General features: G+C 59.5%; 57 protein-coding genes. 47 read left to right on the top strand and 10 right to left on the bottom strand.

Features of this window, described 5'->3' with window-relative positions:
- The first annotated feature begins 265 nt into the window (after nt 1-265).
- The 37 genes from EOE18_RS15260 to EOE18_RS15080 all read left to right on the top strand — a co-directional run bounded on the left by EOE18_RS15260 (nt 266) and on the right by EOE18_RS15080 (nt 27,512).
- Nucleotides 266-1,483: an acyltransferase family protein gene (locus EOE18_RS15260; protein ID WP_127711091.1), complete on the top strand. Its 1,218-nt coding sequence runs from the start codon at nt 266-268 to the stop codon at nt 1,481-1,483.
- Nucleotides 1,484-2,206: 723 nt separating this feature from the next.
- Nucleotides 2,207-2,578, top strand: coding sequence for a 30S ribosomal protein S12 (gene rpsL, locus EOE18_RS15255; RefSeq protein WP_127711089.1), 372 nt, complete (start codon nt 2,207-2,209; stop codon nt 2,576-2,578).
- A gap of 51 nt (nt 2,579-2,629) precedes the next feature.
- On the top strand, nt 2,630-3,100 hold the full coding sequence (gene rpsG, locus EOE18_RS15250; RefSeq protein WP_127711087.1) for a 30S ribosomal protein S7: 471 nt from the start codon (nt 2,630-2,632) through the stop codon (nt 3,098-3,100).
- 106 nt (nt 3,101-3,206) lie between these two features.
- Nucleotides 3,207-5,279 carry an elongation factor G gene (fusA, locus tag EOE18_RS15245; RefSeq protein ID WP_127711085.1) on the top strand — a complete coding sequence of 691 codons (2,073 nt, stop codon included), beginning with the start codon at nt 3,207-3,209 and terminating at the stop codon, nt 5,277-5,279.
- A gap of 138 nt (nt 5,280-5,417) precedes the next feature.
- The gene (gene tuf, locus EOE18_RS15240; protein ID WP_127711083.1) at nt 5,418-6,608 is read left to right on the top strand and encodes an elongation factor Tu; all 1,191 of its coding nucleotides are present in this window, start codon (nt 5,418-5,420) and stop codon (nt 6,606-6,608) included.
- A gap of 223 nt (nt 6,609-6,831) precedes the next feature.
- Nucleotides 6,832-7,143, top strand: coding sequence for a 30S ribosomal protein S10 (gene rpsJ, locus EOE18_RS15235; RefSeq protein WP_127711081.1), 312 nt, complete (start codon nt 6,832-6,834; stop codon nt 7,141-7,143).
- Between the two features lie 266 nt (nt 7,144-7,409).
- Nucleotides 7,410-8,132: a 50S ribosomal protein L3 gene (rplC, locus tag EOE18_RS15230; protein WP_127711079.1), complete on the top strand. Its 723-nt coding sequence runs from the start codon at nt 7,410-7,412 to the stop codon at nt 8,130-8,132.
- Nucleotides 8,133-8,135: 3 nt separating this feature from the next.
- Nucleotides 8,136-8,759 carry a 50S ribosomal protein L4 gene (rplD, locus tag EOE18_RS15225; RefSeq protein ID WP_127711077.1) on the top strand — a complete coding sequence of 208 codons (624 nt, stop codon included), beginning with the start codon at nt 8,136-8,138 and terminating at the stop codon, nt 8,757-8,759.
- Nucleotides 8,752-9,057, top strand: coding sequence for a 50S ribosomal protein L23 (locus EOE18_RS15220; protein ID WP_127711075.1), 306 nt, complete (start codon nt 8,752-8,754; stop codon nt 9,055-9,057). The genes rplD and EOE18_RS15220 overlap by 8 nt, the downstream gene beginning before the upstream one ends.
- Nucleotides 9,058-9,069: 12 nt before the next feature.
- Nucleotides 9,070-9,906 (top strand): 50S ribosomal protein L2, encoded by an 837-nt coding sequence (rplB, locus tag EOE18_RS15215; protein WP_127711073.1) that lies wholly within the window; start codon nt 9,070-9,072, stop codon nt 9,904-9,906.
- A gap of 6 nt (nt 9,907-9,912) precedes the next feature.
- Nucleotides 9,913-10,191, top strand: a complete 279-nt coding sequence (gene rpsS, locus EOE18_RS15210; protein ID WP_127711071.1) for a 30S ribosomal protein S19 — start codon at nt 9,913-9,915, stop codon at nt 10,189-10,191.
- Nucleotides 10,191-10,568: a 50S ribosomal protein L22 gene (rplV, locus tag EOE18_RS15205; RefSeq protein ID WP_127711069.1), complete on the top strand. Its 378-nt coding sequence runs from the start codon at nt 10,191-10,193 to the stop codon at nt 10,566-10,568. Before rpsS ends, rplV begins: the two co-directional genes overlap by 1 nt.
- A gap of 3 nt (nt 10,569-10,571) precedes the next feature.
- Complete coding sequence (gene rpsC / locus EOE18_RS15200) at nt 10,572-11,267, top strand: 30S ribosomal protein S3 (RefSeq protein WP_127711067.1); 696 nt, start codon at nt 10,572-10,574, stop codon at nt 11,265-11,267.
- Between the two features lie 18 nt (nt 11,268-11,285).
- The gene (gene rplP, locus EOE18_RS15195; protein ID WP_127711065.1) at nt 11,286-11,720 is read left to right on the top strand and encodes a 50S ribosomal protein L16; all 435 of its coding nucleotides are present in this window, start codon (nt 11,286-11,288) and stop codon (nt 11,718-11,720) included.
- Nucleotides 11,720-11,923: a 50S ribosomal protein L29 gene (gene rpmC / locus EOE18_RS15190; RefSeq protein WP_164852776.1), complete on the top strand. Its 204-nt coding sequence runs from the start codon at nt 11,720-11,722 to the stop codon at nt 11,921-11,923. Before rplP ends, rpmC begins: the two co-directional genes overlap by 1 nt.
- Before the next feature lie 10 nt (nt 11,924-11,933).
- Nucleotides 11,934-12,203: a 30S ribosomal protein S17 gene (gene rpsQ, locus EOE18_RS15185; RefSeq protein ID WP_127711061.1), complete on the top strand. Its 270-nt coding sequence runs from the start codon at nt 11,934-11,936 to the stop codon at nt 12,201-12,203.
- A 141-nt stretch (nt 12,204-12,344) separates the two neighbouring features.
- The gene (gene rplN / locus EOE18_RS15180; protein ID WP_127711059.1) at nt 12,345-12,713 is read left to right on the top strand and encodes a 50S ribosomal protein L14; all 369 of its coding nucleotides are present in this window, start codon (nt 12,345-12,347) and stop codon (nt 12,711-12,713) included.
- Nucleotides 12,713-13,033 (top strand): 50S ribosomal protein L24, encoded by a 321-nt coding sequence (rplX, locus tag EOE18_RS15175; protein ID WP_127711057.1) that lies wholly within the window; start codon nt 12,713-12,715, stop codon nt 13,031-13,033. The genes rplN and rplX overlap by 1 nt, the downstream gene beginning before the upstream one ends.
- The gene (rplE, locus tag EOE18_RS15170) at nt 13,026-13,604 is read left to right on the top strand and encodes a 50S ribosomal protein L5 (protein ID WP_127711055.1); all 579 of its coding nucleotides are present in this window, start codon (nt 13,026-13,028) and stop codon (nt 13,602-13,604) included. The genes rplX and rplE overlap by 8 nt, the downstream gene beginning before the upstream one ends.
- 32 nt (nt 13,605-13,636) lie before the next feature.
- A complete protein-coding gene (rpsN, locus tag EOE18_RS15165; RefSeq protein WP_127711053.1) occupies nt 13,637-13,942 on the top strand; it encodes a 30S ribosomal protein S14 in 306 nt (101 codons plus the stop codon).
- A gap of 12 nt (nt 13,943-13,954) precedes the next feature.
- Nucleotides 13,955-14,350, top strand: coding sequence for a 30S ribosomal protein S8 (gene rpsH, locus EOE18_RS15160; protein WP_127711051.1), 396 nt, complete (start codon nt 13,955-13,957; stop codon nt 14,348-14,350).
- Nucleotides 14,350-14,883 (top strand): 50S ribosomal protein L6, encoded by a 534-nt coding sequence (gene rplF, locus EOE18_RS15155; RefSeq protein ID WP_127711049.1) that lies wholly within the window; start codon nt 14,350-14,352, stop codon nt 14,881-14,883. Before rpsH ends, rplF begins: the two co-directional genes overlap by 1 nt.
- Entirely contained in the window at nt 14,883-15,233 is a 351-nt protein-coding gene (rplR, locus tag EOE18_RS15150; RefSeq protein ID WP_127711047.1) for a 50S ribosomal protein L18, read from the top strand. Before rplF ends, rplR begins: the two co-directional genes overlap by 1 nt.
- Nucleotides 15,234-15,235: 2 nt before the next feature.
- Nucleotides 15,236-15,937 carry a 30S ribosomal protein S5 gene (rpsE, locus tag EOE18_RS15145; RefSeq protein ID WP_127711045.1) on the top strand — a complete coding sequence of 234 codons (702 nt, stop codon included), beginning with the start codon at nt 15,236-15,238 and terminating at the stop codon, nt 15,935-15,937.
- Nucleotides 15,938-15,942: 5 nt separating this feature from the next.
- Nucleotides 15,943-16,119: a 50S ribosomal protein L30 gene (gene rpmD / locus EOE18_RS15140; protein WP_127711043.1), complete on the top strand. Its 177-nt coding sequence runs from the start codon at nt 15,943-15,945 to the stop codon at nt 16,117-16,119.
- A 167-nt stretch (nt 16,120-16,286) separates the two neighbouring features.
- Nucleotides 16,287-16,766 carry a 50S ribosomal protein L15 gene (rplO, locus tag EOE18_RS15135; RefSeq protein WP_127711041.1) on the top strand — a complete coding sequence of 160 codons (480 nt, stop codon included), beginning with the start codon at nt 16,287-16,289 and terminating at the stop codon, nt 16,764-16,766.
- 117 nt (nt 16,767-16,883) lie between these two features.
- Nucleotides 16,884-18,254: a preprotein translocase subunit SecY gene (gene secY, locus EOE18_RS15130; RefSeq protein ID WP_127711039.1), complete on the top strand. Its 1,371-nt coding sequence runs from the start codon at nt 16,884-16,886 to the stop codon at nt 18,252-18,254.
- 46 nt (nt 18,255-18,300) lie between these two features.
- Nucleotides 18,301-18,948, top strand: a complete 648-nt coding sequence (locus tag EOE18_RS15125) for an adenylate kinase (RefSeq protein WP_127711037.1) — start codon at nt 18,301-18,303, stop codon at nt 18,946-18,948.
- Nucleotides 18,949-19,220: 272 nt separating this feature from the next.
- Nucleotides 19,221-19,589, top strand: coding sequence for a 30S ribosomal protein S13 (gene rpsM / locus EOE18_RS15120; RefSeq protein WP_127711035.1), 369 nt, complete (start codon nt 19,221-19,223; stop codon nt 19,587-19,589).
- A gap of 53 nt (nt 19,590-19,642) precedes the next feature.
- The gene (gene rpsK / locus EOE18_RS15115) at nt 19,643-20,032 is read left to right on the top strand and encodes a 30S ribosomal protein S11 (RefSeq protein WP_068091513.1); all 390 of its coding nucleotides are present in this window, start codon (nt 19,643-19,645) and stop codon (nt 20,030-20,032) included.
- A 116-nt stretch (nt 20,033-20,148) separates the two neighbouring features.
- Nucleotides 20,149-21,210, top strand: a complete 1,062-nt coding sequence (locus tag EOE18_RS15110) for a DNA-directed RNA polymerase subunit alpha (protein ID WP_127711033.1) — start codon at nt 20,149-20,151, stop codon at nt 21,208-21,210.
- Nucleotides 21,211-21,345: 135 nt separating this feature from the next.
- The gene (gene rplQ / locus EOE18_RS15105) at nt 21,346-21,762 is read left to right on the top strand and encodes a 50S ribosomal protein L17 (RefSeq protein WP_127711031.1); all 417 of its coding nucleotides are present in this window, start codon (nt 21,346-21,348) and stop codon (nt 21,760-21,762) included.
- A 185-nt stretch (nt 21,763-21,947) separates the two neighbouring features.
- A complete protein-coding gene (locus EOE18_RS15100; protein ID WP_127711101.1) occupies nt 21,948-22,820 on the top strand; it encodes a DMT family transporter in 873 nt (290 codons plus the stop codon).
- A gap of 94 nt (nt 22,821-22,914) precedes the next feature.
- A complete protein-coding gene (locus EOE18_RS15095) occupies nt 22,915-25,284 on the top strand; it encodes a TonB-dependent receptor (protein ID WP_127711029.1) in 2,370 nt (789 codons plus the stop codon).
- 4 nt (nt 25,285-25,288) lie between these two features.
- Complete coding sequence (locus tag EOE18_RS15090) at nt 25,289-26,014, top strand: tetratricopeptide repeat protein (protein ID WP_127711027.1); 726 nt, start codon at nt 25,289-25,291, stop codon at nt 26,012-26,014.
- Between the two features lie 71 nt (nt 26,015-26,085).
- Nucleotides 26,086-26,874 (top strand): energy transducer TonB, encoded by a 789-nt coding sequence (locus tag EOE18_RS15085; protein WP_127711025.1) that lies wholly within the window; start codon nt 26,086-26,088, stop codon nt 26,872-26,874.
- 116 nt (nt 26,875-26,990) lie between these two features.
- The gene (locus tag EOE18_RS15080) at nt 26,991-27,512 is read left to right on the top strand and encodes a hypothetical protein (protein WP_127711023.1); all 522 of its coding nucleotides are present in this window, start codon (nt 26,991-26,993) and stop codon (nt 27,510-27,512) included.
- 70 nt (nt 27,513-27,582) lie between these two features.
- Here EOE18_RS15080 and EOE18_RS15075 read toward each other — a convergent pair whose 3' ends face one another.
- Genes EOE18_RS15075 through EOE18_RS15065 form a run of 3 tightly spaced genes read right to left on the bottom strand, consistent with a single transcriptional unit; the run spans nt 27,583 to nt 29,619 of the window.
- Entirely contained in the window at nt 27,583-28,203 is a 621-nt protein-coding gene (locus tag EOE18_RS15075) for a YceI family protein (protein WP_127711021.1), read from the bottom strand.
- A gap of 19 nt (nt 28,204-28,222) precedes the next feature.
- Nucleotides 28,223-28,810, bottom strand: a complete 588-nt coding sequence (locus EOE18_RS15070) for an FMN-dependent NADH-azoreductase (RefSeq protein WP_127711019.1) — start codon at nt 28,808-28,810, stop codon at nt 28,223-28,225.
- Nucleotides 28,811-28,845: 35 nt separating this feature from the next.
- A complete protein-coding gene (locus EOE18_RS15065; protein ID WP_127711017.1) occupies nt 28,846-29,619 on the bottom strand; it encodes a DODA-type extradiol aromatic ring-opening family dioxygenase in 774 nt (257 codons plus the stop codon).
- A gap of 114 nt (nt 29,620-29,733) precedes the next feature.
- On the opposite strand from EOE18_RS15065, the gene EOE18_RS15060 reads away from it, so the two are divergent.
- The 6 genes from EOE18_RS15060 (at nt 29,734) to EOE18_RS15035 (ending at nt 36,618) form a co-directional block, all read left to right on the top strand.
- Nucleotides 29,734-30,612, top strand: a complete 879-nt coding sequence (locus EOE18_RS15060) for a LysR family transcriptional regulator (protein ID WP_127711015.1) — start codon at nt 29,734-29,736, stop codon at nt 30,610-30,612.
- 157 nt (nt 30,613-30,769) lie between these two features.
- Entirely contained in the window at nt 30,770-31,522 is a 753-nt protein-coding gene (locus EOE18_RS15055) for a FadR/GntR family transcriptional regulator (protein ID WP_127711013.1), read from the top strand.
- Nucleotides 31,523-31,606: 84 nt separating this feature from the next.
- Nucleotides 31,607-33,007, top strand: coding sequence for an aldehyde dehydrogenase (locus EOE18_RS15050; protein ID WP_127711011.1), 1,401 nt, complete (start codon nt 31,607-31,609; stop codon nt 33,005-33,007).
- A gap of 14 nt (nt 33,008-33,021) precedes the next feature.
- The gene (locus EOE18_RS15045) at nt 33,022-33,549 is read left to right on the top strand and encodes a DUF3237 domain-containing protein (RefSeq protein WP_127711009.1); all 528 of its coding nucleotides are present in this window, start codon (nt 33,022-33,024) and stop codon (nt 33,547-33,549) included.
- Nucleotides 33,550-33,633: 84 nt separating this feature from the next.
- Nucleotides 33,634-34,482, top strand: a complete 849-nt coding sequence (locus EOE18_RS15040) for a p-hydroxycinnamoyl CoA hydratase/lyase (protein ID WP_127711007.1) — start codon at nt 33,634-33,636, stop codon at nt 34,480-34,482.
- Between the two features lie 24 nt (nt 34,483-34,506).
- Nucleotides 34,507-36,618, top strand: a complete 2,112-nt coding sequence (locus EOE18_RS15035) for an acetate--CoA ligase family protein (RefSeq protein ID WP_127711005.1) — start codon at nt 34,507-34,509, stop codon at nt 36,616-36,618.
- On the opposite strand, the gene EOE18_RS15030 is transcribed toward EOE18_RS15035, so the two are convergent.
- The gene (locus tag EOE18_RS15030; protein ID WP_127711003.1) at nt 36,615-37,463 is read right to left on the bottom strand and encodes a helix-turn-helix domain-containing protein; all 849 of its coding nucleotides are present in this window, start codon (nt 37,461-37,463) and stop codon (nt 36,615-36,617) included. The genes EOE18_RS15035 and EOE18_RS15030 overlap by 4 nt on opposite strands.
- A gap of 134 nt (nt 37,464-37,597) precedes the next feature.
- Here EOE18_RS15030 and pobA point away from each other — a divergent pair, with 134 nt between their 5' ends.
- Nucleotides 37,598-38,767: a 4-hydroxybenzoate 3-monooxygenase gene (pobA, locus tag EOE18_RS15025; RefSeq protein ID WP_127711001.1), complete on the top strand. Its 1,170-nt coding sequence runs from the start codon at nt 37,598-37,600 to the stop codon at nt 38,765-38,767.
- Nucleotides 38,768-38,774: 7 nt separating this feature from the next.
- Here pobA and EOE18_RS15020 read toward each other — a convergent pair whose 3' ends face one another.
- The gene (locus EOE18_RS15020) at nt 38,775-39,656 is read right to left on the bottom strand and encodes an alpha/beta fold hydrolase (protein ID WP_127710999.1); all 882 of its coding nucleotides are present in this window, start codon (nt 39,654-39,656) and stop codon (nt 38,775-38,777) included.
- Between the two features lie 23 nt (nt 39,657-39,679).
- Complete coding sequence (locus tag EOE18_RS15015) at nt 39,680-40,492, bottom strand: hypothetical protein (protein WP_127710997.1); 813 nt, start codon at nt 40,490-40,492, stop codon at nt 39,680-39,682.
- Nucleotides 40,493-40,651: 159 nt separating this feature from the next.
- Between EOE18_RS15015 and trxB the strand changes: the two genes are divergently transcribed.
- Nucleotides 40,652-41,614, top strand: coding sequence for a thioredoxin-disulfide reductase (trxB, locus tag EOE18_RS15010; RefSeq protein ID WP_127710995.1), 963 nt, complete (start codon nt 40,652-40,654; stop codon nt 41,612-41,614).
- 22 nt (nt 41,615-41,636) lie between these two features.
- Here the strand turns inward: trxB and EOE18_RS15005 are convergent, their stop codons facing one another.
- The 4 genes from EOE18_RS15005 to EOE18_RS14990 form a co-directional block, all read right to left on the bottom strand.
- On the bottom strand, nt 41,637-42,422 hold the full coding sequence (locus tag EOE18_RS15005; RefSeq protein WP_127710993.1) for a hydrolase 1, exosortase A system-associated: 786 nt from the start codon (nt 42,420-42,422) through the stop codon (nt 41,637-41,639).
- Nucleotides 42,422-43,093 (bottom strand): hypothetical protein, encoded by a 672-nt coding sequence (locus EOE18_RS15000; protein ID WP_246027471.1) that lies wholly within the window; start codon nt 43,091-43,093, stop codon nt 42,422-42,424. Before EOE18_RS15000 ends, EOE18_RS15005 begins: the two co-directional genes overlap by 1 nt.
- 6 nt (nt 43,094-43,099) lie before the next feature.
- Complete coding sequence (locus EOE18_RS14995) at nt 43,100-43,363, bottom strand: acyl carrier protein (protein ID WP_127710991.1); 264 nt, start codon at nt 43,361-43,363, stop codon at nt 43,100-43,102.
- A 92-nt stretch (nt 43,364-43,455) separates the two neighbouring features.
- Nucleotides 43,456-44,463: a GNAT family N-acetyltransferase gene (locus tag EOE18_RS14990; RefSeq protein WP_127710989.1), complete on the bottom strand. Its 1,008-nt coding sequence runs from the start codon at nt 44,461-44,463 to the stop codon at nt 43,456-43,458.
- A 24-nt stretch (nt 44,464-44,487) separates the two neighbouring features.
- Here EOE18_RS14990 and EOE18_RS14985 point away from each other — a divergent pair, with 24 nt between their 5' ends.
- Both EOE18_RS14985 and EOE18_RS14980 read left to right on the top strand, forming a co-directional pair.
- Nucleotides 44,488-46,053 (top strand): acyl-CoA ligase (AMP-forming), exosortase A system-associated, encoded by a 1,566-nt coding sequence (locus EOE18_RS14985; RefSeq protein WP_127710987.1) that lies wholly within the window; start codon nt 44,488-44,490, stop codon nt 46,051-46,053.
- Nucleotides 46,050-47,279 (top strand): pyridoxal-dependent decarboxylase, exosortase A system-associated, encoded by a 1,230-nt coding sequence (locus EOE18_RS14980; RefSeq protein WP_127710985.1) that lies wholly within the window; start codon nt 46,050-46,052, stop codon nt 47,277-47,279. Before EOE18_RS14985 ends, EOE18_RS14980 begins: the two co-directional genes overlap by 4 nt.
- Nucleotides 47,280-47,444 lie beyond the last annotated feature (165 nt).

Here is a 47,444-nt window from a genome sequence, read left to right as displayed (position 1 = left end):
CATGTTCGGGCATCTCAAAATCAACCGCGCTATCGCCACCCGCTATGACCAACTGGCCAGCAGCTTCCTCGGGATGGTCTATCTCGCCACCGCCCGATACTGGCTCAAATTTGTCCACGCTGCCTAGCGATTTTCTATGGGGGCAATTGGAGCACTGCATTCCGATATCAGACAAAGCCTAAGTGATTGTCTTATTTGTCTAGATTCGCGTTGCTTTAGGCTGTATGATGTCCGCCTTGTTTAGTATGAAAGCATCGGCTGGGTGATGTCGCTTCGTTATGTAAAAATATCTGAAAGTATGTCGTCGTGGCTAGATTTTTTTAGGTGCTTTTGTGCCTTTTTAGTGCTTCTTTCCCATGTAAGTCATAGAGTTGTGGTTCATTTCCGGGATCTTGATCCAGCGGCAGTGAATGCCTTGATGTATATTATGTATATGCCGTCGTCATTTGGCGTTGGTGCCGTCATGATATTTTTTGTTCTGAGCGGTTTTTTGGTGGGCGGTAGTGCTTTTAAAAAAATCCAAGCGGGCAATTTTTCTTGGAGGGATTTTGTCGTTGCTAGATTGGCGAGGCTTTGGATTGTCCTGATACCGAGTTTGTTGCTGACCCGTTTGCTTCCGCGGATAACGGAAAGTTTGGGGATTATTGATAGGGCTGAAATTGATAGTGCTTTAGATTTATTTAGTTTTTCGTGCAATGTTGCTTTTCTTCAGTTGGTTGCTTGCGATCCTTATGGCAACAACGGTGCTCTTTGGTCTCTATTTAATGAATTTTGGTATTATATTGCATGGCCGATATTGATGATGGCGTTTGCGTTGTGTGGTTTTAAAAAAATCATTATGCCATTTTTCATATTAGTCTTGGCTTTAATTGTTTCCTTTTATCAGAAGGATGGGGCTAACTTCCTGCTGTACTTTTTTGTATGGGTGTTCGGGGTGGCGGCAGGAGTCTGCAAGTTTCCCAAAATTTTGGGAGGTGAGAAGATAGCCTTGGTGATTTTTGTTGTGGCAGTTGTTTTGTGGCGCCTAAAAGTAAATGGGGATTCAAGAAATGAATTCTTTGGTCATAATTTTTATTATGACGCATTTTTGGGATTTTCATTTGCCAACTTGATGAATAGGATGGCTTTTTCTGTTAATTTGGTGAGACCTCCAGCAATTTTGCCGACTAGGCGGTTTGCTGAATTTTCGTTTTCTCTTTATTGCACTCATACGCCAGTTGTTGAATTTATCTGTAAGTTGCATAGAATATTGTCAGGACGTTCTTTGCCGTTTTTGGTTGTTAATCAGTTGTCGATCGGGATTTTTTTGATTTGCGTTTGCGTTTGCGTGGTTTTTGCTTATGCATTTTACTGGGTTACTGAAAGGCATACGGCGAGATTTTGTGCATTGCTTTCTGGTGTGGTTGATTTTGCATTAAAAGCCGCAAGTGTTTCCGGAATTAAATTTCGGCGGAGGCTGGCAGGCGGTCAGGCCTGGTTCTAAAGTGGCGAAGTGGCGAAGTGGCGAAGTGGCGAAGTGGCGAAGTGGCGAAGTGGCGAAGTGGCGAAGTGGCGAAGTGGCGAAGTGGGGCTTGGTGGCGGTTTGTGCTGTTGGACGTTCTGCCGGAGTTAGATGCGGGATGTTTATCCGCGCCATTGTTTGGTGAAGTATCCCGCCGGCAAATGACTGGATTGCAAAGGGCCCCCGCCCTTTGCCCGCCGGAGGCATCTTGAATCTTCCCGCCGCCGGAGGCGCACAGCCAAAACCGCGCCGCTGGCGCGCCAGTTCCATCAACAAATCCCGCCCAGCACACACAACCCCCGCCATCCTTGACCTTCTCCAGCAATGGGCCTAAGGGGCGGGGCATTCGTGCGGGGGCTAGCTGGTCTGGCCTTTTGCATTTGAAGAGCTGAACATTGCCGGCGCGTGCTGGGTTTGGGCGGTAATCGCTTGGAATCCGGTGTAAACCGTCAAAGTAACCCGGTGCCGTTGGGGCGGGGTGGAGCGTTTCGGCTCGTGCTTGAGGATTGGTGGCGCGTGGCGCCGATGATTCGCTCCTGCGCGGGTATTCGTTTCATTTTGTTTTGATGGCGCCAGATGGCTGGGCTTGGCTTTCGGGCTGGCTTGGCTTTTTCGCACCGGATGGTCTGTTGGTTTTTCCGACAAGTCCGAAGGGCGCTCATGTGGCGGTGAATGGCCGTCACGCAAACAAGGTGAAGAAGTTTCATGCCTACAATCAACCAGCTGATCCGCCACGGGCGCGACCCGCAGAAGGCCAAGAGCAAGGTTCCCGCTCTTGAGCAGAACCCCCAGAAGCGCGGCGTTTGCACCCGCGTTTACACCACCACGCCGAAGAAGCCGAACTCGGCACTTCGCAAGGTGGCCAAGATCCGTCTGACCAACGGCCGCGAAGTGATTTCGTACATTCCGGGTGAAGGCCACAACCTGCAGGAGCACTCGGTTGCTCTGATCCGCGGCGGTCGTGTGCGCGACCTTCCCGGCGTGCGTTACCACGTGCTGCGCGGCGTTCTGGATACCCAGGGCGTGAAGAACCGCAAGAAGAGCCGTTCGAAGTACGGCGCGAAGCGTCCCAAGTAAGGGCTACTCGCTCTAACTTGTTGGTCTTTTGAAGAATTAAAGGAATAAGCGATGTCGCGTCGTCGTCGTCCCGAGAAGCGGGAAATCCTGCCCGATCCCAAGTTTGGGGATCAGGTGCTGTCGAAGTTCATGAACAACCTGATGCTGGACGGCAAGAAGTCCGTTGCAGAATCGATCGTGTATGGCGCTCTGGACGTCATGCAGGTGCGTGCGAAGGCTGACCCTGTGCAGCTGTTCCACGACGCCCTGAACAATGTGAAGCCTGCCATCGAAGTGCGTTCGCGCCGCGTTGGTGGTGCGACCTATCAGGTGCCTGTGGAAGTGCGTCCCGAGCGTGCCCAGGCTCTGGCCATCCGTTGGCTGATCGGCGCTGCGCGCAACCGCAGCGAAACCACCATGGCTGCCCGTCTGTCGGGTGAGCTGCTGGATGCGGCCAACAACCGCGGCAACGCTGTGAAGAAGCGTGAAGACACCCACCGTATGGCCGACGCCAACCGCGCGTTCAGCCACTACCGCTGGTAATGTCTTGTGGCGGCGCTGCTGCGGCAGCTCCGTCACACGGTTGACACAAAAATGAACCTAAGGGGGATATCCGTCACGGATATAACCCGAACCCAAGGAAGCTCATATGGCCCGCAGCCATCCGCTTGAGAAATACCGCAATATCGGTATTATGGCGCATATTGACGCCGGCAAGACCACGACCACCGAGCGTATCCTTTACTACACCGGCAAGTCCTACAAGATCGGCGAAGTGCATGACGGCGCTGCGACGATGGACTGGATGGAGCAGGAACAGGAACGCGGCATCACGATTACGTCGGCTGCCACGACCTGCTTCTGGAACGACCACCGCATCAACATCATCGACACCCCCGGGCACGTGGACTTCACCATCGAGGTGGAACGTTCGCTGCGCGTGCTGGACGGTGCCGTGGCGTGTTTCGACGGCGTGGCCGGCGTGGAACCCCAGTCGGAAACCGTTTGGCGTCAGGCAGATAAGTACGGCGTTCCGCGCATGTGCTTCATCAACAAGCTGGACCGTACCGGTGCGAACTTCAAGTATTGCGTGCAGTCGATCATCGATCGTCTGGGGGCAAAGCCTGCCGTTCTGTACACCCCGATCGGTCTGGAAGCCGACCTGAAGGGTCTGGTCGATCTGGTGCACAACCGTGCGATCATCTGGAAGGATGAATCGCTGGGCGCCGAATTCTTCTATGAAGAAATCCCGGCTGAACTGGCTGACGAAGCGGCTGAATACCGCTCCAAGCTGATCGAGCTTGCCGTTGAGCAGGACGATGAGGCGATGGAAGCCTATCTGGAGGGCGTTGAGCCCGACGTGGACACGCTGAAGAAGCTGATCCGCAAGGGTACGCTGAACCAGTCGTTCGTTCCCGTTTGCTGCGGCTCGGCGTTCAAGAACAAGGGCGTGCAGCCCCTGCTCGACGCTGTGGTCGATTACCTGCCTTCGCCGCTGGATATTCCTGACGTGCAGGGCGTGAAGGTTGACAGCGACGAGAAGGACAGCCGTCCGCCTGCGGACGACGCTCCGTTCTCGGCTCTGGCCTTCAAGGTCATGAACGATCCCTTCGTTGGCTCGCTCACCTTCATCCGCATCTATTCGGGCACGCTGACCAAGGGCAGCTACCTGAACTCGGTGAAGGGCAAGAAGGAAAAGGTCGGTCGTATGCTGGAAATGCATGCGAACGAGCGTAAGGACATTGAAGAAGCCTTCGCGGGCGACATCATTGCTCTGGCCGGTATGAAGGAAACGACCACCGGTGACACGCTGTGCGCCGAACGTCAGCCCATCGTGCTGGAACGCATGGAATTCCCCGAGCCGGTGATCGAACTGTCGGTGGAACCCAAGACCAAGGCTGACCAGGAAAAGATGGGCATCGCGCTCAATCGTCTGTCGGCTGAAGATCCCTCGTTCCGCGTGTCGACCGACCATGAATCGGGTCAGACCATCATCAAGGGCATGGGCGAACTTCACCTCGACATCATCGTTGACCGTATGCGTCGCGAGTTCAAGGTTGAAGCCAACGTCGGCGCTCCTCAGGTGGCTTACCGCGAATATCTGGCCAAGCCGGTTGATCTGGACCACACTCACAAGAAGCAGTCGGGTGGTACCGGTCAGTTCGGTCGCGTGAAGGTCAAGGTTGCTCCTGGCGAGCGCGGTTCGGGCATCATCTTCAAGGATGAAATCAAGGGCGGTAACATTCCGAAGGAATATATCCCCGCGATTGAAAAGGGCTTCCGTGAAACGGCTGCTACGGGCTCGCTGATCGGCTTCCCGATCATCGACTTCGAAATCACGCTGTATGACGGTGCCTACCATGACGTCGACTCCTCGGCGCTGGCCTTCGAAATCTGTGCTCGCGGCGCTATGCGTGAAGTGGCTCAGAAGGCCGGCATCAAGGTGCTGGAGCCGATCATGAAGGTCGAGGTGGTTACCCCTGAAGAATTCATGGGTGACGTCATCGGTGACATCAACTCCCGTCGTGGCCAGATCCAGGGCACCGACAGCCGCGGCAATGCCCAGGTTGTCGAAGCCATGGTTCCTCTGGCAAACATGTTCGGCTATGTGAACCAGCTTCGCTCGTTCACGCAGGGTCGTGCACAGTACACGATGATCTTCTCGCACTATGACGAAGTGCCCGCAAACGTGGCCACCGAGTTGAAGGCGAAAATGGCCTAACCCCTTTTTGGGGAAGGGTTGAAGGATATGCTTGCCTGATCTCTCGGATCAGGCTAGGGGCGGCGCCTGATTTTCAGGCGAGTCTGGCAGGTGCCGTCTCGAACAGAAATCAAACATTACCAAAAGAAGGTTTGAAACATGGCTAAGGCTAAGTTTGAGCGGACCAAGCCGCACTGCAACATCGGCACCATCGGTCACGTTGACCACGGCAAGACCACGCTGACCGCTGCCATCACCAAGGTGCTGGCTGAAACCGGTGGCGCGACTTTCACCGACTATGCCAACATCGACAAGGCTCCTGAAGAGCGCGAACGCGGCATCACGATCTCGACCGCCCACGTGGAATACGAGACCGAAAACCGTCACTATGCTCACGTGGACTGCCCGGGTCACGCTGACTATGTGAAGAACATGATCACCGGTGCTGCCCAGATGGACGGCGCTATCCTGGTGGTGAACGCTGCTGACGGCCCGATGCCGCAGACCCGCGAACACATCCTGCTGGCTCGCCAGGTGGGCGTGCCCGCTCTGGTCGTGTACATGAACAAGGTTGACCAGGTCGACGACGCCGAAATCCTCGAGCTGGTCGAACTGGAAGTTCGTGAACTGCTGTCGTCCTACGACTTCCCCGGCGACGATATTCCTATCGTCAAGGGTTCGGCTCTGGCCGCTCTGGAAGGCCGCGACGACGCCATCGGCAAGAACTCGATCCAGGAGCTGATGGCTGCTGTTGACTCGTACATTCCGCAGCCCCCCCGTCCGACCGACAAGCCCTTCCTGATGCCCGTGGAAGACGTGTTCTCGATCTCGGGTCGTGGTACCGTGGTGACCGGCCGCGTCGAAACCGGCATCATCAAGGTTGGTGAAGAAGTCGAAATCATCGGTCTGAAGGCAACCGCCAAGACCACCGTGACCGGCGTGGAAATGTTCCGCAAGCTGCTCGACCAGGGTGAAGCTGGCGACAACATCGGCGCTCTGTGCCGCGGCATCAAGCGTGAAGACGTTGAGCGTGGTCAGGTTCTGGCCAAGCCCGGCACCTGCACCCCGCACACCAACTTCGAATCGGAAGTTTACGTGCTGTCGAAGGATGAAGGTGGCCGTCACACGCCGTTCTTCGCCAACTATCGTCCCCAGTTCTACTTCCGCACCACCGACGTCACCGGCTCGGTCACGCTGCCCGAAGGCACCGAAATGGTTATGCCTGGCGACAACGTGAAGCTGCAGGTCGAGCTGATCGCTCCGATCGCCATGGACGAAGGTCTCCGCTTCGCAATTCGCGAAGGCGGCCGTACCGTCGGTTCGGGCGTGGTTGCCAAGATCACGAAGTAAGCTTCGTCATCGGGTAACACCCAAGTAAAGGGCCCGGCCTCCTTCATGGAGGTCGGGCTTTTTGCTGTAAGTTTTCGCCCCATTCGGGTTGGGCTGATTTTGTTGAAATCGAAGCTTGCACTAAGGCCTCATGCGGGCTAAGGGCGGCACTCGAATTTGTCGGGGCTTCGGCCCTGTTGGTTGGGGTGAAAGCCCCTTGGCTCTTTCTCATCGGTAGCAGGACATGGAAGCTCAAAATATCCGCATTCGCCTGAAGGCATTCGATCACCGCGTGCTGGATCAGGCCACTGGCGAGATCGCCGACACCGCACGCCGCACGGGCGCTCTGATTCGTGGCCCCATTCCGCTGCCGACCCAAATCGAAAAGTTCTGCGTTAACCGCGGTCCTCATATCGATAAGAAGTCGCGCGAACAGTTTGAAGTGCGCACCTACAAGCGCCTCCTGGATATCGTGCAGCCCAACGCGGCCACCGTCGACGCTCTGATGAAGCTCGACCTTGCTGCTGGCGTTAATGTTGAAATCAAGCTGGCATAATGGGGAAGGGGCTGCTAAGGGCCCCTCTCTTGGTCGTTGATTCGGCCGGCGCCGCCCTTGGCGCCTGCGGGAGGTTTCTTCCGCGGATTTAGGGATACCTCCGGTTCTGCTGCTTGAAAAAGCCAGTAATCGGGTAGCGTCCCCCGTCTCGTTGTCCGGGCATCGCCTTGGCAGCATTCAGCCCGGACGGGGCTCGTTTCGCATAATTGGGTTGAACACGCCTGTTGGGGATGGGCCCCGCAGGCCTCTGTAAGGAGTGCAAGATCATGCGCACTGGCGTGATCGCTAAAAAGGTGGGGATGACTCGCCTTTTTCAGGAGGATGGACGTCACGTTCCCGTGACCGTTCTTTCTCTGGAAAACTGCCAAGTCGTTTCGGTTCGTACCGAAGAGCGTGACGGTTACGTCGCTCTTCAGCTGGGTGCGGGCGAAGCGAAGCAAAAGAATGTCGCCAAGCCGCAGCGCGAACACTTCGCCAAGGCTGAAGTTCCGCTGAAGATGGAAGTTGCCGAATTCCGCGTGGCCGATGACGCCGTGCTGGAAGTTGGTTCGACCATCGCCGCCTCGCACTTTGTGTCGGGCCAGCTGGTTGACATCACGGGTCACACTCAGGGTAAGGGCTTTGCTGGCGCCATGAAGCGTTGGGGCTTCGGCGGTATGCGCGCTACCCACGGTGTGTCGATCTCTCACCGTGCGCATGGTTCGACGGGTAACCGTCAGGACCCGGGCCGCGTCTTCAAGAACAAGAAGATGGCTGGTCACATGGGTGATCGTCAGCGCACCCAGCAGAACCTTGAAGTTGTTCGCACCGACGATGAGCGCGGTCTGGTTTTCGTGAAGGGCTCGGTTCCCGGCGCGAAGAATGGCTGGCTGCTGGTTCGCGATGCCGTCAAGGTTGCTCGCCATGCCGACGCTCCCTATCCCGCCGCTGTGAAGTCGGCTGTGGCTGCTGAGGCTGCCGCTCCCGAAGCAACTGGTCAGGAGGGCTAAGCCATGAAGGTCCAGATCAAGAATCTCGACGGTTCGCTCGCCAATGGCGAAATCGAACTCAACGATGCAGTGTTCGGCCTCGAGCCGCGCGCCGACATCCTTCATCGCGTTGTCACCTGGCAGCTCGAAAACCGTCGCGGCACCGCCCGCGGCGCTCGCGAGCGTTCGGACGTTGCCCGCACCGGCAAGAAGTTCGGCAATCAAAAGGGTGGCGGTACCGCTCGTCACGGCGATCGCAAGGCTCCCATCTTCATCGGTGGTGGTAAGGCTCATGGTCCCCGCGTTCGCGAATTCAACATTTCGCTGAACAAGAAGATCCGTGCGCTCGGCCTGAAGCTGGCTCTGTCCTCGAAGGTCAACAACCTCGTGGTTGTCGATAGCCTGGAACTGGCTGAAGCCAAGACCAAGGCGCTGGCCGCTACCTTTGCCAAGGCCGGTCTGGTCGGCAAGGTGCTGGTGATCGACGGCGAGCAGGTGAACGAAGCCTTCGCACGCGCTGCCAACAACCTCGTCGGCGTGAACGTGCTCCCCGCTGTGGGCGCCAACGTTTACGACATCCTGAAGCATGACACGCTGGTGCTGACCCGCGCCGCTGTCGAGAAGCTGGAGGCCCGTTTCAATGGCTAAGGACAGCATCGACACGCGTCACTACGACGTGATCGTGGCACCGCACATCACCGAAAAGGCGACCTTGCTCTCCGAGCATAACGCCGTGGTGTTCAAGGTGGCGGAAAAGGCAACCAAGCCCGAGATCAAGGCTGCTGTTGAAGCGCTGTTCGACGTCAAGGTCGTTAGCGTCAACACCTTGACCCAGAAGGGCAAGACCAAGCGGTGGAAGGGCAAGCCCTATCGCCGTAGCGATGTCAAGAAGGCCGTTGTGACCCTGGCTGCTGGCCAGTCGATCGACGTGACCTCCGGGATCTGAGGGCGGTAGAACATGGCACTCAAGAGCTACAACCCGACCAGCCCGGCCCGTCGTGGCCTCGTCTTGGTCGACAAGTCGTCCCTGTGGAAGGGGAAGCCGGTCAAGGCGCTTACCGAAGGTAAGAGCAAGACCGGTGGCCGTAACAACAAGGGTCACGTAACCAGCCGCGGTATCGCGGGTGGTCACAAGCAGAAGTACCGCTTCATCGACTTCAAGCGTCGTAAGTGGGATATGCCCGCCACGGTGGAACGTCTGGAATATGACCCCAACCGTACCGCCTTCATCGCTCTGGTGAAGTATGAAGACGGCGAGCAGACCTACGTGCTGGCTCCCCAGCGTCTGGCCATTGGTGACACCATTGTCGCCGGCGAAAAGACCGACGTGAAGCCCGGCAATGCTATGCTTCTGTCGCAAATGCCCGTCGGCACCATCATCCACAACGTGGAAATGAAGCCGGGCAAGGGCGGTCAGATCGCGCGTTCGGCCGGCACCTATGTGCAGGTCGTTGGTCGTGACCGCGGCATGGTGATCGTGCGCCTCAACTCTGGCGAACAGCGCTATCTGCGTGGTGACTGCATGGGCACCGTTGGCGCCGTGTCGAACCCCGACAATGCTAACCAGAACCTGGCCAAGGCTGGCCGCAACCGTTGGCTGGGCCGTCGCCCTCTGACGCGCGGTGTTGCCAAGAACCCGGTCGACCACCCGCACGGTGGTGGTGAAGGCCGCACCAGCGGTGGCCGTCATCCGGTTACGCCTTGGGGCAAGCCTACTAAGGGTGCTCGCACGCGTCACAACAAGCGTACGGACAACATGATCATCCGTTCGCGCCACGCCAAGAAGAAGAGGTAATCGACAATGGCTCGTTCCGTATGGAAAGGTCCTTTCGTCGACCTGCACCTGCTCAAGAAGGCGGAAGCCGCGCAGGATGCTGGAACTCGTGCCGGCCCGGTGAAGACCTGGTCGCGCCGTTCGACGATCCTGCCGCAGTTCGTTGGTCTGACGTTCAACGTCTACAACGGGCACAAGTTCATCCCCGTGTCTGTTAACGAAGACATGGTCGGCCACAAGCTCGGTGAATTTGCGCCCACGCGCACGTTCCCCGGCCACGCCGCTGACAAGAAGGGCAAGCGCTAATGAGCAAGCCTAAGGCTCCCCGTCGCGTTGGCGACAACGAAGCTCTGTCGGTCGGTACGCAAATCCGTGGCTCGGCACAGAAGCTCAACCTCGTGGCTGCGTTGATCCGCAACCAGAAGGCTGAAGATGCTCTCAACATCCTGACCTTCTCGAAGAAGGCCATGGCTGTTGAAGCTCGCAAGGTGCTGGCTTCGGCCATCGCCAACGCGGAAAACAACCACAACCTCGACGTTGACTCGCTGGTGGTGGTTGAAGCTTCGGTCGGCAAGTCGATCACCATGAAGCGCTTTCACACGCGCGGTCGTGGTAAGTCGACCCGCATTCTGAAGCCTTTCAGCCGTCTGCGCATTGTGGTGCGCGAAGTTCAGGAGGCTTGATCCATGGGTCATAAGTCCAACCCGATCGGTCTGCGTCTGCAGATCAACCGCACTTGGGACAGCCGCTGGTATGCGGAAGGTCGCAATTACGGCAAGCTGCTTGAGGAAGACCTGAAGCTGCGCAAGTTCATCATGAAGTCGCTGCCCCAGGCTGCGATTTCGAAGGTGGTGATCGAGCGTCCTGCCAAGGTGTGCCGCATCTCGATCTTCGCTGCCCGTCCGGGCGTGATCATCGGCAAGAAGGGCGCCGACATTGAAAAGCTGCGTTTGCAACTGGCCAAGATGACCAGCAGCGACGTGAAGCTGAACATTGTCGAAATCCGCAAGCCGGAAGTTGACTCCAAGCTTGTGGCTCAGGGCATCGCCGACCAGCTGATCCGTCGTGTGGCTTTCCGCCGTGCGATGAAGCGTTCGGTGCAGTCCGCTCTGCGTCTTGGTGCCGAAGGCATCAAGATCACCTGCTCGGGCCGTCTGGGCGGCGCTGAAATCGCGCGTATCGAATGGTACCGCGAAGGCCGCGTTCCGCTGCACACCCTGCGCGCCAACATCGATTACGCTGAAGCCACGGCACTGACCGCCTATGGCATCATCGGTATCAAGGTCTGGATCTTCAAGGGCGAAATCCTTGGTCACGACCCGATGGCGCAGGACCGTCTCATGATGGAGGCTCAGACCTCCGGCGTGCGTCCCGCACGTTGAGGTTGAGGTAGGAAAATCATGCTGCAACCGAAAAAAACCAAGTTCCGTAAGGCGTTCAAGGGACGTCTGCACGGCAACTCCAAGGGTGGCACCGATCTCAACTTCGGTGCCTACGGTCTGAAGGCTCTTGAGCCCGAACGCGTTACCGCGCGTCAGATCGAAGCTGCTCGTCGCGCCATTCAGCGTCACCTGCGTCGTCAGGGGCGTCTCTGGATCCGCGTGTTCCCCGATCTTCCGGTTTCGAAGAAGCCTGCCGAAGTCCGTCAGGGTAAGGGCAAGGGTTCGATCGAATATTGGGCTGCTCGCGTTAAGCCGGGCCGCATCCTGTTCGAACTGGACGGCGTTCCCGGTCCGCTGGCCGCCGAAGCTTTCTCGCGCGCTGCGATGAAGCTGCCCGTGAAGACCAAGGTTGTTGCCCGTCTGGGCGATACCTCGCATCTGGGGGGTGAATAATGAGCAAGATCGCTGATCTGCGTACCAAGAGCGATGACCAGCTGGTTGCCGATCTGGCCGAACTGAAGCGCGAGGCCTTCAACCTCCGCTTCCAGGCGGCTACGAACCAGCTTGAACGCCCTGCGCGTATCAAGGAAGTGCGCCGCGATATCGCTCGCATCAAAACGCTCCAGACCGAGCGTTCTGTTGCCGCGAAGGCGTAAGGAGGAAACCATGCCCAAGCGTATTCTGATCGGGACTGTGGTTTCCGACAAGACCGACAAGACCGTGGTCGTGAAGGTCGAACGTAAGGTGAAGCACCCCCTTTATGGGAAGATCATCCGTCGTTCGAAGAAGTACCACGCTCATGACGAAAACAATGCGTACAAGCCCGGTGAGGTTGTCCGCATTGAAGAAACCGCCCCCATCTCGAAGCTGAAGAGCTGGAAGGTGATCGAGCGGGTTCAGGCAGGCAAGGGCGTCGCTGTCGAAGCGGACGTTTGAGACTGCTAAAATAATGCTGGCGCTCTAACTCGAATCGAGTTAGGGCGCCGCACCGCATTGTGCGGAGTCTGAGTGATCAGGCTCCGTATTTTTGGAACTGCCGGACTGGTTTCGGCAAGCCTAACGTAAGGAACCGGATCAATGATCCAGATGCAATCTCAGCTTGACGTCGCTGACAACAGCGGCGCCAAGCGCGTCCAGTGCATCAAGGTGCTGGGCGGCTCTAAGCGCCGGACTGCCGGCGTGGGCGACATCATCGTGGTGTCGATCAAGGAAGCTCAGCCGCGTGCAAAGGTCAAAAAGGGCGACGTTCACCGTGCGGTGATCGTGCGTACCCGTAAGGATGTCCGTCGTGCAGACGGTTCGGTCATCCGCTTTGACGGCAACGCTGCTGTGCTGATCAACAAGAACGCCGAACCCATCGGTACGCGTATCTTTGGTCCCGTGGTTCGCGAACTGCGCGCCAAGGGCTACATGAAGATCATCTCGCTGGCTCCGGAGGTCCTCTAATGTCCGCTGCTAAGATCAAGAAGGGCGATAATGTCGTCGTTCGTTCGGGCAAGGACAAGGGCCGCACCGGTGAGGTGCTGTCGGTTCTTCCCAAGGAAGGCAAGGTTGTGGTCGCCGGCGTAAACGTCGCTGCCCGTCACCGCAAGCCGACCCAGGCGAACCCGCAGGGTGGTATCGAGCGCCGTGAAGCGCCGATGGCTATCAGCAAGGTCGGTCTGGCCGATCCCAAGACGGGCGCCGCTACGCGCGTTCGTTTCGAGATCAAGGACGGCAAGAAGGTCCGCGTGGCCGTGAAGTCCGGGGAGGCGATCGATGGCTGATAAGTATGTTCCGCGTCTGAAGACCAAGTATGACGCCGAAATCGTGAAGGCGATGACGGAAAAGTTTGGTTACAAGAACGCGATGGAACTGCCCAAGATCGAGAAGATCACGATCAACATGGGCGTTGGCGAAGGCACGCAGGACCGTAAGAAGGTCCAGACTGCCGCCGCCGAAATGGAGCTGATCGCCGGTCAGAAGCCGGTTGTGACCCGTGCCAAGAAGTCCGTTGCCCAGTTCAAGCTGCGCGAAGGCATGGCGATCGGTTGCAAGGTCACGCTGCGTCGCGAACGTATGTATGAATTCCTGGATCGTCTGATCACGATCGCAATGCCCCGCATTCGCGACTTCCGTGGTCTGAACCCGAAGAGCTTCGACGGCCGTGGCAACTATGCCATGGGTCTGAAGGAGCAGATCATCTTCCCGGAAATCAGCTACGATCAGATCGACAAGGTGCGTGGTATGGACATCATCGTCACCACCACCGCCAAGACCGATGAAGAAGCACGCGAATTGCTGCGTCTCTTCGGTTTCCCGTTCACTGCCACCACCGAAGCCAAGCAGGCGGCGTGAGCGAGCAAGATTGAGAAAGAGAGCTTAAGTCCATGGCGAAACTGAGTTCGATCAACAAGAACGAGCGCCGTAAGGCCCTCGTCAAGAAGTATGCTGCAAAGTATGCTGCGTTGAAGGCGATCGCTGATGATGAATCGGTTGATGAAACCGAGCGTCTGATTGCACGTCTGAAGCTGGCCGAGATTCCCCGTAACGGTAATCCCACCCGCGTGCGCAACCGCTGTGCAACGACCGGCCGCCCGCGCGGCTACTATCGCAAGTTCGGCCTGTGCCGTGTTGAGCTGCGTGATCTTGCCAATAAGGGCATGATCCCCGGCGTCACCAAGTCGAGCTGGTAAGGACCCGAAGCGATGGCATTGACCGATCCTCTGGGTGATATGCTCACCCGTATCCGTAACGGCCAGCAGGCGAAGAAGGACACCGTCCTTTCGCCTTCTTCGAAGCTGCGCGCTCGCGTGCTCGAAGTGCTGCAGCGTGAAGGTTACATCCGTGGCTTCAGCGAAGACGCAACCGGGGCTCACCCCCAGCTGCGCATCGAGCTGAAGTATTTTGAAGGCGAGCCGGCGATCAAGCATCTTGCTCGCGTCTCCAAGCCTGGTCGTCGCGTCTATTCGGGTAGCAAGGAGCTCCCCGTTGTGCGCAACGGTCTTGGCATCACCATCGTCTCGACGCCGCGCGGCGTGCTTTCCGATGCGGAAGCTCGCACTGCCAACGTCGGTGGCGAAGTGCTGGCGGAGGTGTTCTAATGAGCCGCATTGGCAAGAAGCCTGTTGCCATTCCGGCAGGCGTCTCGGCGAATATCGCCGATGGCGTGCTGACCGTGAAGGGCCCGAAGGGCACGCTCACGCTGAGCCTCGTTGATGACATCACCTATGATCTGACCGACGGTCTGATCTCGGTGAAGCCGGCTAACGACACCCGCCGCGCTCGCGCCTTCTGGGGCATGCAGCGTACGCTGGTTTCGAACCTGGTGACGGGTGTGACTGAAGGTTACACCAAGACCCTGCAGATCACTGGTGTGGGTTACCGCGCCACCGCTCAGGGCAAGATCCTGAAGCTGCAGCTGGGTTACAGCCACGACGTCAACTTCGACGTTCCCGAAGGCATTGAAATCAAGACCCCGGATAACACCACGGTCCTGATTTCCGGTGTTGACAAGCAGAAGGTGGGTCAGGTTGCGGCCGAGATCCGTCGTTGGCGTAAGCCCGAACCCTATAAGGGCAAGGGTATCAAGTACGCTGGCGAGTTCATCTTCCGCAAGGAAGGGAAGAAGAAGTAATGGCCAAGCTGTCTCTGTTCGAGCGCCGTCGTCGGCGCGTTCGTACCGCGCTGAAGGCTCGCGCTGGCGGTCGTCCCCGCCTGTCGGTCCATCGTTCGGGTCGCCACATCTATGCCCAGATCATCGACGATGCTGCTGGTCGTACCCTTGCTTCGGCCTCGTCGCTGAAGAAGGGCAGCAAGGATATCGGCGCCAACGTCGATGCCGCTGCTGTGGTTGGCAAGGAACTGGCCGAAGCCGCCAAGGCTGCTGGCGTCACCACTGTCGTGTTCGATCGCGGCGGTTTTCTGTTCCATGGTCGCGTCAAGGCGCTGGCCGATGCCGCCCGTGAGGGCGGGCTGGAGTTCTGACAATGGCTGACGAAACCAACCTGGAAGCCCCCGCTGGCTTCGAAGCTGCCCCCGAGGGCAACGAGCGTGAAGGTCGTCGTGGACGTGGTCGTGGCCGTGATGGCGAAGGCCGTGGTCGCGGCCGTCGCGATGATCGTCGTGGCAAACCCGAAGAGGAACAGGGTGAAGAGCTGATCGAAAAGCTCGTTCACATCAACCGCGTTTCCAAGACGGTTAAGGGCGGTAAGCGCTTCGGCTTTGCTGCTCTGGTCGTCGTCGGCGATGGCAAGGGCCGCGTCGGCTTTGGTCATGGCAAGGCTCGCGAAGTGCCTGAAGCCATCACCAAGGCAACCGCTGCTGCCAAGAAGAAGATGGTTCGCGTTCCTCTGAAGGACGGTCGTACCCTGCATCATGACGGCAAGGGCCACTTCGGCGCTGGCAACGTCAGCGTGCGTACGGCTCCTGCTGGTACCGGCATCATCGCCGGTGGTCCGATGCGCGCCGTGTTCGAAAGCCTGGGCGTTCATGACGTGGTGACCAAGTCGGTCGGCACTTCGAACCCCTACAACATGATCCGCGCCACTTTCGACGCTCTGACCAACCAGTCGAGCCCGAAGTCGGTGGCGCAGCGTCGCGGCAAGAAGGTCACCGACCTGCTGAACCGTGATGGTCATCACCACACTGAGGCGCAGCTTGAAGCCGCTGCCGCCGCGATTACGGAGTAAGCGCGATGGCTACCATCAAGATCAAGCAGATCGGTTCGCCGATTCGTCGCCCTGCTGCCCAGAAGAAGATCCTGATCGGTCTTGGCCTGGGTAAGATGCACCGCGTTGTGGAAGTGCAAGACACTCCCGAAAACCGCGGCGCCATCGCCAAGCTGCCCCACATGGTTGCCGTGATCGACTGATCACCTAGCCATTGAGGTATATGGATTTGGGCAGGCCTATTGCTAGGTCTGCCCTTTTCCTTTGGTGGATTATGTTTCCACCATCAAAAAGGGGTGACATTGGCCGGCTTCTGGCCTAAGGGCGCCCCTTCCTTTTAGCGCGAACAAAGCGAAAGCGAGTGCAAACTATGGTTAAGCTGAACGAACTTTTCGACAATTATGGCGCCCGCAAGGGTCGTATGCGCGTTGGCCGTGGTATCGGCTCGGGCAAGGGCAAGACCGCTGGCCGTGGCCAGAAGGGTGCCAAGGCGCGTTCGGGCGTGTCGATCAACGGCTTTGAAGGCGGTCAGATGCCGCTGCATATGCGTCTGCCGAAGCGTGGCTTCAACAATCCCTTCGGTAAGGACTATGCAATCGTCAATCTGGGCGCTGTCCAGAAGTCGATCGAAAATGGCAAGCTCGACGCCAATGCCGTCATCGACCACAACGCGCTGAAGGCCGCTGGTCTTGCTCGTGGTGGCAAGGATGGCGTGCGTCTGCTCGCCAAGGGGCAGTTCACCGTGAAGGCCAACTTCAAGGTTGCTGGTGTTTCGGCCGGTGCCAAGGCTGCTGTGGAAGCTGCTGGTGGTTCGGTGGAAGTGCCTGCTGCCAAGGCTGACGCTGAATAAGTACCGTTAAAGTGCGCGGGCAGGGGTTGTATCCTTGCCCGCGCACATTATTCCTAAGCTACCTTTTGTGTAGCTTCGCCGCTTCCTAGCGGCACAGGGCAGGATTTGAGCAGTCCCATGGCATCGCGCGCCGATAATATCGCAAGCACCCTCAGCCTCGCCAACTTTTCCAAGGCGACCGATCTGAAGAGCCGTATCTGGTTCACGGTTGGCGCGCTGATCGTTTTCCGTTTCCTGAGCTTCGTTCCGCTCCCCGGCGTTAACCCGCTGGTGCTTGAGCAGTTGTATGCCAAGACTCAGGGCGGCATTCTGGACATTTTCAACACTTTTTCGGGCGGCAGCCTTGAGCGCATGAGCCTCATCGCGCTCGGCGTCATGCCCTACATCACTGCGTCGATTGTGGTGCAGTTGGCCGCTTCGCTTCATCCCGCGCTGGCTTCTTTGAAAAAGGAAGGCGAGAGCGGTCGCAAGAAGCTGAACCAGTGGACGCGTTATGGCGCGGTTTTGCTGACCGCCATTCAGGGTTGGGCGATTGCCAGCGGCTTGGAAGCTTACGGCACATCGTCGGGCTTGCAGGCTGTGGTTATTCCGGGGCCCTTGTTCCGCGTTTGCGCCGTGATCTCGCTGATTGGCGGGACGATGTTTTTGCTGTGGTTGGGTGAGCAGATCACCAGTCGCGGTATCGGTAATGGTACGTCTTTGATCATCATGGCGGGTATCGTGGCGCAAATGCCGCAGTTCTTTGTCCAGCTGTTTGAAGGTGGCCGTTCCGGCTCGGTCAATGGCTTGACGATTTTTGCCATGGTCGCGCTGGTTGTCGGGATGATCCTGTTTATCGCCTTCATGGAGCGTGCTTCGCGCCGTGTGCTGATCCAGTATCCCAAGCGCGCGACCCAGAACGGTATGATGCACGCGGATAGCAGCCACCTGCCCTTGAAGATCAACACTGCCGGCGTGATTCCACCCATTTTCGCCAGCTCGCTGTTGCTGCTGCCTCTGACGATCACGCAATTTGCGGGCAAATCGGTTTCGCCTGATTCCGTTCTGGGCAAGGTCATTGTGACGCTGAACCAATATCTGGGCCATGGTAAGCCTTTGTATATGGCTCTCTATGCCTTGGGCATTGTGTTCTTCTGCTTCTTCTACACGGCAGTGGTGTTCAATCCGGAAGAAACGGCCGACAACCTCAAGCGCAACGGTGGCTTCGTTCCCGGCATCCGTCCTGGCAAGAATACCGCGACCTATCTGGATTATGTGCTGACCCGCATCACCGTGATCGGCGCTGCATATATTACTATAGTCTGTGTTGTGCCCGAATTCTTTATGGAGCAAACCGGCCTGAAGCTGGTGGTTGCCGGCGGGACTAGCCTTCTGATCGTGGTGAACGTCACCGTTGATACTATCACCCAGATTCAGTCGCACATGTTGGCGCACCAATATGGCGATCTGATGAAGAAGAAGGCGAAGCTGAAAGGTCGTATGCGCTGAGAGGAAGGCGCGCGGTGTTTTGATAAAAAGAGGGGGAAGGGAACCCGTGAATATCATTCTGCTAGGTCCGCCGGGTGCGGGTAAGGGTACCCAGGCGCAACGTTTGGTGGAGCGTCATGGGTTCCGTCAGCTTTCTACCGGTGATATGCTGCGTGCCGCTGTAAAAGCGGGGACGCCGGTTGGTATTCAGGCCAAAGCGGTGATGGATCGCGGCGAATTGGTATCTGACGCCATCGTGTCGGCGCTGATCGGGGAAGAGCTGGATGCCATGGGTCCCGAGGCGGGCGCCATCTTTGATGGTTATCCCCGCACGGAGGCTCAGGCCGAGGCTTTGACCGCCATTCTGGCCGAGCGTGGTCGCAAGCTTGAGCATGTGATCGAGCTGGCAGTGGATGAAGATGCGTTGGTCGAGCGGATCACGGGTCGGTTCACTTGTGCGTCTTGTGGCAAGGGTTACCACGATACGTTTGAGCAGCCCAAGGCTGTGGGCGTTTGCGACAAATGCGGTGGCACCGAGTTTCGTCGTCGTCCTGACGATAATGAAGAGACGGTGCGTACGCGTATGGTGGAATATCGTGCGAAGACCGCGCCCATTCTGCCTTTCTATGAAAGGCAGGGAATTGTCGCGCGCGTGAATGGCATGGCAGAGATGGATCACGTGACGGCTGCGATCGAGAAGATCATCGCTGGCTAAGCGGTGCAGAGGGGCTGCTGGCAGCTACTTTCATGCCTGTTTGAGTTTTGGTTATTTTCGTTAGTTGGTGGCGTTGACAACCGTCAAGAATCGGTTTACGCGCCACCTCCACACCTTGAAAACGGGTCGGTCCGGCAGATGTCACCTTGCTGTGTGCATCGGTCGGGCTTTTTGCCGTTATTGGCCTTTGCGTTTTCAGCGTGTGATTTGAGCGTTGAGATGGGGCGCGTTCCGGTTGAATTGGGCGATCCCTGTGGAGCATGGAGAACAAAGTGGCACGTATTGCCGGGGTAAATATCCCCACCAATAAGCGCGTTATCATCGCGCTGACCTATATTCACGGCATTGGTTCGTTCAAGGCCAAGCAGATCGCTGACAAGCTGGGCATCGACCACAGCCGTCGCGTTCAGGATCTTTCCGATCAGGAAGTTCTGCATATCCGTGAGACCATCGACGCCGAGCACACCGTTGAAGGTGACCTGCGTCGTGAAACCGCGATGAACATCAAGCGTCTGATGGATCTGGCTTGCTATCGTGGCTTGCGTCACCGCAAGGGTCTGCCCGTTCGCGGTCAGCGCACGCACACGAACGCTCGCACCCGCAAGGGTAAGGCTAAGCCCATCGCTGGCAAGAAGAAGTAAGCGCTAGTTTACTAGCCTTTTTCTGTCTCACCGATACACGAGGATAACATCCCATGGCACGTGAACCCCAGCGCCTTCGCAAGCGGGAACGTAAGAATATTACCAGCGGCATCGCGCATGTGAATGCCAGCTTCAACAACACGATGGTGACCATCACCGACGCTCAGGGCAATGCGATCAGCTGGTCCTCGGCCGGTATGATGGGCTTCAAGGGTAGCCGTAAGTCGACCCCGTATGCCGCTCAGGTGGCTGCTGACGATGCTGGCAAGAAGGCCGCCGAACATGGCGTCCGCACTCTGGAAGTGGAAGTCAAGGGTCCTGGTTCGGGTCGCGAAAGCGCGCTCCGTGCTCTGCAGGCTGTTGGTTTTACGATCACCTCGATCCGCGATGTGACGCCGATTCCGCACAACGGTGTGCGTCCGTCGAAGCGTCGCCGCGTCTGATGGTGCGAACGCGGGTGGCATGGTGTCATCCGCGTTGCCATAAAGATCGGCCGCCTTATGCTGCGCGCAAGCAGTTTGGCGGTCGTTCACGCCAGTAGAGAAATCAGGGGAAGTCCATGACTGTCAACATCAAGAACTGGCAGGAACTGAAGAAGCCCAACAGCCTCGAAGTCAAGCCGGGGAACGACCCCAAGCGCCGTGCAACGTTTGTTGCCGAGCCGCTGGAACGCGGTTTCGGCCTCACGCTGGGCAATGCCCTGCGTCGTGTGCTGCTCTCGTCGCTTCAGGGCGCCGCGATCACCTCGATCAAGATCGAGAACGTGTTGCACGAGTTCTCGTCGCTGGCCGGTGTGCGTGAAGACGTGACGGATATCGTCCTGAACGTGAAGCAGATCGCGCTGAAGATGCAGGGTGAAGGCCCAAAGCGTCTCCAGTTGTCGGCCACCGGGCCGGGCGAAGTGCGTGCAGGCGATATTGCGGTTACTGGCGACATCGAAGTGATGAACAAGGATCTGGTGATCTGTCATCTCGACGATGGAGCGACCTTGAACATGGAACTGACGGCAGACACGGGTAAGGGCTATGTGCCTGCCGTGCACAACCGTCCGGTTGATGCGCCGATCGGGCTTATCCCCGTTGACTCGCTTTATTCGCCGGTGCGTCAGGTCAGCTACAAGGTCGATAACGCACGTATCGGTCAGGAACTGGACTACGATAAGCTCAACCTGACGGTTGAGACCGATGGTACGGTGACGCCCGAGGATGCCGTGGCTTATGCTGCGCGCATTCTGCAGGACCAGCTGGCACTCTTCGTTCACTTCGAAGATATTGCTCCGGTTGGCGTTGCTCCGATGATCGGCGGCGTTGCTGCTGCTGCTCCGGAAGAAGGCGATACCAATCAACTCAACCGCTACCTGCTCAAGAAGGTGGACGAGTTGGAGCTGTCGGTGCGTTCGGCCAACTGCCTCAAGAACGACAACATCATCTACATCGGCGATCTGGTTCAGAAGACCGAAGCAGAAATGTTGCGCACCCCCAATTTCGGTCGCAAGTCGCTGAACGAAATCAAGGAAGTGCTGTCTTCGATGGGTCTGCGTCTGGGGATGGATATCCCTGGTTGGCCGCCGGAAAACATCGAGGAAATGGCCAAGAAGCTCGAACAAGAGCTGCTGGGCTAAGGCTTCAGGCGGGATCGGGAAACCGGTCCCGCCAAGCGGTTATGGGCGGCCACCGCAAGTGCTGCCTGGATCGGGGTACCAGAGAGTTCGCTGAACTCGCTATACGGCCCCCCTACGAACCTGAAGGAAAAGATTATGCGTCATAAATACGGCCAGCGTAAGCTGAACCGCACCAGCCAGCACCGCGCAGCCATGCTGCGTAACATGTCGGCTTCGCTGATCAAGCATGAGCAGATCATCACCACGCTGCCCAAGGCCAAGGAACTGCGCCCCTACGTTGAAAAGCTGATCACGCTGGCAAAGCGTGGCGGTCTTTCCAACCGTCGTCTGGCGCACGCCCGTCTTCAGGACGATGCACAGCTGGTGAAGCTGTTCGACGTTCTGGCAGCTCGCTACAGCGACCGTAACGGTGGCTACTCGCGCGTGATCCGCGCCGGTGTCCGCGCTTCGGACGCCACGCAGATGGCTGTGATCGAACTGGTTGATCGCGACGTTGCCGCCAAGGGGCAGGACTCCGGTCCTGTCGCCGAAGTGGAAGCTGGCGACGAATAAACGCTAGAGCCTTTGGGCTTTAAGGAAGGGCCGCGGCGGGAAACTGCTGCGGCCTTTTTCTTTGCCCGACTTGCGTGCCAAATTGTGCTGGCTTTTTTGCCGGAACAGCACGCCGGATAAACGGCATTCCGTATCTTTGTCGCTTTGAGTGTCCTCCGCATAATTCACCTCGGATGGAGGTGTTGATGCGGAAGATGGATAAGGGGCTGTTGAACGGCTTACTGGGCGTCGCGGTGTTTAGTGGGTCCTTGCCGGCGACTCGGATGGCCTTAGAGGGCTTCGCACCTTTGCTACTTACCTCGGTTCGCGCCCTTGTTGCTGGTCTGGCTGCTTTACTGCTGCTAGCCGTGTGGCGCAGAACGGGTGATGTGATTTTGCCAGAGGGGCGGGAATGGGGGCGCCTTTGCGTGGTCGCTTCGGGGGTAGTGCTGGGCTTTCCGCTGTTAACAGCTGTGGCACTGCAGTCGATTACGGCCACCCGTTCTTTGGTGTTTGGGGCGCTGTTGCCGCTGTCCACGGCTATTTTCGGTGTTTTGCGTGGCGGGGAAAGGCCCGCTTTTGCTTTCTGGATTTTCGCAGGTTTGGGCGCAGGGGCGGTTGTCACCTATGCCTTATTCAAGGGGGCAGTGGCTTCATCGATCGGTGATGGCCTGATGGTGGCGGCCGTTTTGGCCTGTGGACTTGGCTATGCCGAAGGTGGCGCCCTTTCGCGACGTTTGGGCGGCGCTCAGGTCATCTGCTGGGCTTTGGTGTTGAGTTTGCCGTTTTCGGTTACGTTGTCCTTCTATGCTCATCCGGTGACGTGGAGCGGTATCGGTCTCTCAAGCTGGCTGGCCTTGGGCTATGTTTCCTTGTTCTCGATGTTGATCGGGTTTGTGTTCTGGTATCGTGGGTTGGCTTTGGGAGGCATTGCGCGGGTGGGCCAATTGCAATTGTTGCAGCCATTTATGGGTTTGGGGCTTGCTGCGTGGCTATTGGGCGAGCGGGTGGATGCGATGACAGTCGGTGTCGCATTTGTGGTGGTGGGTTGTGTGGCGGGCGCTCGCCGGTTTGCTTGAGCGGAGAATTCTGCAGGCCTGTTCATTTTCTCTATTGCAATTCATTCGCATCAGTTGAATAGGCTATTGCGGTTCAATCGCAACAAGAGGTCCCATGCAAACGCTTCGCTCCCGTATCGCCAGTCAAGGTGCTAGCTCTCTGGCATTGGGGTGTTTTTCGCTGCTGGCGCAACCGGCTGTCGCACAAACCACGCCGCCCGCCACGCCCGACTCCGGGCAGGCCAATCTTGGCGGCTTTACGGTTTCCGACACAGCCGTTGATGAAGGCAGTTATAAGGTCGAGCGTCAGGCATCGCCCAAAGCGACGGCTGATCTGGTCGATACGCCGCGCAGCATCACAGTGGTGTCGCGTCAGTTGCTGGATGACACCAATTCGACGACGCTGGCAGAAGCTTTGCGCAACGTGCCCGGTATCACGCTTGGCGCGGGTGAGGGCGGCAATCCTCTGGGCGACCGTCCGTTCATTCGTGGCTCGGACAGTTCCAATTCCATCTACCTCGACGGCGTGCGCGACATTGCTGCATCCAGTCGTGAAACTTTCGCTTTGGAAGCAATCGAAGTTACCAAGGGCTCCGATGGCGTCACCAATGGTTCCGGCAACGCTGGTGGCTCGATCAATATGGTCAGCAAGGCTCCGGAAAAGCGCCGCTTCGTGGCGGGCGACGCAGCCTATGGCAGCGCTGATTACAAGCGCTTCACCGTCGACGTGAACCAACCGATCAATGACTTTGTCGGGGTACGCGTGGCGGGCATGTATCACGATCAAGGCGTGGCTGGCCGCGACTATGTCTGGCAGCGCCGCTGGGGTATTGCGCCGTCGATCAAGTTCGGGCTGAATGGTCCGACCAGCCTGACGCTCGACTGGTATCATATGCAGTCCAGCGAATTGCCCGATCAGGGCATTCCCTATACCCGCATCGCTTCGTCTTTGCCTGCTGGCTACACCGAAGTCGCGCCATTGGGCACGGGAGCGTTTACGACCGCTAGCGGTAGCACGGTGCAGCGTTCGCGCGGGACATTCTATGGTCTGGTCAATCGCGATTTCCGCACCACCAACAACGATTCCTTCACCGCGCGTTTCGAGCATCAGATTTCCAAGGATCTGACCATCCGCAACACGCTGCGTTACAGCAGCACCGAGCAGGATTACCTTTGGACGCAGCCGGATGACTCGCGGGGTAATCTTTACCTCTATGGCACTGTCTCGCGTCGCGCCAACAGCCGTTACAGCACGCAAAATGGTCTGGTTGACCAGATCGATCTGTATGGCAAATTCAACACCGGCGGGTTGAAGCACAGTCTGGCTGCGGGCCTGGAATATAATGCTCAGGACTCGGCCATCGGCAATTATTTCAGCAATGGCGTGGCCGGAACGGCGATTGCGTCGGCTGTAGCCTGCGCCAGCGCCACCAGCGTCGGCAATGCTATTTGCACCAGCGCCAGTACGCCCAATGCCTATGATGTCTGGACGGGTGTTGTAGAAAAGGGACCTGCCAATTCGCGCACCTTGGCGGATTGGACGACGTTGTCGGCTTATGTGTTCGACACGATCACCCTGTCGAACAAGTGGATGGTGAACCTTGGCGGTCGTTATGATCGCTTTGTCACCCATGCCAGCGCTGCGGTAGCCGCACCCTTTACCACCAACCGCACGTGGCAGCGCCGCAAGGATGATCTGTTCACCTATCAGGCCGGTCTGGTCTACAAGCCTTCGGCCAATGGCAGCATTTACGTCAGCACCTCGACCTCGGCCATTGCGCCGGGTACTTTCCTGGCTCAGGGGTTGGAAGATAATGCCGTGGCATCTGCCACTATCGATCCCAACAGCCTGAAGGTGCAAAAGACCACCAGCTATGAGGCTGGCACCAAGTGGAACCTGTTTGGTGACGCTCTGGCGGTCAATCTGGCCGTGTTCCAGACCAGGACCACAAATGCCCGTGTGACCAGCGACAATGGTGGCGTTGCCTTCATCGGTGACAAGCGTGTGCGCGGTATTGAACTGGGCATCAGCGGCAATGTAACCGAGAAATGGGCGCTGTCGGGCGGTTATACCCATATGCCTTCGGTCATGCTCAATGGCGGTTATGCCTCGGTCGGCGGTGTTTATGTTCCGGCGGTCACCACTGGCAAGCGTGTTGCCAACACCCCGCTCGATAGTCTGACGGTGAACACCACCTACAAGGTTACGCCCAAGTTCACGCTGGGCGGCAGCGCGATTTATATGGGCAAGGTCTATGGCGGCTATGGCTATGGCTCTACGGCTGCCACCGTGCGTGCGGTCTATGCACCGTCCTATTGGCGCTTTGATGCCAATGCAGCCTATAAGATCAATGACCATGCCTCGCTGCGGGTCAATGCTCTGAACCTGACCAACAAGCTCTACTATGACTCGGCCTTCACCAGCCACTATGCCCATCAGGCGGCAGGGCGTACGGTGATCGCCACGCTTAGCCTGAAGTACTGATCCCATGAGTCAGGCGCCCGAGCGGACGGTTGAAGAGTGGCAGGCGATCCTGTCTGGTCCACCGGAATTTGCCGCTCGGGCGTTGATGGAGGCGGCGCAGGCGGGTGATCCGCAGGCCGCCCTGCAATGGGGGCAGTGTTTGCTTGATGGGCATGGCACGCCGCCCGATCCGCGTGCAGCATTGGGCTGGTTCCATACGGCCGCCAAGGCTGGCCTGCCCATGGGCATGAATATGGTTGGGCGTTGTCTTGATCAGGGCTCGGGGGCTGCGGCGGATCCGGCCGCTGCCGCGCCTTGGTTCGAGGCGGCTGCGCAGGCTGGCCTTGATTGGGGGCAGTATAATTTTGCCACGGCTTTGGCCTTGGGGCGCGGGGTGGATAAAGATCTGCCTCGCGCCTTGGCTTTGTTCCGCGCCGCCGCCGCGCAGGGGCATGCCAAATCCAGCACGATGATTGGCAGTTTCTATGAGGATGGTTGGGCAGTGCCTGCCAATCTCTCACTGGCCGCCTATCACTATGCGCGTGGAGCCGAGGGTGGCGACTTTCGTGGTTGCTTTAACCACGCGCGCTTACTGGTCGATAGCGGCAGGATCGACGATGCTATCCCTTGGTTGCGTAAAGCCTATGCGTTGGGCCACGAGCGCTTCAGGGCACAGCTTGGCCAATGGCTGGCGGCTCGGCCGGAGTCTGTGTTGCAGGGGTTGGCCGAAGGGAATTGCACCGATTTGTAACAGGTCAGGCTATTTTGCGCTTTCCTGTCCCAGCTTTTGTTGATAAGCGTTAGCAATAGCAGATGTTGCTGATGAAGGTCGACTCCATGCTCGCCACGCAAATTGCCCTTTCCCGTCAAGAAGCTGAAGCCATGCTGGTCGAATCGCCGCGCATGCCTTTGCGTTTGGTGGCCGATGCGGATTGGTCGCCTTCGTCGCGCTCTTATGCTTCGGGCCATGATCAGGGGCGGGGTAAGGCCTTTTTCGCTTCCGCCGTGGCGGTCGGGGTTCTGTTTTCGGCGATGGTGGCGATGAATGTTGCGCCTGAGTTGAAGCATGAGCGTCATGTGGTGACGATGGATCTCTCTGTCACGCCGCCTCCGCCGCCGCCACAGTCTGTGCCTCAGCCTGAAGCGGCACAGACCGCCGCAGTTGCTGCGCAAGCTGCTGCACCGGTTGAGCAAGTGGCGGCACCCGTAGCGCCTGTCAGCCTTTCCGTCGAACAGCCCAGCGCGCCGGTTGCCGCGCCGCAGCCAATCGCTCCCGCACCTGTGGTTGCAGCGGCTCCCGCTGCGCCTGCGCGTCCAGCAGGTCCTGCCGAAGGTGGCGATCTGTCGGCGAAAATGGTGTCTTTTGTCGCGCCTTCCTATCCTTTGGAGTCGCGCCGCAAGCGTGAGGAAGGCACGGTGGTGTTGAGCCTGCTGCTGTCGGCCGAAGGGCGCGTCGCCGACATTTCCGTGTCGAGCAGCAGCGGATTTGCGCGATTGGATAATGCCGCTTTGGAAGCGGTGCGCAAATGGCGCTGGTCGCCCTTGATGCGTGACGGACAGGCGGTGATGGTGCGTGGTCTGGTTCGCATCCCTTTCGTGATCAAAGCGTGATATAACCTTATAGGTTATTTATTGCTTGCGCCCTCTGTCCTACAGGGGGCGCTTTTGCATATCCTTTGCGCGTCCGTTGGTGTCCTGCCCTCGGACGATGCAAGGGAAACAACGCGATGCTTTTCACTTTGCTGTTTCACGCGCTGGGCTGGCTGCGCTGGGGCAGGGCGGTTGTGGCATCCGGCTTTTCTTGGGCTTTGGGCAGCGCGGCACGTATTTGGGCCGTGGTTGCCTTGTGCGCAATGGTGGTCGCCATCTGGCAGAACCACCGATCACGCGATTTCCAGAACATAGCCCAGCAGACACAGAGCGCTTTCAACGCTGCCCGCCTGCAAGCCGAAACCACGCGCCGCGCTGCCGAAGCCCGATATCGGAGTTTAGCCCATGAAGCTGATCACACCTATGCTCAAGGCATTGCCGAGGGTGATGCCCGTCTTGCTGCCTATATCGCTGCTCACCGCTTGCAGCCCGCCGCCAAAGCCGATCCCGCCCGCACCGCCCAAGATCCAAGTGCCCAGCTTTCTGACATCCCCCCCGCCGAAACCGTCCTGGCGACGATGAGTGACATGAAAATATGCGATGCCAATTATGCCTATGCCGCAGCGGCGCATGAATGGGCGATCCGTTTGAATCCATGACATGAAAACCCCCGCCTTCCGAGTGGAAAGCGGGGGTTACTTTTGCCTGTCAAACGCGAAAATCGCGTTATCACTGGGCCTTTTCGAATGCCGCGCTGATGCGCAGGGTAACTTCATCGCCGATCAAAGGCACGTATGTCTTCACGCCAAAATCCGAACGCTTGAGCGTGGTGGTGGCGTTGAATCCGATGGTGTAGCCCTTGCTCAACGGATTCACGCCGCTGGCCAGAAAGCTGGCCTTCAGCACAACCGGCTTGGTAACGCCGTGGAAGGTCAAGTTACCCGCGACCAAGGCAGTCCGCGGACCGGTCGGGGTCACTTTCGCGCTGGTGAAGGTGATGGTCGGGAACTTGTCCGCATCAAACCACGCATTGCTTTTCAGCTCGCCATCCAGCGTCGTATTCGTGGTGCTGACGCTGGCCACCGGAATGGTGACTTCCAGCTTGGCCTTGGCAATCGCCTTGGGGTCAAGGCTCAACGTGCCGGTGGCGCCGGTAAAATCACCATACCAGTCGGAAAAGCCCATGTGGCTGACTGTGAACTGGACACGCGTGTGGCTGGTTTCCACCTTGTAATTGCCCGCCTGCACAGCGGCAGGGGCCGGATTGGCCACGGGCGATTGGGCGTGGAGCGTCGCAGGGGCTGCGGCCAAGGCAGCGGCAGCGATCAGAAGGCTTGAAATCTTGCGCATGGGAAGGGTCCTTTGCAAATCAGGCCAGAGCGGCAATTTCAGCCGAGGCTGCTTCGATGGCCGCAGCGGCGGCTTCGGGGCCAAAGGCGAGGCCTTCTGCCGTAACGACGGTGACATCGGTCACACCGGCAAAGCCCAGCATGCCCTTGAGATGCGGAACGGCGAAGGGGAAGCCCGAGGCATCGTCATACTTGCCTGCGCGGGCCTGAGCCACGATGGCGCGCTTGCCCTTGACCAGACCTTCGGGGCCTTCAGCCGTGTATTGGAAAGTGGTGCCAGCGCGCAGGATGTAGTCAAACCAGCTCTTCAGCGTCGAAGGAATGCCGAAGTTGTAGAGCGGCAGGCCGATCAACAGCACGTCAGCGGCAAACACTTCGGCGATCAGGCCGTCCTGCAGGGCGCGTGCCTCGGCAAAGCCTTCGCCTTCGGGCGCCTGACGGCCGATGCCAGCCAGCGATGCCGAGGTGACATGGGGGACGGGGTTGGCGTCGAGGTTGCGTTCCACCACGGTGGCTTCGGGGTGGGCGGCCAGATAGGCGTCGATCAACTTGTTGCTGACCGAGGCGTCACCGGTGGCGGCCGAGCGGATAACCAGAATATTGGACATGGGGGAAATCTCCATTGGGTTAAGAGAGGTTAGGTTCAGGAAAAGAGGTAGGAATCCATGCGGAGCGAGCCGAGTTCAACCGATGTGTGCAGGCGTTGGGCCTGCGCGCCGTCACCCGCCGCGCCCATGGCGACGAAGAGGGGGAGCAAGTGTTCGTCGGTCGGGTGGTTCTCCACCGCGAATGGGGCAAGGCGGCGATAGGACACCAGATCGCAGGTGCGGTTGGCCATGATCGCTTCATGCATCCATTCGGAAAAGCGCGTTACCCATTCCGGCTCTGCGCCGGGGGCAAGGCGTTGCAAGGCGCGCAGATTATGGGTGAAGCTGCCCGAGGCCATCACCAGCACGTTTTCGGCCCGCAGCGCTGCCAAAGCGCGACCCAGTTGCCAGTGATGGCCGGGGCCAAGGCGGCTCTGGATCGAGAGTTGCACCACCGGAATATCGGCTTCCGGCCACATCAGCGACAAAGGCACCCATGCGCCATGGTCCAGCCCGCGCCTTGCATCGATGCCTGAGCGCAGGCCTGCCTCGGCCAAGAGATCCCCCAGTCGATTGGCGGTCTCTGCAGAACCGGGGGCCTGATATTGAACCTGAAACAGGGCCTGCGGAAAGCCGTAGAAGTCGTGGATCGTGTCATTGCGCTCCACGCTATTGACCATGGGGACATCGGTTTCCCAATGAGCCGAGACCGCAACCACCGCCTTGGGGCGTTCCAGTTGTTCACCCAGACCTTGCAGAAAGCGACGGGCAGGGCTGTCCTCCAGCGCCAACATCGGCGATCCGTGGGAAATGAACAGGGTGGGCTGCACAGGCTTAACTCCATTGGGCCTCTATTGTGAGACGCTGATGGATAGATAGGCTAATGATTTTTGCATCACCATTCGTTATATTTGCAAATCAGCCATGCGAAAACGGATGGATAAATGGATTGGGATGATCTTCGCAGCTTTCTGGCCATCGCCCGCAACCGCAGCCTTTCGGGGGCGGCGCGCGAATTGGGGCTGCAGCAATCGACCATGAGCCGGCGGTTGGAGGCGATGGAGGCAAGGGCAGGCGCGCGTCTGCTGCAAAAAACGCCACGCGGCTATGAATTGACGCCTTTGGGCGAGGCGGTGCTGGGCAATGCAGAGCGGATGGAGGCCGAAGCCATAGCCGTGGAGCGCGTGGTGCAGGGACGGGATGTCGCTCTATCCGGCGTCGTGCGTCTGACCACGGTGGAGGTAATTGCCAATCTGGTCCTGCCCAATGCAATCGCAGCCCTGCATGCGCAATATCCGGGGATCACGGTGGATGTTTTGAGCGAATCGCGCTCGCTCAGCCTGTCCAAACGCGAGGCGGATCTGGCGATTCGCATGACGCGGTTTGAAGGCAATGAATTGGTCTCACGCCGCATGGCGACCTCCGGCACGGCTCTTTACGCTTCTTCGGACTATCTGGCCCGTCATGGCATGCCGCCAGAGGGAACGGACCATGCCATTATCGCCGTTTTGGAGGATCAGGCCTACATGCCCGAAGCGGTGTGGCTACGTGGTGTGATGGCGGGCGCCCGTGTGGCGGTCAGGACCAATAGCCGCGATGCCCAATTGGCCTATGCCAAGGCGGGATTGGGGGTGGTTTGCCTGCCCTGCTTTCTGGCCGATGGGGTGGAGGGACTGGAGCGGATTGAAGCAGTAGGCGCAGGCCCGCAGCGTGAAGTATGGCTAGGGGTTCATGCGGATTTGCGACATATGCCGCGCATTCGTGCAGTAATGGATGTGATAGATAGGGAGTTTTCCCGGATAAAGGGGCAATTTTCTGGATAATGACGCCATTTTGGTAGGTTTTCTTCCTTATGTTCCGCACAAATTACTGAAATTTATTGCCTTACAGTGCTTTGCGCTGATTAACCTTAACTTTTCAGCATTGCTTGCTTGATTTGCCAATATGTCCTACTTTTAGGCATCGGGGGTAAGCACAAGAATGGATGTTCCACGTATAAAGAAAAATGCGGATGCCGCTCCATCTCGGCGCCGACGCAAGAGCGAGGGGCTGCGCATTCATCAGGCGATTGCCTGTAAGCTGGGCTCGCAAATTCTGACGGGGCACTATCCTCCCGGTGCGAATCTGGGGGGGGAGATTGACGCCTCTGAGAAACTGGGGGTGTCCCGCACGGCCTATCGGGAGGCGATCCGCATTCTGATTGCCAAGGGCTTGGTGGACAGCCGTCCCAAGGCGGGGACGCATGTCCTGCCGCGCAGGCGTTGGAATTTGCTCGACCCTGACATTCTGGCCTGGATGTTTTCGGAAAGTCCGGACGAGGAATTTGTCCGCGACCTGTTCGAATTGCGCGGCATTATCGAGCCAGAGGCGGCAGCCTTGGCGGCACTGCGGGCCAGCGACGATCATCTGAACGCTATGGAGGACGCGCTGGACGGGATGCGGCGCTATGGTTTGGCAAAGCCTGAAGGGCAGGCGGCGGATCAGGAATTCCATTCGGCCATTCTGGATGCGGCGGGCAATCGCGCTTTGACCTCTTTGGTGGGATCGGTCGGGGCGGCGGTACGCTGGACCACCTATTTCAAGCAGAACCTGTCGCCCCATCCGCGCAATTCCTTGCCCGAACATGAGGCGGTTTTTCATGCGATTGCTGCGCGGGATGCGGAGGCGGCAAGGCGCAGCATGGCGCATCTGCTGTTGCTGGCGCGTGGGGATCTGGTCGAAATTATTGCCTGACCTGTTTGGCGCTTGCGTCTCTGCGTGACTCGGATTATTGCTATGAAAGATAGCATAAGACGGGATGCAGAGGAGCCAGTGTCCATGACCTTTTCACGCTTGAATCCGATCACCGGCGAGGTCGCCTCGACGGCGCCTGCCATGCAGGCATCCGATATGGCCGCTGTTGCCGCTGCTGCTGCGGCGGCGCAGCCTGCATGGGGCGCCATGGGGCCGAATGGTCGCCGCGCTGTGCTGCAAAAGGCGGCCGATGCATTGGCGTCCAAGAAGGATGCTTTCGTCGCCGCCATGATGGGCGAGATCGGTGCCACCGCCGGTTGGGCGATGTTCAACCTTGGCTTGGCCGTCAGCATGGTGCGTGAAGCCGCCAGCCTGACCACCCAGATCGCGGGCGAGGTGATCCCTTCGGACAAGCCCGGCTGTCTTGCCATGGCGTTGAAGGAACCGGTGGGTGTCATTCTGGGTATCGCGCCGTGGAATGCCCCGATCATTCTGGGCGTGCGCGCGATTGCGGTGCCGCTGGCTTGCGGCAATGCCGTAATCCTGAAGGCTTCGGAACAATGCCCGCGCACCCATGGCTTGATCATCGAAGCCTTTGCCGAGGCCGGTTTCCCCGAAGGTCTGGTGCAATGCGTCACCAACGCGCCTGCGGACGCCGCCGATGTGGTGGGGGCGCTGATCGATGCGCCCGAAGTGAAGCGCATCAACTTCACCGGCTCGACCGCCGTGGGCCGCATCATCGCCACCCGCGCCGCGCAGCACCTCAAGCCCTGCCTGCTCGAACTGGGCGGCAAGGCGCCTTTGGTGATCTGCGCGGATGCTGATCTGGATGAGGCGGTCAAGGCGGCGGCTTTTGGCGCCTTCATGAATCAGGGCCAGATTTGCATGAGCACCGAACGGATCATCGTGGTCGAAGCGGTGGCCGATGCCTTTGCCGAGAAATTTGCCGCCAAGGTCAAGACGCTGACCGCGGGCGATCCGCGTGAAGGCAACACGCCTTTGGGCGGTGTGGTGGATGCCAAGACGGTGGCCCATTGCCAAAGCTTGATCGCCGATGCGCTGGAGCATGGGGCCAAATTGCTGGCCGGTGGAGAAACCAGCCTCAATGTGGTGATGCCGGCCCATCTGGTGGACCATGTGACTCCCGAGATGAAGCTGTTCCGCGATGAAAGCTTTGGCCCCGTGGTCGGCATCATCCGCGCCCGCGATGAAGCCCATGCGATCGAATTGGCCAATGACACCGAATATGGCCTGTCCGCTGCGGTCTTTACCAAGGACATTGCCAAGGGCCTAACCCTTGCCAAGCAGATCAAGAGCGGCATTTGCCATGTGAACGGCCCCACCGTGCATGATGAGGCGCAGATGCCCTTCGGCGGCGTGGGTGCGTCGGGCTATGGCCGCTTTGGCGGGCGTCAGGGCATCGACAGCTTCACCGAAACCCGCTGGATCACCGTTGAAACGCAGGACGGGCATTTCCCGATCTGAGCTGGAGAAGCGTGATGACGATCAAGAAAATCGTGGCCGCTGCGGGACTGGCTATGTCCAGCCCCGCCACTGCCGAACCGGCCGCGCCTGCGCCTACGCTGGAATATGCTTTTACCGTGCGGGCCCAACTCGATCCGCCGGTGGAACTTGGGCAGATCGATGGCGGTCGCCGCCGGTTCATTGGCATCAAGGGCGGCACGGTGGCTGGCCCGATGTTCAATGGCGCTGTTCTGGCGGGCGGGGGTGACTGGCAAACCATCATGCCTGCCGGTCTGGCCAAGGTGGAAGCGCGCTACTTCCTGAAAAGCGTCGATGGTGTGGTGGTGGAAGTCACCAACCCTGGTGTGCGCGTGGCCAGTACGGAAGTGACCGAAAAGCTGGCCAAAGGTGAGCCAGTGGACCCTTCCGCCTATTATTTCCGCACCACGCCGCGCTTTGATGTCACCGATGGCGCCTATGCATGGATGAAGCGCTCGGTGTTCGTGGCGCGCGGCATCCGTCGACCCGACAGCGTGGAAATAGACTTTTACATTGTGCGTTGACCGCGCCAGCTTAAATGTTATACACCATAACATAAGTCCCCAAGGGGCTCGGTAAAATGCCCCGATGGGCTTTGGAGGAATGCCATGAGTGAACAGATTGATCCCAGCGAACTGGAAACCGTTGCCGTCACCATCGAAAACCGCATTGCCTGGGTAAAGTACAACCGCCCCGACAAGCGCAACTGCATGAGCCCTAAGCTCAACCGCCAGATGACGCGCGTGCTGGCCGATCTGGAATTCCGCGAAGACGTGGGCGTGGTGGTGCTGACCGGTGAGGGCGCTGCTTTCTCGGCGGGCATGGATCTGCAGGAATATTTCCGCGAGAACGAGCAGAAGGGCCTCTGGGCTACCCGCAAGGCACAGCGTGAAGCCTACAACTGGTGGGAACGTCTGCGTTGGTATGAAAAGCCCACCATTGGCATGATCAATGGCTGGTGCTTTGGCGGCGCCTATGGTCCGCTTTATGCCGTGGATATCGCCATTTCGTCGGATGATGCCAAGTTTGGCCTTTCGGAAATCAACTGGGGCATTCTGCCCGGCGGTGGCGCGTCCAAGGTGGCGCAGGAACTGATGCCTTTGCGCAAGGCCATGTATCACGCCATGATGGGCGAGAACCTGACCGGCAAGCAGGCAGAGGCTCAGGGTCTGGTGACCGAAAGCGTGCCGCACGACCAACTCAAGGCCCGCGTGGTGGAAATCGCCGAGGCTTTGCTCAAGAAGGACGCCAATGCTTTGCGCGCCACCAAATGGGCGATGCGCCGCATGGTCGAAATGACCTATGACAATGCCGAGGATTATCTGATCCGCGCGCAGGAAGCTCTCAACGGCTTTGGCGGTCTGGAAGCGCGCAAGGAAGCGACCAAGCAATTCCTTGACGAAAAGACCTTCAAGCCGGGTCTTGGCACGTTCGATATCACCAAGATCAAGAAGTAAGACGGATCGGGAGAGGCAAAGATCATGGGCAGACTGGAACATGGCGCGATTGCGCGCCTGCTGAAGCCGCGCAATGTGGCCGTGGTGGGCGCCAGTGACAAGCCGGGCGCTTTGGGCGCAACGCTGATCACCAATCTGGATCGCGCAGGGTTTAAGGGGGAGATCTATCCGATCAACCCCAACCGCGAGATGCTGGGCGCGCGTAAATGTCTGCCCTCGGTCGATGCCTTGCCCGATGGCGTGGATGTGGCGGTTCTGGCCATTCCCCGCGCTTTCGTGCTGGACGCTGTGCGTGGTTTGGCCGCGCGCGGCGTTGGCAGCGCGATTATCTTTGCCGCCGGTTTTGCCGAGGATGGCGAGGCCGGTATGGCCGAGCAGGCCGAGATTGGCCGCATCGCGGCTGAAAGCGGTATGGTGATCGAAGGCCCGAACTGCCTTGGCATGGTCAACCATGTGGACGGCGTGCCGCTGACCTTTGTTGAAACGGCGATTGTGCCGCCTGCGGGCCGTCGCTCATCGTCGGTCGTGTCGCAATCGGGCGCTATGGCTGCGGTGCTGTGCACCACCATGCTGGCGCGTGAAGTGGCTTGCTCCTATTCGGTCAGCACCGGCAATGAAGCGGCCAGCGGGGTGGAGGATTACCTCGACTGGCTGGTCGATGATGCCGACACGCAGGTGATCGCCATGATTGTGGAACAGTTCCGCGATCCGGCACGCTTCATCGCGGCGGCCAAGCGTGCGCGCGATGCGGGTAAGCCCATTGTCTTGCTGCACCCCGGCAAGAGCAGCGCGGCGCGTGAAAGCGCCGCAACGCATACTGGCGCTATGGCAGGCGATTACAAGCTGATGCGTGCCAAGGTCGAACGTACCGGCGTGATCTTTGCCGAAACGCTGCAGGAATTGGGCGATATTGCCGAGATCCTGATCCGCTGTGCGCCGCTGGTCCAACCTTCGGCGGCGGTGCTGGGCGAATCGGGTGCTTTCAAGGCTTTGACGCTGGATCTGGCCGAGGAACTTGGTCTGCCGCTGGCCGATCTGCATGATGCTGACAGTCCTGAACTGCGTGCTGCCTTGCCGCCTTTCGTGCCCGTGTCCAACCCCTTGGACATCACCGCGCAGGGCCTGTCGCAGCCGGTGATCTACACCCAGTCGCTGGGTGCTTTGATGGATGATGATCGCGTGGGCGCGGTGGTGGCTGGTATCATCCAGTCTGATCCCATCACGGCCAAAATCAAGGTGCCTGCCATTGTCGCGGCGCTGGACGGGCGCACCGTGGCCAAGCCGCTGGTGTTTGCCGGTTTGGATGAAGGCGCGGATATGCCCGCGCATTACATCGCCGATCTGCGCGCCCGTGGCATTCCATGGTTCCCCACCACGGAACGCGCCTTCCGCGCTTTGGCCGCTTTGACGCGCCGTGCTTCGGTGGATCTGACGGATGCCGCGCCTGAACCTTTGGCGGTGGCTGGTATCGGTGACTATCTGGGGGTGGTGGCCGAATATCAGGCCAAGGCGCTGCTGGGCCCGCTGGGCATCAGTTTCCCCGCTGGGCAGTTTGCCGAAGATGCGGAAGCTGCCGTGGCTGCGGCCGATGCGGTCGGCTATCCGGTGGCGATGAAGGCGCAGGCGGCGGCTTTGGGCCATAAGTCTGATGCGGGCGGGGTGATGCTCAATCTGGCCGATGCCGATGCTGTGCGCGCTGCCTTCCCCAAAATGGTGGCCAATGTGGCGGCCTATGATGCCAGCATCCAGTTGGACGGCGTGCTGATCGAAAAGATGGGCAAGCGGGGTCTTGAAATGATTGTCGGCGCCAAGAATGATCCCGAATGGGGGCCGGTGGTGCTGGCTGGCTTTGGCGGCGTGACAGCGGAAATTCTGGCTGACGTTGCCTTGATCACGCCCGACCTTTCCGAGGCGGCGATTGTCGACAAACTGCTCGGTCTGAAGCAAGCGGCGCTGTTGACCGGCTATCGTGGCAGCCCCGCGCTGGATGTGGCCGCGCTGGCCAAGCTGATCCGCCAGATCAGTGCTGTTTTGCTGGCCGAACCGAGCATTGCCGAAATGGACCTCAACCCCGTGATCCTGCATCCGCAGGGTGAGGGGGTTGTTGCCCTCGATGCGCTGATGCTGCTGCGTTAATTTCCCAAGCGTTCTATCTGCGGGCGGTGCCCCATCACCCGCAGATAGAAACGCGAGAAATAGGATGGATCGGCAAAGCCCAATTCATGGGCGATCTGCGCCACGGTAGCATTGGTATAGCGTAGCATTCTTTGCGCTTCTAACGCCATGCGGCGGTGGAGCAGGTCCAGCGGGCTGATCCCCAATCTGGCGCGGCACAGGCGGGTAAGGGTGCGTTCGGTGCAGCCCAGACTTTGCGCGTAAAAGCTTAAAGGCCGATGCTCGCGCAAATGTACCTCGATCAAATGGCGTAAGCGGGCGAGGCGGCGGTCCTCGCCTTGGGGCGCATCCGCCATTTCCAAACCGCATAGAGATCGCAGCAAGGCTTCGGCCAGCGCGAGGAACAGCAAGTCACCGGCCTGCCATGCTTGCGCCAAACCCAGCATTTCGCCTGCCAAAAAAGTGATCCTTTCCGCGGTGGTTTGAGGCAGGGGGCCGTGGCTGCCTTGGCTCAACAGGCGCTGCAGGGGATCCTCGCGCCCATGCGCTCTGCCTGCAAAATCCTGAGACAGTGTCAACACATGGCCATGGGTGGCGGGGCTGAACCGAAAGCCATGCACGCTGCCTGCTGGCAGCACCACAAAGGCTGGCGGTTCCAGCGCGAAACTTGCGCCATCGACCGTCACTTGCGCATGGCCCGCGCCGACAATTAATACCTGAATACCGCGTTCGTGCCGATGCGGGGCAATTTCCCAATCATGCAGGCTGGAACGCTCGGCTATCGTCTCGATATGGGCAAAACCGGCAGGGTTGGGCGCATGGCTTTCGCCAAAAAGGCCATAGGTGGGAATCGAGGTGAGGCTCATATCGTGTCCGGATAGTACCAGAAGATTGACTGTCCCATCCCTTTCGCCCGAAAGGCTGGCCTGTCAATATGCGATCACAAAGCAAGGCGCGCCATCCCCCTTACACAGACCGCGCCTGTGGGAGATATTGATCCATGAAAACTCAGGTCGCCATTATCGGCGCCGGTCCTTCCGGCCTGTTGCTCGGTCATTTGTTGAAGGCCGAAGGCATTGATTGCGTGGTGCTGGAACGCCAGACCGGCGATTATGTGCTGGGCCGTATCCGCGCCGGTGTGCTTGAACAGATCACCGTGCAATTGATGGAGCGCCTTGGCCTTGATGCCCGTTTGAAGGCAGAAGGTCTGGTGGAAGAAGGTTTCAATCTGGCCGATGGCGAACGCCTGATCCGCATTGATGTCGCCAATCTGACCGGCAAGACGGTGGTGGTTTACGGCCAGACAGAAATTACCAAGGACCTGATGGATGCCGCCGCGCCGCGTGGCCTGCCGGTGATCTATCAGGCGGGCGATGTGGCGGTGCATGATATCGAGAGCGATGCGCCCTATGTCACCTATACCAAGGACGGCAAGGAAGAGCGGATCGACGCCCGCTTCATCATCGGTTGCGATGGCTTCCATGGCCCCAGTCGCAAGGCGATCCCTGCCAGTGTGGGCCGCGAATATGAACGCGTCTATCCCTTTGGCTGGCTGGGCATTCTGGCCGATGTGCCGCCCTGCAACCATGAGCTGATCTATGCCAATCACGAGCGCGGCTTTGCTCTGGCCTCGATGCGCAGCCATACCCGCAGCCGCTATTATGTCGACGTGCCGTTGACCGAAAAGATCGAGGATTGGAGCGATGACCGCATCTGGGACGAATTGGCGATCCGCCTTGGCCCTGACGCTGCGGCGAACATGACCCGCGGCCCCAGCATCGAAAAGTCGATCGCCCCGCTGCGTTCCTATGTGTTCGAGCCGATGCGCCATGGCAGCCTGCTGCTTTGCGGCGATGCTGCCCATATCGTGCCGCCCACCGGCGCCAAGGGCCTCAACCTTGCCGCCAGCGACGTACATTACGCCGCCGAAGCGATCACCGCCTATTTCAAGAAGGCGGATAATGACGCGATCCCCGCCTATTCCACCAAGGCTTTGGCCCGCGTGTGGAAGGCGGAGCGTTTCAGCTGGAGCCTGACCAAGCTGATGCATCGCTTCCCCGATGACGGTCCGTTTGAACGCGCCATGCAGGTGGCCGAACTGGACTATATCGCCAATAGCGTGGCGGCCCAGACCAGCATTGCCGAAAATTACGTCGGGCTTCCGGTGTAAATGCTTTCTATTGGCCGGTCTGGAGGAAGCTCTTCAGATCGGCCATGAACTGTTCAAAGCAATCATGGTGCAGCCAATGGCCTGCGCCTTGATATTCCACCATGTCCGCTTGCGGGAAAAAGGCCATCCGGCCGTCGATGCGCGGGTTGGACATGAAGGTCTCGGTCCCGTGGAAGAAACGCATCGGGCAGGACACTGCACGCCAGAGGGCCTCGATCTCGCGCTGGGGCATGTCCAGCACGGGCCAGACCCGCAGCATGGGATCAAATTTCCAGCGGTATCGGCCATCCTCCCCCTGACGCAGGCCAAATTCGGTTAAATGGCGCGCCAGTGCTGGCGTTAAATGGCCGTTCTGCTCGACCATTCTGGCCAGCGCGCTGTCCACATCGGCATAGCCTGACGGTGCGCGCATTTGGCAGGCGCGGCGGCGGTTGGCGATCCAGTCACGCAGCCTTTCGTTGAACGGTTCACCCTCGCGGCGGAATATGCGTTCGGGGGAGGGGCCAAGCCCTTCGATATTGACCAGCGCCGACACTTGTTCAGGATAGAGGCCCGCATAGCGTGTAGCGATCATCGCACCCAGAGAATGGGCGCAGATGGCCACTTTCTCGACCTCCAGATGGGCTACCAGATCGGCAAAGTCGGCCATATAGGTGATCATGTTGTAATCGGCATCGGGTGACCAGTCGCTGTCCCCATGGCCGCGCAGATCAGGGGCGATGATACGCCAATCCTTGCATAATTCGCGCGCGACATTGTCCCAGCTGCGCGCATGATCGCGCCCGCCATGTTGCAGGATCAGGACGGGCGCATCCTTGGCGCCCCATTCCCAATAATGCAGGCTCAGGCGTTGGGAGGCAAAACGGCGGGAAACGGGTTGCGAAAGCATGGCCTATGCCTGCCGCCAATCCGTTATAATTTCCAGTTGAAATTGAGGTTCATATAGACCCGCGACGGCATGGTGTCGCTGCCGGGACCCATGCGGACGTCATAGCCGGTCTCGGCCGACAGGCTGCTATATTTGCCTTTCAGCTTTAGTCTCGCCACCGCGCCGGCATCATGGCGCGTATAGGGCGCGAAATTATCCAATGTGCCCAGATCGCCCTTTGCCACCATGCCAAAAGCCAGCGCACTGTTCACATGCACCAATGCCGTCGAATCATAGGACAGCCGCATCGGCTTGTCCGACACCAGCGTCTTGTTCCCTTTGACATTGACCGCCAGATCCACCGGTCCAGCCACCCGGCTCAGGCGCATTTGCGTGGCCCAAGTGCGCGCGTCGGCAAATTTCTGTTCCACACCAAGCGCAACGCTGCCGGGCAGGGCAAATTGCCCCTTGCCCAATTGCGACCATTGCAGACCCGGATCCACCACCATCGCCCCACGTTTGGCGGACAGGCCATTGACCACAATAGGGCGGTGATGGGGCCCATTGTCGGGAATTACCTGCCAGCTTTCGACGTCAAATCCGGTGAATTGCCCCGTGGCAGCAATCGAGGCGGCCAGCACGGCATCCATCCCGCGCTGGATGTCGGGCGCCAGTTCGTCGGCAAGGATGACGGGGTCCTCGACCTCGCTGACCTCCATGGGTTCATCGATCAGGCTTTGGAACAAGGTTGGTGGCGCGGCGGTCGGGGCATCGGGCGCTTCTTGCGCAAGGGCAGTCCCGCCGCCCATCAGCAGCAGGAATACGCTCCCCAACGCCTGTTTCCCCATTCCACCCATGCGCGCCCTATGCCTTGAAGCAGATGAACCTGACAAGAACGGACCTTTCACGGGCATCTCGCGCCCGCAGCACCAGTTTTCCGGCATCGCACAAAGGCGCGCACTGGCAATATGGGGCCAGTGTGCCTATCTCGCGGCAACCAGGAAAGAGAGATTCGCATGGCAACCCATTCAACCCGTATGCTGATTATTGGTTCCGGCCCCGCTGGCCTGACGGCTGCCATTTATGGCGCGCGCGCAGGGTTGCAACCCATTGTGGTGCAAGGTCTGCAACCGGGCGGGCAATTGACCATCACCACCGATGTCGAAAACTACCCCGGTTTCCGCGAGGCGATCCAGGGCCCTTGGCTGGTGCAGGAAATGCAGGCGCAGGCCGAGCATGTCGGCACGCGGATGATGTGGGACACGATTGTCGATATTGACCTGTCGGGCCCTCCCTTCCGCGCGATTGGTGACAGCGGCGATGTCTATGAAGGCGACACGCTGGTGATCTGCACCGGCGCGCAGGCCAAATGGCTGGGCGCCAAGGGCGAGCAGGAATTGTCGGGCAAGGGCGTTTCAGCCTGCGCCACTTGCGATGGTTTCTTCTATCGCGGCAAGAAGGTGGTGGTGATCGGCGGCGGCAATACCGCAGTCGAGGAAGCACTTTACCTCACCAACCATTCCGATGACGTGACGCTGATCCACCGCCGCGATTCCCTGCGTTCGGAAAAGATCCTGCAAGAGCGTCTGTTTGCCCATCCCAACATCAAAGTCCTGTGGAACAAGGCGGTTGAGGAATTTGTCGGCGATACGGCCATTGGCGGCGCAGGCCTGACCGGCGTGGCTCTGGTGGACACGGTGACCGGCGAGAAGTCCATTGAGCCGGCGCAGGGCGCCTTCGTGGCGATCGGTCATGCGCCTGCCACCGAATTGTTCAAGGGCAAGCTGGAACTGGACGAGAGCGGCTATATTGTGGTGCAGCCCGGCACGCCCAAGACGGCGATCCCCGGCGTGTTTGCCGCCGGTGACGTGATGGACCATACCTATCGTCAGGCTGTTACGGCGGCGGGCACTGGCTGTATGGCGGCGCTGGATGCCGAACGTTTCGTGGCCGCTTGGGATCATGCCAAGCGCGGCTAAGGCATAGGAGGCGGGGGCTGGCTCAGCCCCCGTCGAGCGCCGCGATCAAATGTTCGGTTAGCCAGATCCGCGCATGGCTTTCTACAAAGGCATGGGTGGCATCGGGGCAGGTGTTCAGGCGCTGGTCCTGCTTATCCCACAGGCCGAGGAAGGCCTGCGCCGTAGCATCGCGCTGCGCCAAAAGGATGCGGACAGGGCCGTCAAACTGCTCCAGTCCCTGCCGCATTTGCGCCACCAGCGAAGGTGGCGCGGGCGTTGGTTTGGCCGCGCTCATCAAGCTGGCCAGCAATTTGCTCAGATTGACTTGCCCAGTCAGCAGGCGCTTGATCGCGCCCCAATTCATCAGCCTCTGCCGGTAATGCGAACGCAATACGGCCACCGAAGGCGCTGCGGCTTCCTCGCCCTCATGCGGCCATGGGTTGGACAGCACCAGTCCGTCCGCCCCGCCGCCTGCGGCCAGCATCAGGCTGGTGGCCGCATCGCAATTGCCATGGGCGATGATGCGCGTGCCATCGGGCAGCGCAGAGCGCAAAGCCTGCATGGCTGCTGCAATATCGGGCAGGGCGGAGCGGAAGCCGCCATTCTCGCCCTCGCTATCGCCCACGCCGCGCCGGTCATAGCGCAGCACAGCATAGCCCGCCTGCGCCAAGGCATCGGCCAGTTGCGCCTGCCCGTTGAACGCACCGCTGCGCAATTCATTGCCGCCAGTGACGATCAGCAAGCCTGCCTTGACCGCGCCTTCCGGCCGGTCAAGCGTGGCGGCCAGCATCGCGCCCTCGCAGGGGAAGCTGAGAAATTGGCGGGCCATCAGCCTTGCCCTTTCAACGCCACAGCCACAATGGCGGCCAGAGCATCGGCCTGCGCTGCATTCTCGCCTGCCTCGGCGCGCATCCACAGGCCCGCGCCGCCCAATTGGTCCTGCGAGATGGTGGAAATCTGATTTCCCGCCTCTGGCACCAAAGCGCCAAAACTTTGCAGGAAAGCAGCGCCAAGGCGATAGCCTGCCAGTTCCAGCCCCTGTTCGCGCCCTTGCGCCAACAGGCCGTCTTGCGTTTCTTCGCGGCCAGCCTCGCGCGCGGTGATAATACGGGCGCGCAACATCTGCCGTTGCTGGTTCGCACCGGCCAGCGGAGCATAGAACCAACCGGGGAGGTCAGGCGCCACCAGACATCCCCCGCGCATGGCCAGCACATGGCTGCAAGTGAAATGCGCCGCCGCTGCCGCCATTGCCCCGCGCCATGTTTCGGGCGTTTGCGCTTCCAGCGGAGCAAGGCTTTCGTTAAGCCCCGGCAGATCGGGCAAAACACAGCCCAAACCCGCCCCTACCAGTCGCCGCATGACCTCCAGCGTAAAGCGCCGCAGCTTGTGCCCTTCGTCAAACAGGGCGGGCACGATCAGCAGTCGCGACCCTGTATCCGGCCCCATGATCACCGCATGGGCGGCATATCCGCTGGGGCAGGGCCAAGTCGCGGCTGGCATCAGGCCTCAGGCCGCTTCCCGCCGCGCGGCGACAAAGCCCAGCAGCGAGCCATAATCGGCCAGCAGATCGCCATCGACATCTTCGTCATCAATGGTGATGCCCATGCGGTCCTCGATCTCGGCCAGCAGATTGGCCACCGCCATCGAATCCAGTTCCGGCAGCGCGCCAAACAGGCCGGTCTGCGCGGTAAAACCGGCCGCTTGTCCGGGCTTCAGGCCCAGAACATCGGTCAGCACAGCGCGCAACAGGTCGTCAGTATCGTTTTGCATAAATCCCCGTCGGGTCTCGGTCGGCTGGGCCGTCCTTCGCGTTAGTCTCTATAAGGCATGGGTCTTGCCAAAATGTTTTAGGCCCATCCCTTTCATGACCGGCGCAATAGGCGCTTCGCAAGGCATTTGGCAATGGCTGGCCATTGTGTCAGGGCATCTGGGCGATAGGCACAGATGCGATAGCGTGGTCGCTGCGCCTCCATCCAGTCGCGCTTATAGGGATCATCGCCGGTGCCAAAGTCGATCACATCCACTTTGTCCTCGTCGATCACCCTTGCGAACAAGGCGGCGGACAAAGTCGTACCGGGCGATAGCGGCTTGGCCGCTTCATGATAGGCCAGCTTGTGAATATAGGCCGTGCCCGCCTCCACCGTCCAAAGTTGGGCGGCAACCGGTTGATAGCTGCCATCTAGCGTTGCATAGGCCAGCCCAAGGCGTAATTGCCCTGCTTCGCCCTGTTGTTGGGCAAAGGCGCGCAGCAGGGCGGGGGAGCCTTCCTCGGGCTTCCAACTGGCGGCATAGACTGCTTTATAATCCTGCCATGCTGCCTCGCTCCATGTCGCATGCAGGATCACATCCACTTTTTTGGCCTTGCGCTTTAACGTGCTGCGCAAAGGGCCGGGGCGAGCGGCCAGATATTGGGCAAAATTGCGGCCAGCGACCATTAGGTGATGGTTGGTATCACAAACCTCGCGCCCGACGATCCAGCCCGCCCGACGCAAGGACGCGGTGACAAGGCTGGCCAGACCCGACTCATCGGGCATCGGCCATAGGGTGATTCGCGCGTGGCCTGCCTGTTTCAGGTCCGCGGCAATGGCGGTGAGCATAGCCAAGCCGTCCGCCTGAGGTGTGATGATTGGCCCCACGGTAAAGGCGTACCAATTGGCCAGAGGGCGCAATCCATCCGGACCTTCGGCCAAGGGCCAGACGGCCCCATGCTCGCCATTTTGCGCCACGGCCAGCAGAGGCTGTAGACCGTTATACTCGACACACAGGTCAAACCACGCCAAAGCATCAAACGGACCTTGCCCATGGGCAAAGATCGCCGCAATTTCAGCGGGGATTTCTTTAAGATTGGCATGGTAGCTGACGGTGATCACAAAAATATCCGTGCAAGGAAATGCATGACGACGCTTAGCTCCGCCCTTGAAAACAGCCCGCTTCCGCTGGACCATCTGCTGTTGCGGGGGCAGGGGCAGGCGCCTGCCTTGGTGCTGCGCGGGCAAGTGATAGACTACAAGGATTTAACAAGCCGTGTGTCTCGTCTGGCGGGATGGCTTAAAGCGCAAGTGGGGGATGCTTGTGTCGGCGATGTGCCGCCTCGTGTGGCCACTTGGGCGGCCAAGGGGGAATTGGCCTGCTTGATGCCATTGGCTGCGGCGCGGTCGGGCATGGTGCATGTGCCAATCAACCCTTTGCTCAAACGTGCGCAGGTTGCGCATATTCTGGCGGACAGCGGGGCATTGTTGTTGGTGGGCACGCCCGCAAGATTGGCAACATTGGAGGCGGGTGATCTGCCAACTGGCTGCCGCGCTGTGGCAGAGGATATTGTGTTGGCCGAGGCGGAGCACTGTGGCGCTCTGCCGCCCTCCAGCCTCGATCCGCAAAGCCTGGCTGCCATTCTCTACACCAGCGGTTCCACCGGCAGGCCCAAGGGGGTGATGCTGTCCCATGCCAATCTCTGGCTGGGCGCGCAAAGTGTGGCGCATTATCTGGGGCTGGCAGCGGATGATCGCGCGCTGGCCGTGCTGCCTTTGTCGTTTGATTATGGGCAGAACCAGTTGCTGTCCCACTGGTACGTGGGGGGCAGCGTGGTGCCGCTCGATTATCTGACCCCGCGCGATGTGGTGAAAGCGGTGGCGCGTTATGGCGTGACCACTTTGGCCTGTGTGCCCCCGCTGTGGGTGCAATTGGCCGAGGCGGCTTGGCCCGATGGCGCGGGGGATAGTTTGCGGCGGCTGACCAATAGCGGGGGCGCATTGACGGTGGATCTGGTGGCGCGGCTGCGCGGCTTGTTTCCGGCGGCGCGCCTGTTCGCCATGTATGGATTGACTGAGGCTTTCCGCTCCACCTTCCTTGATCCGGCGCTGATCGGCACCCATCCCACCAGCATGGGTAAGGCCATTCCCCATGCCGAAATTCTGGTGATGAATGACGATGGCCAAGTGGCGGGGGATGGCGAGGAAGGCGAATTGGTTCATTGCGGCCCGTTGGTGGCGCAAGGCTATTGGCAGGACGCCGTCCGCACCGCCGAACGTTTTCGCCCTGCGCCAGAGGCTTCGGCCTATGGCGGCATGGCGGTATGGTCGGGCGACAGGGTGCGGCGCGATGCGGATGGTTTGCTTTATTTTGTTGGCAGGCGCGATGCGATGATCAAATCATCGGGCAACCGGATCAGTCCGCAAGAGGTAGAGGAGGCGGCCATCGCTACCGGTCTGGTGGCCGAGGCTGTGGCCTTGGGCCTGCCCGATCCGCGTTTGGGGCAGGCGGTGCATCTGGTGGTGCGCGCTGCGGCAGGGCAGGCGGAGGATAGTGCTGTACTCGCGGCAACACTCAAGCAGGACTTGCCCAATTTCATGCAACCCGCCGTCATCCATTGGCGCGAGGTCATGCCGCTCAGCCCCAATGGCAAGCTGGACCGCAATGGCCTTGCCGAAGAACTGGCTGCTGGCCTAGAGGAAGCTCGATGAAACCGCTTGGCCCTATTCCTGCAGGCTTTTGCGCGCGTGATGGCGTGTTGGCCATTGATGGCGTGAAAGTCACCGATATTATCGCGCAATCGGGCGGCCAGACGCCTTTGTTCGTCTATTCCTCCGCCCTGCTGCGGCAGAGAGTGGCTGCTCTGCGTGAGGCTTTCCCAGCGCAACTGGGCCTGCATTATGCGATGAAGGCCAATCCTTTCGGGCCTTTGCTGCGGCTGATGGCAGGGCTGGTGGATGGGTTTGACATCGCCAGCGGCGGCGAATTGGGCATGGCCTTGCGTGCGGGTTTGGACCCATCACTGATCAGTTTCGCAGGCCCTGGCAAGCGCGACATGGAATTGCAGGCCGCGATCATGCAGGGCGTCACGCTCAATCTGGAGTCCGAGGGCGAGGCCGCCCGCGCCTTGGCCATTGGCGAAAGGCTGGGCAAGGCTCCGCGGCTGGCCATTCGCGTGAACCCCGATTTCGACCTTAAAGGCTCGGGCATGAAAATGGGCGGCGGGGCCAAGCCCTTTGGCGTGGATGCCGAACGTGTGCCTGCTTTGGCGCGGCAGGTCGTGGAGGCCGGAGCCGAGTGGCGGGGCTTTCATATCTATGCCGGTAGTCAGGCGCTGGATGCCGAGGCCGTCGTGGACACGCAGGCCCAAACCATCGCTCTGGCCGCAAGGCTGGCGGATGAGGCGGGCGTGGGCCTGCCGCATTGCAATCTGGGCGGGGGGCTGGGCATTCCCTATTTCCCCGGTGACAAGCCGCTGGACTTGGCCCGCGTGGGTGAGGCTTTGGCGCAGCAATTGGCGCATTTGCCCGATGTGTTGCAGGAAACCCATTTCTGCATGGAACTGGGCCGCTATCTGGTGGGCGAGGCGGGGGTCTATCTGACCCGTATTGTCGACCGCAAGCTGAGCCATGGTGAGGTCTTTCTGGTCACCGATGGCGGCATGCATCACCAATTGGCGGCCAGCGGCAATTTCGGTACGGTGGTGCGCCGTAACTATCCGGTCGCCATTGCCTCGCATTTCGAGGCGGAGGCCACCGAAGAGGCCAGCGTGGTCGGCTGCCTGTGCACTCCGCTCGACAAATTGGCCGACAAGGGGTATTTTCCCCGTGCCGATGTGGGGGATGTGGTGGCAGTGTTCTGCGCCGGTGCCTATGGCGCCAGTGCCAGCCCCTCGGCCTTTTTGGGGCAGGGCGCGGCGCAAGAAGTCTTGCTCTGACGCGCCTGTTTTAACCACACATATAGATATTTTTCCCTAGCATTGAGTGGCCCATCGGAATGCCCGCGATCCTTCGGGATTTGCGGGCTTTTCGCAGGTTTTGCGTTGCGTCTGCGTCATCCTTGCCTTGCCCCCGCCTCCGGCGCATCACCGCAATGGCTAACC

This window comes from Novosphingobium umbonatum, from assembly GCF_004005905.1.
In the GTDB taxonomy this organism is placed as follows: Bacteria; Pseudomonadota; Alphaproteobacteria; order Sphingomonadales; family Sphingomonadaceae; genus Novosphingobium; species Novosphingobium umbonatum.
Note: the sequence above shows the minus strand (reverse complement) of the source record. Positions and strands in the feature narration are given on the sequence as shown.

What these genes read in the sequence shown, in the direction of transcription:
- EOE18_RS15260 (WP_127711091.1), top strand. Translation starts at nt 266, where the DNA reads ATGTCGCTTCGTTATGTAAAAATATCTGAAAGTATGTCGTCGTGGCTA.
- rpsL (WP_127711089.1), top strand. Translation starts at nt 2,207, where the DNA reads ATGCCTACAATCAACCAGCTGATCCGCCACGGGCGCGACCCGCAGAAG.
- rpsG (WP_127711087.1), top strand. Translation starts at nt 2,630, where the DNA reads ATGTCGCGTCGTCGTCGTCCCGAGAAGCGGGAAATCCTGCCCGATCCC.
- fusA (WP_127711085.1), top strand. Translation starts at nt 3,207, where the DNA reads ATGGCCCGCAGCCATCCGCTTGAGAAATACCGCAATATCGGTATTATG.
- tuf (WP_127711083.1), top strand. Translation starts at nt 5,418, where the DNA reads ATGGCTAAGGCTAAGTTTGAGCGGACCAAGCCGCACTGCAACATCGGC.
- rpsJ (WP_127711081.1), top strand. Translation starts at nt 6,832, where the DNA reads ATGGAAGCTCAAAATATCCGCATTCGCCTGAAGGCATTCGATCACCGC.
- rplC (WP_127711079.1), top strand. Translation starts at nt 7,410, where the DNA reads ATGCGCACTGGCGTGATCGCTAAAAAGGTGGGGATGACTCGCCTTTTT.
- rplD (WP_127711077.1), top strand. Translation starts at nt 8,136, where the DNA reads ATGAAGGTCCAGATCAAGAATCTCGACGGTTCGCTCGCCAATGGCGAA.
- EOE18_RS15220 (WP_127711075.1), top strand. Translation starts at nt 8,752, where the DNA reads ATGGCTAAGGACAGCATCGACACGCGTCACTACGACGTGATCGTGGCA.
- rplB (WP_127711073.1), top strand. Translation starts at nt 9,070, where the DNA reads ATGGCACTCAAGAGCTACAACCCGACCAGCCCGGCCCGTCGTGGCCTC.
- rpsS (WP_127711071.1), top strand. Translation starts at nt 9,913, where the DNA reads ATGGCTCGTTCCGTATGGAAAGGTCCTTTCGTCGACCTGCACCTGCTC.
- rplV (WP_127711069.1), top strand. Translation starts at nt 10,191, where the DNA reads ATGAGCAAGCCTAAGGCTCCCCGTCGCGTTGGCGACAACGAAGCTCTG.
- rpsC (WP_127711067.1), top strand. Translation starts at nt 10,572, where the DNA reads ATGGGTCATAAGTCCAACCCGATCGGTCTGCGTCTGCAGATCAACCGC.
- rplP (WP_127711065.1), top strand. Translation starts at nt 11,286, where the DNA reads ATGCTGCAACCGAAAAAAACCAAGTTCCGTAAGGCGTTCAAGGGACGT.
- rpmC (WP_164852776.1), top strand. Translation starts at nt 11,720, where the DNA reads ATGAGCAAGATCGCTGATCTGCGTACCAAGAGCGATGACCAGCTGGTT.
- rpsQ (WP_127711061.1), top strand. Translation starts at nt 11,934, where the DNA reads ATGCCCAAGCGTATTCTGATCGGGACTGTGGTTTCCGACAAGACCGAC.
- rplN (WP_127711059.1), top strand. Translation starts at nt 12,345, where the DNA reads ATGATCCAGATGCAATCTCAGCTTGACGTCGCTGACAACAGCGGCGCC.
- rplX (WP_127711057.1), top strand. Translation starts at nt 12,713, where the DNA reads ATGTCCGCTGCTAAGATCAAGAAGGGCGATAATGTCGTCGTTCGTTCG.
- rplE (WP_127711055.1), top strand. Translation starts at nt 13,026, where the DNA reads ATGGCTGATAAGTATGTTCCGCGTCTGAAGACCAAGTATGACGCCGAA.
- rpsN (WP_127711053.1), top strand. Translation starts at nt 13,637, where the DNA reads ATGGCGAAACTGAGTTCGATCAACAAGAACGAGCGCCGTAAGGCCCTC.
- rpsH (WP_127711051.1), top strand. Translation starts at nt 13,955, where the DNA reads ATGGCATTGACCGATCCTCTGGGTGATATGCTCACCCGTATCCGTAAC.
- rplF (WP_127711049.1), top strand. Translation starts at nt 14,350, where the DNA reads ATGAGCCGCATTGGCAAGAAGCCTGTTGCCATTCCGGCAGGCGTCTCG.
- rplR (WP_127711047.1), top strand. Translation starts at nt 14,883, where the DNA reads ATGGCCAAGCTGTCTCTGTTCGAGCGCCGTCGTCGGCGCGTTCGTACC.
- rpsE (WP_127711045.1), top strand. Translation starts at nt 15,236, where the DNA reads ATGGCTGACGAAACCAACCTGGAAGCCCCCGCTGGCTTCGAAGCTGCC.
- rpmD (WP_127711043.1), top strand. Translation starts at nt 15,943, where the DNA reads ATGGCTACCATCAAGATCAAGCAGATCGGTTCGCCGATTCGTCGCCCT.
- rplO (WP_127711041.1), top strand. Translation starts at nt 16,287, where the DNA reads ATGGTTAAGCTGAACGAACTTTTCGACAATTATGGCGCCCGCAAGGGT.
- secY (WP_127711039.1), top strand. Translation starts at nt 16,884, where the DNA reads ATGGCATCGCGCGCCGATAATATCGCAAGCACCCTCAGCCTCGCCAAC.
- rpsK (WP_068091513.1), top strand. Translation starts at nt 19,643, where the DNA reads ATGGCACGTGAACCCCAGCGCCTTCGCAAGCGGGAACGTAAGAATATT.
- EOE18_RS15110 (WP_127711033.1), top strand. Translation starts at nt 20,149, where the DNA reads ATGACTGTCAACATCAAGAACTGGCAGGAACTGAAGAAGCCCAACAGC.
- rplQ (WP_127711031.1), top strand. Translation starts at nt 21,346, where the DNA reads ATGCGTCATAAATACGGCCAGCGTAAGCTGAACCGCACCAGCCAGCAC.
- EOE18_RS15100 (WP_127711101.1), top strand. Translation starts at nt 21,948, where the DNA reads ATGCGGAAGATGGATAAGGGGCTGTTGAACGGCTTACTGGGCGTCGCG.
- EOE18_RS15095 (WP_127711029.1), top strand. Translation starts at nt 22,915, where the DNA reads ATGCAAACGCTTCGCTCCCGTATCGCCAGTCAAGGTGCTAGCTCTCTG.
- EOE18_RS15090 (WP_127711027.1), top strand. Translation starts at nt 25,289, where the DNA reads ATGAGTCAGGCGCCCGAGCGGACGGTTGAAGAGTGGCAGGCGATCCTG.
- EOE18_RS15085 (WP_127711025.1), top strand. Translation starts at nt 26,086, where the DNA reads ATGAAGGTCGACTCCATGCTCGCCACGCAAATTGCCCTTTCCCGTCAA.
- EOE18_RS15080 (WP_127711023.1), top strand. Translation starts at nt 26,991, where the DNA reads ATGCTTTTCACTTTGCTGTTTCACGCGCTGGGCTGGCTGCGCTGGGGC.
- EOE18_RS15075 (WP_127711021.1), bottom strand. Translation starts at nt 28,203, where the DNA reads ATGCGCAAGATTTCAAGCCTTCTGATCGCTGCCGCTGCCTTGGCCGCA.
- EOE18_RS15070 (WP_127711019.1), bottom strand. Translation starts at nt 28,810, where the DNA reads ATGTCCAATATTCTGGTTATCCGCTCGGCCGCCACCGGTGACGCCTCG.
- EOE18_RS15060 (WP_127711015.1), top strand. Translation starts at nt 29,734, where the DNA reads ATGGATTGGGATGATCTTCGCAGCTTTCTGGCCATCGCCCGCAACCGC.
- EOE18_RS15055 (WP_127711013.1), top strand. Translation starts at nt 30,770, where the DNA reads ATGGATGTTCCACGTATAAAGAAAAATGCGGATGCCGCTCCATCTCGG.
- EOE18_RS15050 (WP_127711011.1), top strand. Translation starts at nt 31,607, where the DNA reads ATGACCTTTTCACGCTTGAATCCGATCACCGGCGAGGTCGCCTCGACG.
- EOE18_RS15045 (WP_127711009.1), top strand. Translation starts at nt 33,022, where the DNA reads ATGACGATCAAGAAAATCGTGGCCGCTGCGGGACTGGCTATGTCCAGC.
- EOE18_RS15040 (WP_127711007.1), top strand. Translation starts at nt 33,634, where the DNA reads ATGAGTGAACAGATTGATCCCAGCGAACTGGAAACCGTTGCCGTCACC.
- EOE18_RS15035 (WP_127711005.1), top strand. Translation starts at nt 34,507, where the DNA reads ATGGGCAGACTGGAACATGGCGCGATTGCGCGCCTGCTGAAGCCGCGC.
- EOE18_RS15030 (WP_127711003.1), bottom strand. Translation starts at nt 37,463, where the DNA reads ATGAGCCTCACCTCGATTCCCACCTATGGCCTTTTTGGCGAAAGCCAT.
- pobA (WP_127711001.1), top strand. Translation starts at nt 37,598, where the DNA reads ATGAAAACTCAGGTCGCCATTATCGGCGCCGGTCCTTCCGGCCTGTTG.
- EOE18_RS15020 (WP_127710999.1), bottom strand. Translation starts at nt 39,656, where the DNA reads ATGCTTTCGCAACCCGTTTCCCGCCGTTTTGCCTCCCAACGCCTGAGC.
- EOE18_RS15015 (WP_127710997.1), bottom strand. Translation starts at nt 40,492, where the DNA reads ATGGGTGGAATGGGGAAACAGGCGTTGGGGAGCGTATTCCTGCTGCTG.
- trxB (WP_127710995.1), top strand. Translation starts at nt 40,652, where the DNA reads ATGGCAACCCATTCAACCCGTATGCTGATTATTGGTTCCGGCCCCGCT.
- EOE18_RS15005 (WP_127710993.1), bottom strand. Translation starts at nt 42,422, where the DNA reads ATGGCCCGCCAATTTCTCAGCTTCCCCTGCGAGGGCGCGATGCTGGCC.
- EOE18_RS15000 (WP_246027471.1), bottom strand. Translation starts at nt 43,093, where the DNA reads ATGCCAGCCGCGACTTGGCCCTGCCCCAGCGGATATGCCGCCCATGCG.
- EOE18_RS14995 (WP_127710991.1), bottom strand. Translation starts at nt 43,363, where the DNA reads ATGCAAAACGATACTGACGACCTGTTGCGCGCTGTGCTGACCGATGTT.
- EOE18_RS14985 (WP_127710987.1), top strand. Translation starts at nt 44,488, where the DNA reads ATGACGACGCTTAGCTCCGCCCTTGAAAACAGCCCGCTTCCGCTGGAC.
- EOE18_RS14980 (WP_127710985.1), top strand. Translation starts at nt 46,050, where the DNA reads ATGAAACCGCTTGGCCCTATTCCTGCAGGCTTTTGCGCGCGTGATGGC.